This window comes from Paenibacillus haidiansis, from assembly GCF_036553665.1.
Classification (GTDB): domain Bacteria; phylum Bacillota; class Bacilli; order Paenibacillales; family Paenibacillaceae; genus Fontibacillus; species Fontibacillus haidiansis.
The window spans coordinates 1-54,810 of record NZ_JAZHPZ010000022.1 but is presented as its reverse complement, the minus strand read 5'-3'; the positions used below and the strand labels follow the sequence as shown (position 1 = coordinate 54,810).

At 51.3% G+C, this 54,810-nt stretch carries 70 protein-coding genes, 1 rRNA gene, 1 pseudogene and 1 other annotated feature (1 of these 73 only partly in view); of the genes and pseudogenes, 69 read left to right on the top strand and 3 right to left on the bottom strand.

Annotation, left to right across the window (positions count from 1 at the left end; translation table 11 throughout):
* On the bottom strand, positions 1–207 hold the 5' portion of the coding sequence (locus tag V3851_RS25175; RefSeq protein WP_331849187.1) for a nucleoside triphosphate pyrophosphohydrolase family protein. 189 nt of this gene lie to the left of the window's left edge; only the first 207 of its 396 coding nucleotides appear in the window; the start codon lies at positions 205–207; its stop codon lies beyond the left edge, outside the window.
* 206 nt (positions 208–413) lie between these two features.
* Here V3851_RS25175 and V3851_RS25170 point away from each other — a divergent pair, with 206 nt between their 5' ends.
* The 65 genes and pseudogenes from V3851_RS25170 to V3851_RS24850 all read left to right on the top strand — a co-directional run bounded on the left by V3851_RS25170 (position 414) and on the right by V3851_RS24850 (position 50,854).
* Positions 414–1,502 (top strand): PIN/TRAM domain-containing protein, encoded by a 1,089-nt coding sequence (locus V3851_RS25170; protein ID WP_331849186.1) that lies wholly within the window; start codon positions 414–416, stop codon positions 1,500–1,502.
* Positions 1,503–1,578: 76 nt separating this feature from the next.
* On the top strand, positions 1,579–2,298 hold the full coding sequence (gene ispD, locus V3851_RS25165) for a 2-C-methyl-D-erythritol 4-phosphate cytidylyltransferase (RefSeq protein ID WP_331849185.1): 720 nt from the start codon (positions 1,579–1,581) through the stop codon (positions 2,296–2,298).
* Positions 2,295–2,783, top strand: coding sequence for a 2-C-methyl-D-erythritol 2,4-cyclodiphosphate synthase (ispF, locus tag V3851_RS25160; protein WP_331849184.1), 489 nt, complete (start codon positions 2,295–2,297; stop codon positions 2,781–2,783). Before ispD ends, ispF begins: the two co-directional genes overlap by 4 nt.
* A 69-nt stretch (positions 2,784–2,852) precedes the next feature.
* Positions 2,853–4,310 (top strand): glutamate--tRNA ligase, encoded by a 1,458-nt coding sequence (gene gltX / locus V3851_RS25155; RefSeq protein WP_331849183.1) that lies wholly within the window; start codon positions 2,853–2,855, stop codon positions 4,308–4,310.
* 701 nt (positions 4,311–5,011) lie between these two features.
* Complete coding sequence (gene cysE / locus V3851_RS25150) at positions 5,012–5,668, top strand: serine O-acetyltransferase (protein WP_331849182.1); 657 nt, start codon at positions 5,012–5,014, stop codon at positions 5,666–5,668.
* Positions 5,669–5,759: 91 nt separating this feature from the next.
* Entirely contained in the window at positions 5,760–7,172 is a 1,413-nt protein-coding gene (gene cysS, locus V3851_RS25145; protein WP_331849181.1) for a cysteine--tRNA ligase, read from the top strand.
* Positions 7,157–7,672 (top strand): Mini-ribonuclease 3, encoded by a 516-nt coding sequence (locus tag V3851_RS25140; RefSeq protein WP_331849180.1) that lies wholly within the window; start codon positions 7,157–7,159, stop codon positions 7,670–7,672. The genes cysS and V3851_RS25140 overlap by 16 nt, the downstream gene beginning before the upstream one ends.
* Before the next feature lie 25 nt (positions 7,673–7,697).
* Positions 7,698–8,450 carry a 23S rRNA (guanosine(2251)-2'-O)-methyltransferase RlmB gene (gene rlmB, locus V3851_RS25135; RefSeq protein WP_331849179.1) on the top strand — a complete coding sequence of 251 codons (753 nt, stop codon included), beginning with the start codon at positions 7,698–7,700 and terminating at the stop codon, positions 8,448–8,450.
* A 6-nt stretch (positions 8,451–8,456) separates the two neighbouring features.
* Complete coding sequence (locus V3851_RS25130; RefSeq protein ID WP_331849178.1) at positions 8,457–8,978, top strand: NYN domain-containing protein; 522 nt, start codon at positions 8,457–8,459, stop codon at positions 8,976–8,978.
* A gap of 158 nt (positions 8,979–9,136) precedes the next feature.
* Positions 9,137–9,790 carry an RNA polymerase sporulation sigma factor SigH gene (gene sigH / locus V3851_RS25125; protein WP_414859361.1) on the top strand — a complete coding sequence of 218 codons (654 nt, stop codon included), beginning with the start codon at positions 9,137–9,139 and terminating at the stop codon, positions 9,788–9,790.
* A gap of 411 nt (positions 9,791–10,201) precedes the next feature.
* On the top strand, positions 10,202–10,351 hold the full coding sequence (gene rpmG / locus V3851_RS25120) for a 50S ribosomal protein L33 (protein WP_331849176.1): 150 nt from the start codon (positions 10,202–10,204) through the stop codon (positions 10,349–10,351).
* Between the two features lie 21 nt (positions 10,352–10,372).
* The gene (gene secE / locus V3851_RS25115) at positions 10,373–10,564 is read left to right on the top strand and encodes a preprotein translocase subunit SecE (RefSeq protein ID WP_331849175.1); all 192 of its coding nucleotides are present in this window, start codon (positions 10,373–10,375) and stop codon (positions 10,562–10,564) included.
* Between the two features lie 23 nt (positions 10,565–10,587).
* Positions 10,588–11,121, top strand: a complete 534-nt coding sequence (gene nusG / locus V3851_RS25110) for a transcription termination/antitermination protein NusG (RefSeq protein WP_331849174.1) — start codon at positions 10,588–10,590, stop codon at positions 11,119–11,121.
* A gap of 73 nt (positions 11,122–11,194) precedes the next feature.
* Positions 11,195–11,620, top strand: a complete 426-nt coding sequence (gene rplK / locus V3851_RS25105) for a 50S ribosomal protein L11 (protein ID WP_044482537.1) — start codon at positions 11,195–11,197, stop codon at positions 11,618–11,620.
* A gap of 164 nt (positions 11,621–11,784) precedes the next feature.
* Positions 11,785–12,477, top strand: coding sequence for a 50S ribosomal protein L1 (gene rplA / locus V3851_RS25100; protein ID WP_331849173.1), 693 nt, complete (start codon positions 11,785–11,787; stop codon positions 12,475–12,477).
* Positions 12,478–12,557: 80 nt separating this feature from the next.
* Positions 12,558–12,709, top strand: a sequence feature (ribosomal protein L10 leader region).
* Between the two features lie 35 nt (positions 12,710–12,744).
* Entirely contained in the window at positions 12,745–13,248 is a 504-nt protein-coding gene (rplJ, locus tag V3851_RS25095) for a 50S ribosomal protein L10 (RefSeq protein WP_331849172.1), read from the top strand.
* A 53-nt stretch (positions 13,249–13,301) separates the two neighbouring features.
* Positions 13,302–13,667, top strand: a complete 366-nt coding sequence (gene rplL / locus V3851_RS25090) for a 50S ribosomal protein L7/L12 (protein ID WP_331849171.1) — start codon at positions 13,302–13,304, stop codon at positions 13,665–13,667.
* A gap of 315 nt (positions 13,668–13,982) precedes the next feature.
* Positions 13,983–14,582 (top strand): class I SAM-dependent methyltransferase, encoded by a 600-nt coding sequence (locus V3851_RS25085; protein WP_331849170.1) that lies wholly within the window; start codon positions 13,983–13,985, stop codon positions 14,580–14,582.
* Positions 14,583–14,913: 331 nt separating this feature from the next.
* The gene (rpoB, locus tag V3851_RS25080) at positions 14,914–18,459 is read left to right on the top strand and encodes a DNA-directed RNA polymerase subunit beta (RefSeq protein ID WP_331849169.1); all 3,546 of its coding nucleotides are present in this window, start codon (positions 14,914–14,916) and stop codon (positions 18,457–18,459) included.
* An 89-nt stretch (positions 18,460–18,548) separates the two neighbouring features.
* The gene (rpoC, locus tag V3851_RS25075; RefSeq protein WP_331849168.1) at positions 18,549–22,163 is read left to right on the top strand and encodes a DNA-directed RNA polymerase subunit beta'; all 3,615 of its coding nucleotides are present in this window, start codon (positions 18,549–18,551) and stop codon (positions 22,161–22,163) included.
* 149 nt (positions 22,164–22,312) lie between these two features.
* Positions 22,313–22,564, top strand: a complete 252-nt coding sequence (locus V3851_RS25070; protein ID WP_331849167.1) for a ribosomal L7Ae/L30e/S12e/Gadd45 family protein — start codon at positions 22,313–22,315, stop codon at positions 22,562–22,564.
* A 137-nt stretch (positions 22,565–22,701) separates the two neighbouring features.
* Entirely contained in the window at positions 22,702–23,124 is a 423-nt protein-coding gene (rpsL, locus tag V3851_RS25065) for a 30S ribosomal protein S12 (RefSeq protein WP_018753998.1), read from the top strand.
* 66 nt (positions 23,125–23,190) lie between these two features.
* Positions 23,191–23,661 carry a 30S ribosomal protein S7 gene (gene rpsG / locus V3851_RS25060; RefSeq protein WP_331849166.1) on the top strand — a complete coding sequence of 157 codons (471 nt, stop codon included), beginning with the start codon at positions 23,191–23,193 and terminating at the stop codon, positions 23,659–23,661.
* A 47-nt stretch (positions 23,662–23,708) separates the two neighbouring features.
* The gene (fusA, locus tag V3851_RS25055) at positions 23,709–25,787 is read left to right on the top strand and encodes an elongation factor G (protein ID WP_331849165.1); all 2,079 of its coding nucleotides are present in this window, start codon (positions 23,709–23,711) and stop codon (positions 25,785–25,787) included.
* 103 nt (positions 25,788–25,890) lie between these two features.
* Positions 25,891–27,081: an elongation factor Tu gene (tuf, locus tag V3851_RS25050; protein WP_331849164.1), complete on the top strand. Its 1,191-nt coding sequence runs from the start codon at positions 25,891–25,893 to the stop codon at positions 27,079–27,081.
* 402 nt (positions 27,082–27,483) lie between these two features.
* Positions 27,484–28,638 (top strand): globin-coupled sensor protein, encoded by a 1,155-nt coding sequence (locus V3851_RS25045; RefSeq protein WP_331849163.1) that lies wholly within the window; start codon positions 27,484–27,486, stop codon positions 28,636–28,638.
* A gap of 230 nt (positions 28,639–28,868) precedes the next feature.
* Positions 28,869–29,177 (top strand): 30S ribosomal protein S10, encoded by a 309-nt coding sequence (gene rpsJ, locus V3851_RS25040; RefSeq protein ID WP_009226637.1) that lies wholly within the window; start codon positions 28,869–28,871, stop codon positions 29,175–29,177.
* A 44-nt stretch (positions 29,178–29,221) separates the two neighbouring features.
* A complete protein-coding gene (gene rplC / locus V3851_RS25035; RefSeq protein ID WP_331849162.1) occupies positions 29,222–29,845 on the top strand; it encodes a 50S ribosomal protein L3 in 624 nt (207 codons plus the stop codon).
* 26 nt (positions 29,846–29,871) lie between these two features.
* The gene (gene rplD, locus V3851_RS25030) at positions 29,872–30,495 is read left to right on the top strand and encodes a 50S ribosomal protein L4 (RefSeq protein WP_331849161.1); all 624 of its coding nucleotides are present in this window, start codon (positions 29,872–29,874) and stop codon (positions 30,493–30,495) included.
* Positions 30,495–30,785: a 50S ribosomal protein L23 gene (rplW, locus tag V3851_RS25025; protein WP_331849160.1), complete on the top strand. Its 291-nt coding sequence runs from the start codon at positions 30,495–30,497 to the stop codon at positions 30,783–30,785. Before rplD ends, rplW begins: the two co-directional genes overlap by 1 nt.
* Before the next feature lie 27 nt (positions 30,786–30,812).
* On the top strand, positions 30,813–31,643 hold the full coding sequence (gene rplB / locus V3851_RS25020) for a 50S ribosomal protein L2 (protein ID WP_331849159.1): 831 nt from the start codon (positions 30,813–30,815) through the stop codon (positions 31,641–31,643).
* A 75-nt stretch (positions 31,644–31,718) separates the two neighbouring features.
* Positions 31,719–31,997 carry a 30S ribosomal protein S19 gene (gene rpsS / locus V3851_RS25015; protein ID WP_331849158.1) on the top strand — a complete coding sequence of 93 codons (279 nt, stop codon included), beginning with the start codon at positions 31,719–31,721 and terminating at the stop codon, positions 31,995–31,997.
* A 35-nt stretch (positions 31,998–32,032) separates the two neighbouring features.
* On the top strand, positions 32,033–32,365 hold the full coding sequence (gene rplV / locus V3851_RS25010; RefSeq protein WP_331849157.1) for a 50S ribosomal protein L22: 333 nt from the start codon (positions 32,033–32,035) through the stop codon (positions 32,363–32,365).
* Between the two features lie 13 nt (positions 32,366–32,378).
* Entirely contained in the window at positions 32,379–33,047 is a 669-nt protein-coding gene (gene rpsC, locus V3851_RS25005; protein WP_331849156.1) for a 30S ribosomal protein S3, read from the top strand.
* A gap of 2 nt (positions 33,048–33,049) precedes the next feature.
* Complete coding sequence (rplP, locus tag V3851_RS25000; protein WP_059040326.1) at positions 33,050–33,484, top strand: 50S ribosomal protein L16; 435 nt, start codon at positions 33,050–33,052, stop codon at positions 33,482–33,484.
* A complete protein-coding gene (rpmC, locus tag V3851_RS24995) occupies positions 33,474–33,674 on the top strand; it encodes a 50S ribosomal protein L29 (RefSeq protein ID WP_148458035.1) in 201 nt (66 codons plus the stop codon). Before rplP ends, rpmC begins: the two co-directional genes overlap by 11 nt.
* Before the next feature lie 51 nt (positions 33,675–33,725).
* Positions 33,726–33,992, top strand: a complete 267-nt coding sequence (rpsQ, locus tag V3851_RS24990) for a 30S ribosomal protein S17 (protein ID WP_331849155.1) — start codon at positions 33,726–33,728, stop codon at positions 33,990–33,992.
* A gap of 36 nt (positions 33,993–34,028) precedes the next feature.
* Positions 34,029–34,397 (top strand): 50S ribosomal protein L14, encoded by a 369-nt coding sequence (gene rplN / locus V3851_RS24985; RefSeq protein WP_044482513.1) that lies wholly within the window; start codon positions 34,029–34,031, stop codon positions 34,395–34,397.
* Between the two features lie 39 nt (positions 34,398–34,436).
* Positions 34,437–34,790: a 50S ribosomal protein L24 gene (gene rplX / locus V3851_RS24980; protein ID WP_331849154.1), complete on the top strand. Its 354-nt coding sequence runs from the start codon at positions 34,437–34,439 to the stop codon at positions 34,788–34,790.
* A gap of 32 nt (positions 34,791–34,822) precedes the next feature.
* Positions 34,823–35,362: a 50S ribosomal protein L5 gene (rplE, locus tag V3851_RS24975; RefSeq protein ID WP_331849153.1), complete on the top strand. Its 540-nt coding sequence runs from the start codon at positions 34,823–34,825 to the stop codon at positions 35,360–35,362.
* Between the two features lie 49 nt (positions 35,363–35,411).
* The gene (locus V3851_RS24970) at positions 35,412–35,597 is read left to right on the top strand and encodes a type Z 30S ribosomal protein S14 (protein ID WP_009226651.1); all 186 of its coding nucleotides are present in this window, start codon (positions 35,412–35,414) and stop codon (positions 35,595–35,597) included.
* Between the two features lie 31 nt (positions 35,598–35,628).
* Positions 35,629–36,027: a 30S ribosomal protein S8 gene (gene rpsH / locus V3851_RS24965; protein WP_128630038.1), complete on the top strand. Its 399-nt coding sequence runs from the start codon at positions 35,629–35,631 to the stop codon at positions 36,025–36,027.
* A gap of 30 nt (positions 36,028–36,057) precedes the next feature.
* On the top strand, positions 36,058–36,600 hold the full coding sequence (gene rplF / locus V3851_RS24960; protein WP_331849152.1) for a 50S ribosomal protein L6: 543 nt from the start codon (positions 36,058–36,060) through the stop codon (positions 36,598–36,600).
* A gap of 80 nt (positions 36,601–36,680) precedes the next feature.
* Entirely contained in the window at positions 36,681–37,049 is a 369-nt protein-coding gene (rplR, locus tag V3851_RS24955) for a 50S ribosomal protein L18 (protein ID WP_331849151.1), read from the top strand.
* A 27-nt stretch (positions 37,050–37,076) separates the two neighbouring features.
* Positions 37,077–37,574 carry a 30S ribosomal protein S5 gene (gene rpsE / locus V3851_RS24950; protein ID WP_331849150.1) on the top strand — a complete coding sequence of 166 codons (498 nt, stop codon included), beginning with the start codon at positions 37,077–37,079 and terminating at the stop codon, positions 37,572–37,574.
* 12 nt (positions 37,575–37,586) lie between these two features.
* Entirely contained in the window at positions 37,587–37,772 is a 186-nt protein-coding gene (gene rpmD, locus V3851_RS24945) for a 50S ribosomal protein L30 (protein ID WP_331849149.1), read from the top strand.
* Between the two features lie 110 nt (positions 37,773–37,882).
* Positions 37,883–38,323 carry a 50S ribosomal protein L15 gene (gene rplO / locus V3851_RS24940; protein WP_148458043.1) on the top strand — a complete coding sequence of 147 codons (441 nt, stop codon included), beginning with the start codon at positions 37,883–37,885 and terminating at the stop codon, positions 38,321–38,323.
* Positions 38,323–39,624 carry a preprotein translocase subunit SecY gene (secY, locus tag V3851_RS24935; RefSeq protein WP_331849148.1) on the top strand — a complete coding sequence of 434 codons (1,302 nt, stop codon included), beginning with the start codon at positions 38,323–38,325 and terminating at the stop codon, positions 39,622–39,624. Before rplO ends, secY begins: the two co-directional genes overlap by 1 nt.
* Before the next feature lie 104 nt (positions 39,625–39,728).
* Positions 39,729–40,373, top strand: a complete 645-nt coding sequence (locus V3851_RS24930) for an adenylate kinase (protein ID WP_331849147.1) — start codon at positions 39,729–39,731, stop codon at positions 40,371–40,373.
* 5 nt (positions 40,374–40,378) lie between these two features.
* Complete coding sequence (gene map / locus V3851_RS24925) at positions 40,379–41,131, top strand: type I methionyl aminopeptidase (protein ID WP_331849146.1); 753 nt, start codon at positions 40,379–40,381, stop codon at positions 41,129–41,131.
* A 3-nt stretch (positions 41,132–41,134) separates the two neighbouring features.
* Positions 41,135–41,451 (top strand): annotated as a pseudogene (locus V3851_RS24920) (hypothetical protein).
* A gap of 2 nt (positions 41,452–41,453) precedes the next feature.
* On the top strand, positions 41,454–41,669 hold the full coding sequence (infA, locus tag V3851_RS24915) for a translation initiation factor IF-1 (protein ID WP_006676514.1): 216 nt from the start codon (positions 41,454–41,456) through the stop codon (positions 41,667–41,669).
* A 196-nt stretch (positions 41,670–41,865) separates the two neighbouring features.
* Entirely contained in the window at positions 41,866–41,979 is a 114-nt protein-coding gene (rpmJ, locus tag V3851_RS24910; protein WP_003333770.1) for a 50S ribosomal protein L36, read from the top strand.
* A 21-nt stretch (positions 41,980–42,000) separates the two neighbouring features.
* A complete protein-coding gene (gene rpsM, locus V3851_RS24905) occupies positions 42,001–42,369 on the top strand; it encodes a 30S ribosomal protein S13 (RefSeq protein ID WP_331849143.1) in 369 nt (122 codons plus the stop codon).
* Between the two features lie 19 nt (positions 42,370–42,388).
* Positions 42,389–42,784 (top strand): 30S ribosomal protein S11, encoded by a 396-nt coding sequence (gene rpsK, locus V3851_RS24900; RefSeq protein WP_018753969.1) that lies wholly within the window; start codon positions 42,389–42,391, stop codon positions 42,782–42,784.
* A 130-nt stretch (positions 42,785–42,914) separates the two neighbouring features.
* Positions 42,915–43,859, top strand: a complete 945-nt coding sequence (locus V3851_RS24895) for a DNA-directed RNA polymerase subunit alpha (RefSeq protein WP_331849142.1) — start codon at positions 42,915–42,917, stop codon at positions 43,857–43,859.
* 36 nt (positions 43,860–43,895) lie between these two features.
* Positions 43,896–44,261 carry a 50S ribosomal protein L17 gene (gene rplQ, locus V3851_RS24890; RefSeq protein WP_331849141.1) on the top strand — a complete coding sequence of 122 codons (366 nt, stop codon included), beginning with the start codon at positions 43,896–43,898 and terminating at the stop codon, positions 44,259–44,261.
* 122 nt (positions 44,262–44,383) lie between these two features.
* Complete coding sequence (truA, locus tag V3851_RS24885; RefSeq protein ID WP_331849194.1) at positions 44,384–45,163, top strand: tRNA pseudouridine(38-40) synthase TruA; 780 nt, start codon at positions 44,384–44,386, stop codon at positions 45,161–45,163.
* 75 nt (positions 45,164–45,238) lie between these two features.
* Positions 45,239–45,571, top strand: a complete 333-nt coding sequence (locus V3851_RS24880; RefSeq protein WP_331849140.1) for a TFIIB-type zinc ribbon-containing protein — start codon at positions 45,239–45,241, stop codon at positions 45,569–45,571.
* A 250-nt stretch (positions 45,572–45,821) separates the two neighbouring features.
* The gene (rplM, locus tag V3851_RS24875; protein ID WP_211025615.1) at positions 45,822–46,259 is read left to right on the top strand and encodes a 50S ribosomal protein L13; all 438 of its coding nucleotides are present in this window, start codon (positions 45,822–45,824) and stop codon (positions 46,257–46,259) included.
* Between the two features lie 20 nt (positions 46,260–46,279).
* Positions 46,280–46,672: a 30S ribosomal protein S9 gene (gene rpsI / locus V3851_RS24870; protein ID WP_331849139.1), complete on the top strand. Its 393-nt coding sequence runs from the start codon at positions 46,280–46,282 to the stop codon at positions 46,670–46,672.
* A 240-nt stretch (positions 46,673–46,912) separates the two neighbouring features.
* On the top strand, positions 46,913–47,605 hold the full coding sequence (locus V3851_RS24865; RefSeq protein ID WP_331849138.1) for a phosphoadenylyl-sulfate reductase: 693 nt from the start codon (positions 46,913–46,915) through the stop codon (positions 47,603–47,605).
* Positions 47,606–47,648: 43 nt separating this feature from the next.
* Complete coding sequence (gene sat / locus V3851_RS24860; protein WP_331849137.1) at positions 47,649–48,818, top strand: sulfate adenylyltransferase; 1,170 nt, start codon at positions 47,649–47,651, stop codon at positions 48,816–48,818.
* Between the two features lie 96 nt (positions 48,819–48,914).
* A complete protein-coding gene (gene cwlD, locus V3851_RS24855; RefSeq protein ID WP_331849136.1) occupies positions 48,915–49,685 on the top strand; it encodes an N-acetylmuramoyl-L-alanine amidase CwlD in 771 nt (256 codons plus the stop codon).
* A gap of 62 nt (positions 49,686–49,747) precedes the next feature.
* The gene (locus V3851_RS24850) at positions 49,748–50,854 is read left to right on the top strand and encodes an Mrp/NBP35 family ATP-binding protein (protein WP_331849135.1); all 1,107 of its coding nucleotides are present in this window, start codon (positions 49,748–49,750) and stop codon (positions 50,852–50,854) included.
* 24 nt (positions 50,855–50,878) lie between these two features.
* Here V3851_RS24850 and gerD read toward each other — a convergent pair whose 3' ends face one another.
* Positions 50,879–51,703 (bottom strand): spore germination lipoprotein GerD, encoded by an 825-nt coding sequence (gene gerD, locus V3851_RS24845; protein WP_331849134.1) that lies wholly within the window; start codon positions 51,701–51,703, stop codon positions 50,879–50,881.
* A 126-nt stretch (positions 51,704–51,829) separates the two neighbouring features.
* On the opposite strand from gerD, the gene V3851_RS24840 reads away from it, so the two are divergent.
* A complete protein-coding gene (locus V3851_RS24840) occupies positions 51,830–52,420 on the top strand; it encodes a KinB-signaling pathway activation protein (protein WP_331849133.1) in 591 nt (196 codons plus the stop codon).
* 58 nt (positions 52,421–52,478) lie between these two features.
* Here the strand turns inward: V3851_RS24840 and pdaB are convergent, their stop codons facing one another.
* Complete coding sequence (pdaB, locus tag V3851_RS24835) at positions 52,479–53,288, bottom strand: polysaccharide deacetylase family sporulation protein PdaB (RefSeq protein WP_331849132.1); 810 nt, start codon at positions 53,286–53,288, stop codon at positions 52,479–52,481.
* Between the two features lie 105 nt (positions 53,289–53,393).
* Here pdaB and V3851_RS24830 point away from each other — a divergent pair, with 105 nt between their 5' ends.
* The 3 genes from V3851_RS24830 to V3851_RS24820 form a co-directional block, all read left to right on the top strand.
* Positions 53,394–54,008 (top strand): stage II sporulation protein M, encoded by a 615-nt coding sequence (locus V3851_RS24830; protein ID WP_331849131.1) that lies wholly within the window; start codon positions 53,394–53,396, stop codon positions 54,006–54,008.
* Between the two features lie 206 nt (positions 54,009–54,214).
* Positions 54,215–54,424, top strand: a complete 210-nt coding sequence (locus V3851_RS24825) for a hypothetical protein (protein ID WP_331849130.1) — start codon at positions 54,215–54,217, stop codon at positions 54,422–54,424.
* Between the two features lie 294 nt (positions 54,425–54,718).
* Positions 54,719–54,810, top strand: a 16S ribosomal RNA gene (locus V3851_RS24820); the annotation flags it as partial.

Genomic DNA, 54,810 nt, shown 5'->3' with positions numbered 1-54,810 from the left:
GGCTTGCTCGAGACTCATGCCGGGCTCGAATTCCTGCTTGGTGGCATGCAGTTCGATACAGCCGCATTCGGTTACCGCTTTGGTGACGGAGCGGACGGCCGCGGCGTTGGTTTGTCCCATCTTGGACATGACGTCCAGCAGACTGCGGTGACGGAGCAACAATTCGGAAACTTGGTCTTGAAAAGATTGAAGGCTTGGTGCGCTCATTATCCATCCACCTCAATATTATGAATTGAGTTCATTATATGCCACTTTTTCCCCGCGAATCAACCAGAAATGCCGCATTGCGCGGGCCGCTTCCGAAATTCTCCCCGAAATCCCTCGCAAAAAAAGTTGTTTCCCTACCGATTACGCCGCCCAAAATTGGATCATACTGGATAAAGATAATGATTAATCAGGAGGTGAAGATTGACATGCTGAAAAAGAGTTTAATGCTCGTGGCCGGACTCGGCGGAGCGTGGCTCGGATACACCACGGAAGGAATCTCGGGCGTATTTCCCCAGCCGCTGAAAGGCTGGTTTGAAGGGATGAGTCCGTTTGCCGCGCATCTGATTCTGGCGGCAGCCGGGGCAGGTCTGTTCTGGTTCCTTTTTTCACTTGCGGCGGATGCCGTTTCGGCAAGAGTCAACGCTTGGATCAAAGGCCTGACACAAATACCGATGAAGGACATGGCGGCCGGAGCGGCCGGATTGACTGCAGGACTTCTTCTTTCTTTAATGGTCTATCCCGTGTTGTCCTGGTTTGGCACCTTGGAGAGTTTTGCGCAGTTGGCGGTTTCGGTCTTGCTCGGTTATATCGGGCTATACGTCGGGCTGGAGAAGAAAGAGGAGCTTTCTTCTTTATGGATATCGGGCAAATGGAGCAAAGGAAGCCAGGAGGAAGAATCAAGGCTGGAGGAGCATAAAATTTTGGATACCAGCGTGATCATCGACGGGCGGATCGCCGACATTTGCAAAACCGGGTTCATCGAAGGAACGATCGTGATTCCCGAGTTTGTCCTGGAGGAGCTCCAGCACATCGCCGACTCGTCCGATTTACTGAAGCGCAACCGCGGGCGGCGGGGGCTGGATATTTTGAACAAAATCCAGAAAGAACTCGACGTCAAAGTGATGATCTATGAGGGGGATTTCGAGGAAATCTCCGAGGTTGACAGCAAGCTGGTCAAGCTGGCCAAAGTCTTGCAGGGCAAAGTCGTGACCAACGATTTCAACCTGAACAAGGTATGCGAATTGCAGGGCGTATCGGTGCTGAATATCAACGATCTTGCCAATGCGGTCAAGCCGGTCGTGCTGCCGGGCGAAGAGATTATGGTGCAGGTGATCAAGGATGGCAAAGAGCATGGGCAAGGGGTCGCTTACCTGGACGACGGCACGATGATCGTTGTCGAGGGCGGAAGGGACTACATCGGCAGCATCACCGAGGTGCTGGTGACCAGCGTTTTGCAAACGTCGGCGGGCCGGATGATTTTTGCCAAGCCAAAACTGTTGGAAAAAGCCCAGTAATTCGGTATGATGGGGATAAATGCGGTTTTGCGTTTTGATCATGACCGCGTATTCTGGCAGGGTGAGGCATTTGGATATGAATGTAATGGATCTTCCCCGGGCGGGAGTTGTCATAGTGGCGGCAGGCCGGGGAACACGGATGGGGACGAAGGAGAACAAGCAGTTCCTCCTGCTTCGGGACAAGCCGATTATCGTCCATACCTTGGAGGTATTTGACCGCCATCCGTTGATCGGCGAAATTGTATTGGTGACCGGCGAACATGATGTGGATCGCTGCCGCGCCTGGGTCGCCGAGTATGGAATTGCAAAACAAGTAAAAGTAATACCGGGCGGCGCCGAGCGTCAGCATTCGGTATACCGGGGGCTGCTGAATATCGGGGCCGACTGGGTACTGGTGCATGACGGCGTCCGCCCTTTTGTCACGAGCGGACAGATCACGGCCTGCTATGAAACGGCGGTTCGGCACGGGGCGGCCATTCTGGCCGTCCCGGTCAAAGATACCGTCAAGCAGGTCGACGAGGCGGGGCGGGTAACCGCCACGCCGGACCGCCGCAGCTTGTGGGCGGTACAGACGCCGCAGGCCTTCCGGCGAGCCGACCTGCTGCGGGCCCATGAGGAAGCCGAAGCCGGGGGCTTTCTCGGCACGGATGATGCGATGCTGATCGAGCGGCTGGGGATTCCCGTGATGGTCGCGCAAGGCGGGTATAATAACATCAAGATTACCACGCCGGAGGATTTGGACTTTGCGGAAATTATCATCAACAAGAAAGATTTCGGGGGAGAGGACAAGTTATGATCGCGGTAGGACAAGGATTTGATGTGCATCAGCTGGTGGAGGGACGGCCCTGCATCATCGGCGGCGTTACAATTCCTTATGAAAAGGGGCTGCTCGGCCATTCCGACGCCGATGTACTGCTGCATACGGTGAGCGACGCCATCCTGGGCGCGCTGGCCTTGGGCGACATCGGCCGGCATTTCCCGGACACGGATCCGGCCTTTAAGGACGCGGACAGTCTGGTGCTGCTGCGCCGGGTGTGGGACATGGCCAAGGAGCGGGGCTACCGTCTCGGCAACCTGGACGCGACGATTATCGCGCAGGCGCCGAAGATGGCGCCGTACGTTCCGCAGATGGTCGAAATTATCGCGGGGGCGCTGGAGGCCGATCCGCGGCGGGTCAACGTGAAGGCGACGACGACGGAGCATCTCGGATTTACCGGACGGGGAGAGGGCATTGCCGCGCAATGTATTGTGTGCTTGCTCTCGGATGTGCTATCATCATAGGATTGTAAGGGTAATATTTGATGTATTCTATTGACCGGGAATGAACGAGAAAATCTGGAGGGGATTGCAATGACAGAGGTTCGCGTGCGGTATGCGCCGAGTCCTACAGGGCATTTACATATCGGCAACGCCAGAACGGCGCTGTTCAATTATTTGTTTGCCAGACATCACGGAGGCAAATTCATTATTCGCATCGAGGATACCGACGTGAAACGGAATGTGGCCGGCGGGGAAGAAAACCAGCTCACCTATCTCAAATGGCTCGGCATGGATTGGGACGAGAGCATCGATGTCGGCGGCGAGTTCGGACCGTACCGCCAGACGGAACGGCTCGACATTTACCGCACCTATTGGCAGGACCTGCTCGACCGGGGGCTTGCTTACCGCTGCTACTGCACGGAAGAGGAGCTGGAGCAGGAGCGCGAGGAGCAGATCGCCCGCGGGGAGACGCCTCGCTACTCCGGCAAGCACCGCGATTTGACGCCGGAGCAATGCGCCGATTTCGAAGCGGAGGGCCGCGTTCCGAGCATCCGGTTCCGCGTGCCGGAAGGCCGTACTTATACCTTTAACGATCTCGTCAAAGGGCCGATCAGCTTCGAGTCCGATATCAGCGGCGATTTTGTTATCGTCAAAAAAGACGGGATTCCGACTTATAATTTTGCTGTCGCGCTGGATGATCATCTCATGCAAATCACTCACGTGCTGCGTGGAGAAGACCATGTATCCAATACGCCGCGTCAGTTGATGATTTACGAAGCTTTCGGCTGGGAGCCGCCGGTATTCGGCCATATGACCTTGATCGTTGGCGAGAACCACAAGAAATTGAGCAAACGCGACGAATCGGTCATCCAGTTCATCGAGCAGTATGATAAACTCGGCTATTTGCCGGAGGCGCTGTTCAACTTTATCGCCCTGCTCGGCTGGTCGCCGGAAGGGGAAGAGGAGATTTTCTCCAAGGACGAGCTGATTTCGATCTTCGACGCGAACCGCTTGTCCCGCAGCCCGGCGGTGTTCGATAAGAACAAGCTCGCTCACTTGAACAACCATTACATTAAGAACGCCGATCCGGACAGAATCGCCGCGCTGGCCATCCCGCATCTGCAGGCGGCATCCCGAATTCCGGCCGAATTGACGCCGGAGCAGGAAGCATGGGCCAAGACGCTCGTCGCGTTGTACCAAGAGCAAATGACGGCGGCTTCGGACATCGTCGAGCTGTCGGACTTGTTCTTCCGCACGCACTTGGAGCTGGAAGCGGAAGCCGCGGCCATATTGGCCGAGCCGCAGGTGCCCGACGTGCTGAAGGCGTTCCTCGGCAAGGTGGAAGCCGCCGCCGAGTTCACGCCGGAGCATATTGCCGTCCTCATCAAGGAAGTGCAGAAGGAGACCGGCGTCAAAGGCAAAGGGCTGTTCATGCCGATCCGCGTCGCTCTGACCGGGCAAACCCATGGCCGCGATTTGAACCAAACGATCTATCTGCTCGGCCGTGACCGTGCGATCGACCGGCTTAAATCGCAAATCCGCGGCTAAGACGGAAATTTTATTGTCAGTATTGTGGACTATCATGTAAGATATAGGCAACGGCAAAGATCGGGAGAAGTACGCGAAAGTTTGGCGGCATTGTACAGAGAGGGTAACCGGATAGCGGTCGACCGCTTCCAGGCTGAAAGTTATCTCAATCGCGCGCGGCGGAAATGCACCCGGGAGCCGCAGACTCGAGCTTGTCCTCCGGGACGGGGGTAGAGGCTGCCGTATCGTCCGCGTTAAGGACATTAAGAGGGATGAAAGTACGGATAGCGGAATTGTTCATCGTTAGGCCCGTCTGCCGCAAGCGGAGGGTTAGCGGGAAGTGCGCCCGCCCGTTTTCGTCCGAAGCAGAGTGGAACCACGCAGGTCAAGCGTCTCTGCAGCGAAAGCTGCAGGGCGCTTTTTTTGTTGGCGTTTGGAGGAAATTAGCGTCCTAAAAGGCCGTTATTTATTGAGTTTCGGGGGATTTCAGGAAAATAGCGGCCCGTCAGGCTCTTATTTGCCCCGGGAGGCTCCAAGGACCGGTTTTTGCCTGAAAAATGGCTGAATAGCGCCCCAAAAGACCGCTATTTTCGGCAGAAGGCTGAGAATGGGCGGAATAGCACCCTAAAAGGTCGTTATTTTTAGGCTTGCTTTATGGAATTGGGTTTGACGACAGCATGGGCCGGTAGAGAAGCGTAAGCAGAACAAGAGGGGGAACGCTTATGTTTAAGAGAATGAAATCCGATATTCAGGCGGTTTTTGAAAATGACCCGGCCGCCAGAAGCTGGTTCGAGGTTGTCTTCACGTATTCCGGGCTGCATGCGATTTGGAGCCACCGGATCGCGCATGCTTTGTTCCGCCGCCGCTGGTTTACGCCGGCCCGGATCGTGTCCCAGGTGAGCCGTTTTTTCACCGGCATTGAAATCCACCCGGGGGCCCGGATCGGCAACCGGCTGTTTATCGACCACGGGATGGGGGTCGTCATCGGGGAAACTTGCGAAATCGGCGACGATGTGGTTATCTATCAGGGAGTCACGCTGGGCGGAAGCGGCAAAGAAAAAGGCAAGCGGCATCCGACGATCGGCAACAATGTCGTGATCGGGTCGGGGGCGAAAATATTGGGATCCTTCAAAGTAGGGGATCAGTGCAACATCGGAGCCAACTCGGTCGTGCTGAAAGAAGTGCCCCCGGGCAGCACCGTCGTCGGCATTCCGGGCAAAGTGGTCCGCCAAGGCGGGAAGCGCCTGGACCGGCTCAGCCACGAGCTGCCGGATCCGGTTGTCGATATGATGCGTTCGCTTCATGAGGAAATAGCACGGCTGCAGGAAGAAATTAAAGACTTGAAGCAACGTCTGCCGGAAGAACAGATGTCGGAATAAACTACAGCAGCGGATCGTTGACGGCAGATCGTTGAGCGGACCGTTTTACGGTTAAAATAGAGTAGAGCCCCAAGCGGAAAGGAAAGAGAGTATGGCATTGCAAATCTATAACACGCTGACCCGCAAGAAAGAGGAGTTCGTTCCCTTGAAGCCGGGGAAAGCTTCGGTTTATGTATGCGGACCTACCGTATACGGTTACGTCCATATCGGGAATGCGCGACCGATGATTTTTTTCGATGTGGTACGCAGCTATTTGGAAAATCAAAAATATGACGTAAACTTCGTCGTCAATTTTACCGATGTCGACGACAAGCTGATCCGTAAAGCGGAGGAAATGAAGCTTTCGGTACCCGAGGTTGCCTCGATGTTTATCGGCGCTTATTACGAGGATCTGGAAGGACTCGGCATTCCGCGGGCATCGGCCAATCCCCGGGTGACGGAAAATATGGACGTCATCATCGCGTTTATCCGCGATTTGGAGAGCAAGGGATATGCCTACGAGAATGGCGGAGACGTGTTCTTCCGCACCCGCAAATTCGACGGATACGGCAAGCTGTCGGGGCAAAACCTCGAAGAGCTTCAGTTCGGCATCCGGATCGATGTGGATGAGCGGAAGGAGAATCCGGAGGATTTCGTGCTCTGGAAAGCCGCCAAGCCGGGGGAAATCCATTGGGATAGCCCATGGGGACCGGGCCGGCCGGGCTGGCACATCGAATGCTCGGCCATGTCGCGGCATTTGCTCGGCGATACGCTGGATATCCACGGCGGCGGGCAGGATTTGGAGTTTCCGCATCACGAGTGCGAGATCGCCCAATCCGAATCGGTGACGGGGAAACCACTGGCCAACTATTGGATGCATAACGGCTACATCAAAATCGGCGGCGAGAAAATGTCGAAATCGCTCGGCAACGGCGTGCTCGTCAAAGATTTGCGCGCCCGGTACAAGAGGGAAGCGATCCGGTATTTCATGCTCTCGACCCATTATCGCAATCCGCTGAATTTCACGGATGAAGCAATGGCGCAGGCGGAGCGCGGGGTGGAACGGATCGCCAACGCCGTGGGCAATCTGAGCTACCGCCTGCAGGAAACGTCCGAAGGGGATCAAGACGGAACCGTAACACCGGAGTGGGAGGCGAAACTGCAGGAGATTCGGACAGCGTTCCATACCAAAATGCAGGACGATTTCAATACACCGGATGCGATTACGGCGGTGTTCGAATGGGTGAGCGAGGTCAACGGCCTGCTGCAGGGCCGGGACGTGAAGCGCGCCGATCTGGAAGCGGCGGAGAAGCTGTTCGCGGAGATGAACGGCGTGCTGCGCATCGCCGCGACGGAGGCGGAGCAAGAGCTGCTCGACGACGAGATCGAAGCGCTGATCGCCGAGCGTACGGAAGCGCGGAAGGCGAAGAACTGGGCCCGGGCCGACGAGATCCGCGATCTGCTGCAAGAGCAAGGCATCCTGTTGGAAGATACGCCGCAGGGCATGAGATGGCGGCGGAAATGACGGGCCCGGAAACAAACGGCGGCCCGTCCGGCCCAGCCGCGCCGGGAGGCGCCCCGGCCCCCGGCGCTACTGCCGGCCAGCCGGCGGCGCTCTGGTTCCCGGAGCCGCCGTCCAAGCCGGTCCGGCTGCTGCCGCCGCTCGCGCTGGCCTACATCGGCGACGCCGTCTTCGAGGTCGCCGTCCGCCAGCATGTAATGGCCCGGCCGAACCTGCGGCCGCATCACATGCACCGGCTGTCGACGAAGTACGTCTCCGCCAAAGCCCAGGCGGAGCTGCTGGCCCTGCTGGAGCCGCAGCTGACCGATGAGGAGAAGGACGTAGTCCGCCAAGGCCGCAACGCCAAATCCGGCACGATTCCCAAAAATGCGAATGTGCAGGATTACCGCCTTGCGACCGCCCTGGAGAGCTTGATCGGCTACTTGTATTACACGGGGGAGCATGAGCGGATGCGCAGCCTGATCGCGCAGGGGTTTGAGCTTCTCGAACCGGAACAAATTTGAATATAGCATTCCCAGGAGGATTTTTATGGAGGAACAAGAATGGATCGCCGGCAAGCACTCGCTGCTTGAAGCCATGAGAGCCGGACGGACGATCAATAAAATATGGGTGGCCGAAGGCGCCCAAAAGCATTTAACCCAGCCGGTGCTCGCGGAGGCCAAAAACCGGGGCATCGTCGTTCAATTCGTGGACAAGCGCAAGCTGGACCAAATGGTTCCGGGCATGCAGCACCAAGGGATGGTCGCTCAAGCCGCGCCGTTTGCTTACGCCGAAGTGGAAGACTTGCTCGCGAGAGCCGCGGAGCGGGGAGAACCGCCGTTCTTGCTCATTTTGGACGAAATCGAAGACCCGCATAACCTGGGCTCCATCTTGAGAACCGCCGAATGCACGGGAGTGCACGGCGTAATCATCCCCAAACGGCGCTCCGCCGCGGTGAACGCGACGGTTTCCAAAACGTCGGCCGGCGCGGTCGAATACGTGCCCGTCGCCCGGGTCACGAACCTGGTGCAAACCATGGAGCAGCTGAAGCAGGCCGGCGTCTGGGTCGTCGGCACCGATGTCGCCGCCAAGGAAGAAATCTACGGGGGCGGCGATATTTTGACCGGCTCCGTGGCGATCGTGATCGGTAACGAGAATCAGGGCATGGGCCGGCTGGTCCGGGAGACCTGCGATGTTCTGCTGAAGCTCCCGATGAACGGTCAGCTTAATTCTCTGAACGCCTCGGTTGCTGCGGGCGTCGTGATGTATGAAGTGCTGCGCAGACGCCGCGCGCAAGGATAAAGATTTATGCGCGACGCGCGCGACGTGCTCTTGGTTGACGGCTACAATATGATCGGCGGATGGCCTGAGCTGTCCGCTCTGTCCAAGAACAGTCTGGAGGACGCCCGGGACCGCCTCTTGGAGCGGCTCGCCGATTATCAGGCCTTCTCGGGCCGGAAGGTCGTTGTCGTCTTCGATGCCTACCGGGTACCCGGACTCGGAAAATCGTTCGCCCAGTACAAGATCGACATTTTTTTTACCAAGGAAAAAGAAACGGCCGATGAATGCATTGAACGGCTGGTCGGCGAGTATTCTCACCGGCGGCGGCAGATCTATGTGGCTACGAGCGATATGGTGGAGCAGCACGTGATATTCGGGCAGGGGGCGCTAAGGATTTCCGCGCGGGAGCTGCTCACTCAAGTAGAGCAAAGTGAAAAGGAAATTCAGACCCGGCTGCGGGAACGCAGCAGCAAATCCGGGCGAAATACGATCGACGCGAAACTGACGCCGGAGATGCGCCAAATGTTCGAACGTTGGCGCAGGGAATGATAAGGTATTTTATTGGTATGCTCCCAAATCCTCTTGACAAAGTTCGACTTTACATCTTTTGGTACTTTTTCGGTTGACGCTAAGATGCGCCATAATATATACTGTTCGTATTACTTGATTGAGTGACGGGGCACCGTGCGTTGCAGCCGGAGGGATTTGTGGTGAGTGTCAACCTCGAGACATGGATAAGGTTTGACTATGAAGTACAAACTGATGAAGACATTGTCGAAGCCGTTCGCAACGGCGACAGTGAAGCGTTGGAGTACTTGATTAACAAGTACCGCAGTTTTGTGCGGGCCAAAGCTAGATCCTATTTCCTGATCGGTGCCGACCGGGAGGATATTATCCAGGAAGGAATGATCGGTCTTTACAAATCGATCCGGGACTTTCGGGGGGACAAGCTGGCTTCGTTCAAGGCGTTTGCCGAGCTGTGCATTACGCGGCAGATTATTACGGCGATTAAGACGGCGACGCGGCAGAAGCATATTCCGCTGAATTCTTACGTCTCTTTGGACAAGCCGATTTACGACGAGGATTCCGACCGGACGCTTCTTGACGTTATATGCGGCTCCCGGGTTTGCGATCCCGAAGAGCTGATCATTAATCAGGAGGAGTTTGTCGGACTTGAAGACAAAATGTCCGAAATCCTCAGCGATTTGGAGCGCAAGGTACTCATGCTGTATCTTGACGGCCGGTCGTACCAAGAGATTGCCGTTGACTTGAACCGTCACGTCAAATCTATCGATAACGCGCTTCAGCGGGTGAAACGCAAACTGGAGCGGTATCTGGAAGTGCGCGACGGGAGCAATTGAACGAACCGACGAAATTTATAAAATAGAAAACAGAGGGATGGCCGCTTTTAACCGGCCGCCCTTTTTTGCTGCTTATGCTTATTGCGGACACGAAAGTCGCTGTTTCTCTCCAATCGCCGATTGGAAAATTTTTCGTTTATACTCCGATAAGCTGAGCTATACTAGATACAGTACGCTTATGACATACAGATTCTGTCATTTTAGGCATATCCCAGATTTCAGAGCCAGCCTGCGATTTACCTCTATTTTACGATGAGAGAAGCTTGCTCTGCTCGTTGACACAGGTAGGGGCATGTGATAAAGTGTTTTAGGTAGGCCTAAATTTGTGCTTTCCATTTTTAATGGTGCGATAATTTCAGGTCAATACATGAGACTTTCTCATACCAAGAATGTCTTCGGGAGGTGCACATCATGCGGGTAATTATTACGTTGGCTTGTACGAATTGCAAACAAAGAAACTACACGACAACGAAAAACAAGCGAAACCACCCCGACCGCATGGAGATGAAGAAATTTTGCAAGTTCTGCAACGCGCAAGTTCCTCATCGCGAAACCAGATAGTCTTTGGAGGTGTAATCGCGCATGAAAAAAAGTTTCAAGTCGTTGATTTCTTTTTTCTCTGAAAGCTGGGCTGAGCTTAAAAAGGTTCGCTGGCCTAATCGTAAAGAGCTGACCAATTATACGCTGATTGTGCTGGGTACAATTGTAGTTGTCGCGATTTATTTTTGGGTACTTGACATCGGCATTTCTGCTGTGATCGAAGCGATAATTTAAGAAGGGTCCTTAGGTGGCTTGATATGGAAAAAAGATGGTACGTGGTTCATACCTATTCCGGGTATGAAAACAAAGTCAAAGCCAATTTGGAGAAACGCGTCGAGTCCATGGGCATGGAGGACAAGATATTCCGCGTTCTTGTTCCGATGGAAGAAGAAGTGGTAAACAAAGACGGCAAGAAGAAAACCGTCATGCGTAAAGTTTACCCGGGGTATGTCTTGGTCGAAATGATCCAAACCGACGATTCTTGGTATGTTGTCCGCAACACGCCAGGCGTCACCGGATTTGTCGGCTCCACGGGATCGGGCTCCAAGCCTACGCCGCTGCTCCCTGAAGAAGTGGATCAGATTTTGCAGCATATGGGCATGGAAGAACCGAAACCGGTCATCGAGTTCGACTTGAAAGAATCCGTACGCATCAAAGTTGGTCCGTTTGCCAATTTTGTCGGGTCGATCGAAGAAATTCTGGTCGACAAGAGCAAGCTCAAGGTTCACGTCAACATGTTTGGTCGAGAAACCCCGCTTGAACTGGATTACACTCAAGTGGAAAAGATATAATTGGTTTCTTAGGGTTTCATGTGGGAGGAGCTTTCGCTCCGGCTACCACTACTAGGGCAAGGAGGTGTCTTACATGGCGAAAAAAGTTATCAAAGTAGTAAAACTGCAAATTCCTGCAGGGAAAGCGAATCCTGCGCCTCCGGTAGGTCCGGCTTTGGGTCAAGCGGGTGTCAACATCATGGCATTCTGTAAAGAATTCAACGCTCGTACCGCCGATCAAGCAGGCTTGATCATTCCGGTTGAAATTTCGGTGTTTGAAGACCGTTCCTTTACTTTCATCACCAAAACTCCTCCGGCAGCCGTTCTGCTTCGCGTTGCGGCCAAGATCGAAAAAGGATCCGGCGAACCGAACAAGAAGAAAGTGGCTACCGTGAAACGCGACGTTGTTCGTCAAATCGCGGAACAAAAAATGCCTGACCTGAACGCAGCATCCGTTGAATCGGCTATGCGCATGGTTGAAGGTACGGCCCGCAGCATGGGCATCACGATCCAAGACTAATTCTTGGGAGTGAATTATTACGACTTGGTTGCAAGACAGCTTAGAACTACTTGAAAATGTGCAACTGAAGTTGCCTCTGAGAAATAAGCTCGCCTTCGGGTAGCTCATCTATTCAGAGATCAGTGGGAGGATATTCCGCTAATACCACAAAGGAGGAACAATTCATGGCTAAACACGGTAAGAAATACCTTGAAGCCGCTAAGCTGATCGACAGCGAAGCGACATATGAGCCTTCCGAAGCCGTTGAACTGGTGAAGAAGGCGGCGACTGCCAAATTCGACGAAACCGTTGAAGCTGCAGTTCGTTTGGGTGTAGACCCTCGTAAACAAGACCAAGCCGTTCGTGGTGTCGTTGTCCTGCCGCATGGCACGGGTAAAACACAACGCGTTCTGGTATTCGCCAAAGGCGACAAAGCGAAGGAAGCGGAAGCGGCCGGAGCTGACTACGTTGGCGATCAAGACATGATCAACAAAATCCAACAAGGCTGGTTCGAATTCGATGTCTGCGTAGCGACGCCGGATATGATGAGCGAAGTTGGTAAACTGGGCCGTCTGCTCGGCGGTAAAGGCCTCATGCCTAACCCTAAAGCAGGCACGGTTACGTTTGACGTAACGAAAGCCGTTCAAGAAATCAAAGCCGGTAAAATCGAGTATCGTTTGGACAAAGCTGGCCAAATTCATGCGCCAATCGGTAAAGTGTCCTTCACTTCCGAACAATTGAATGAGAACCTAAAGGCCCTCATCGACGCATTGAACCGGGCAAAACCGGCTGCTGCCAAGGGCGTATACTTGAAAAACATCGCGGTTTCTTCGACGATGGGCCCTAGCGCTCGTGTTAATACAGCCGTTTACAGATAATACCGTCCGCTATCGGGGGTATAGGGATTGACATCATGTTCATCTCTTGATAAACTAAACGAGTTGTTTTAAGCGAGAAATAAATTTGAATATGGTTACCGTAGACAGTAGGTGCCCCAGGGCTTAATTTCCTACCGAGGTGTTGTGATAGAATATCGGAATGCTGCAGCTTGCTGCAGCAGATGATTCATCAGGCCTTCGTGATTCTGCGGAGGCCTTTTTCATTGATTGAAGAAGGCCTAGTAAATCTATCAGGAGGTGTACAGGTTGGCAAACGCAAAAGTGATTCAAGCCAAACAAGAAGCCGTTGATGTCGTAACTGCGAAGCTGCGCGAAAGCGCAACGACCGTTGTAGCGGACTATCGCGGTCTGAATGTTGCTCAAGTTACGGAACTCCGCAAGCAGCTTCGTGAAGCTGGCGTGGAATTCCAAGTACTGAAGAATACGCTCGTTCGCCGCGCAACAGCGGCTGCGGAACTTACCGAACTGGATGAAGTGCTGACCGGTCCTACGGCCATCGCATTCAGTGCTGAAGACGCAGTAGCTCCGGCTAAAATTCTTAGCGATTTCGCGAAGAAGAACGAAGCACTCAAAGTAAAAGGTGGCGTGGTTGAAGGCCGTGTAGTCGGCGTTGACCAAATCAAGGCGCTGGCGGATCTTCCATCCCGCGAAGGTCTCCTTTCGATGCTCCTCAGCGTGCTTCAAGCTCCGGTGCGCAACTTCGCACTGGCAGTCAAAGCCGTTGCGGACAAAGAAGAAGCAAGCGCGTAACTGTTTGTTGAAATTAGCAATATAATCTAAATTAAAATAATGGAGGTTCTACCATGAGTAAAGAAAGCATTTTGGAAGAAATTAAAGCGATGACCGTTCTTGAATTGAACGATCTTGTTAAAGCAATCGAAGAAGAATTCGGCGTAACTGCAGCGGCTCCAGTAGTTGTAGCAGGTGGCGGCGCTGGCGCGTCCGAAGCTGCTGAGCAAACTGAATTTGACGTAATCCTGACTAACGCAGGCGCGTCCAAAATCAACGTTATCAAAGTGGTTCGGGAAATCACTGGCCTTGGCTTGAAAGAAGCAAAAGACCTGGTTGACAACGCTCCAAAACCGCTGAAAGAAAAAGTGGGCAAAGAAGAAGCCGATTCCGTTAAAGCAAAATTGGAAGAAGCAGGCGCGACTGTAGAAGTGAAGTAATTGCCGCTTCCCCTACGGCGAACCCCCTTGAACTTGGTTCAAGGGGGTTCGTTGCTTAAAGTGTTAAGGGCACTGTAGGACATAGAATTACTGCAAATATGCAGTTTTTCTGATATTTTGTCGTGCAGAAGGGAAAGCCTGCAAAAGTGCAGGAATTTTTCGGTTTCAGCGAAAAGCGGCCTTTTGGGCGGGAAAGCCTGCACTTTTGCAGGGATTTTAACAAAGCGGTTCAGGATGCAGGAAGATTGACCATAATAATAAGGCCGGAGAGGCGCACTGGCTTTTTTACTGATATATAACGGAGGGAAGCTATAGATGTCGGATCACTACTATACCAGCAAACCAACGGCGGCGCATGACCGCAAAGTATGGGATGACGCGCTGCGCGGGCAAGCATTCCGGTTTATCAGCGACGCCGGCGTATTCTCAAAGGGCGGCGTGGATTACGGCAGCCGGACTTTGATTGAGGCGATGGAAATTCCGGAAGACGCGGAGGTGCTGGATGTGGGCTGCGGTTACGGTCCGATTGGTCTGACGGCCGCCAGGCTGGCTAAGCGGGGCCATGTTACGATGATCGATGTCAACAGCCGCGCGGTGGAGTTGGCCCGGGAAAATGCAGCCGCCAATCGTATTGACAATGTAACGGTATTGCAAAGTGATTTGTTTGCGGAAGTGGACAAAGCGGAATTCGATGTCGTGCTGACCAATCCTCCGATTCGCGCCGGAAAAGAAACGGTACATGCCATATTTGAAGGGGCCTATGAAAAGCTGAGAGCCGGAGGCTCGCTGTGGATTGTCATTCAGAAGAAGCAGGGGGCGCCGTCGGCGAAACAAAAGCTGGAGTCGCTGTTCGGGGATGTGGAAGAAGTGACGAAAGACAAAGGTTACCGTATATATAAGGCAACAAAAAAATAATTTGACTTGCAAATTACGTTGTGTTATTATTATAAAATGTCAGTATTAGGATGCCCTCCGTGGCTTTAGTGAACTGAAATGTCAAGTGTTTTGTGGAAACGATGCATAAAATCACATCAGTTGACGTATAATATGTACATTTCGGGTAAATCTACTGAATACGGGGACATCAGGCTGGAAATGTCACGGATAAATGATGCTCTTTTTTCGAAAGCATTCGATAAGGGCTTTTCTTTATTTGTGGATGAATCCGTATGGTCCTATTATAAAGGTACAAACACGGGTTCGCAATGTATTTTTAAAGTGAGTAGACATGAGGGGTGAGTATAAGTTGGCAGGACATCTTGTTCAATATGGTCGACGCACTCGGCGAAGTTATGCACGAATTAACGAGGTACTCGAAATTCCGAACCTGATCGAAATCCAGCAGAAATCCTATGAGTGGTTCCTGGAAGAAGGCCTGCGGGAAATGTTCCAGGATATCTCGCCGATTCAGGATTTCACTGGGAATCTGGTATTGGAATTTATCGATTACAGTCTTGGGGAACCGAAGTATACGGTAGACGACGCGAAAGAACGCGACGTGACGTATGCTGCGCCGCTTCGGGTAAAAGTCCGGCTCATTAATAAGGAAACCGGCGAAGTCAAAGAGCAGGAAGTGTTTATGGGAGATTTCCCGCTGATGACGGAAACCGGCACATTCATTATTAATGGTGCTGAACGGGTTATTGTCAGCCAGTTGGTTCGCTCTCCTAGCGTCTATTTCAACACTAAAGTGGATAAGAACGGCAAGAATACCTATACCGCAACGGTAATTCCAAACCGCGGCGCATGGCTGGAGCTGGAGACGGATGCGAAGGACATCATTTATGTCCGGATCGACCGTACCCGGAAGATTCCGGTGACCGTGCTGCTTCGCGCGCTTGGGTTCGGTACGGATGCCGAAATTCTGGATTTGCTCGGAAACGATGAATATATTCGCAACACCCTGGATAAAGACAATACCGACTCTACGGAGAAAGCTCTCATCGAAATCTATGAGCGCCTTCGTCCGGGAGAACCGCCGACTCTCGACAATGCGAAGAGCTTGCTGGTAGCCCGGTTCTTTGATCCAAAACGCTATGACCTGGCCAATGTCGGCCGTTACAAAATCAATAAAAAGCTGCACATCAAAAACCGCCTGTTCAATCAGCGGCTCGCCGAGTCCCTGATCGATACGACCACCGGCGAAATTATCGCCGAAGCGGGTCAAATGGTGGACCGTCGCTTGCTGGATCAAATTCTTCCGCACCTGGAGAATTCGGTAGGCTTTAGAAACTACCATGTGGCAGGCGGAGTTCTTGATGCTAACGACATTCCGCTGCAGACGATCGACGTCTTCTCGCCGATCGAAGACGGCAAAGTCGTTAAAGTGATCGCGAACCGCAATATCGACAAATCGGTGAAGCATATTACGCCGGCCGATATCATTTCGTCGATCAGCTATTTCCTGAACCTGCTGCACGGCATCGGCAGCACCGACGACATCGACCATCTCGGTAACAGAAGATTGCGCTCTGTCGGCGAATTGCTGCAGAACCAGTTCCGCATCGGTCTGTCGCGGATGGAACGCGTCGTACGCGAAAGAATGTCGATCCAGGATGCGAATGTGATCACCCCGCAAGCGTTGATCAACATCCGTCCGGTGATCGCTTCGATCAAGGAGTTCTTCGGCAGCTCGCAGCTGTCGCAGTTTATGGACCAGACGAACCCGCTTGCCGAACTGACGCATAAACGCCGTCTGTCGGCGCTCGGTCCGGGCGGTCTGACACGCGAACGCGCGGGCTTTGAAGTGCGCGACGTTCACCATTCCCACTATGGCCGGATGTGTCCGATCGAAACGCCGGAAGGTCCGAACATCGGTCTGATCAACTCCTTGTCGACGTTCGCCCGCATCAACGAGTACGGCTTCATTGAAGCTCCTTATCGTTGGGTCGATCCGAACACCGGCAAAGTAACCGATCAAATCGCTTACTTGACGGCCGATGAAGAGGATAACTACATCATCGCCCAGGCGAATGCCGTTCTTAACGAGGACAACACGTTCCGCGACGAGAATGTCATCGTCCGTTACAATAAGCAATCCGACAATATCTTGACGATGCCGAGCGATCGCGTCGACTACATGGACGTATCGCCGAAGCAGGTTGTGTCCGTAGCGACAGCGCTGATTCCGTTCCTGGAGAACGATGACTCGAACCGTGCCTTGATGGGTTCGAACATGCAGCGTCAGGCGGTACCGCTTCTGATTCCGAAGGCTCCGCTCGTCGGAACCGGCATGGAACACAAGTCGGCCAAAGACTCCGGCGTATGTATTGTTTCCAAATACGACGGGATTATCGAACGCTCCGCAGCGAACGAAATTTGGCTGCGCCGCGTCGAAACGGTAGACGGCAAGGAAGTCAAAGGCGACCTTGTTAAATATAAATTACACAAATTTATGCGTTCGAACCAAGGAACATGCATCAATCAACGTCCGATCGTCAAACGCGGCGATGTGATCAAGAAGGGTGACATTCTCGCGGACGGGCCATCGACGGAGATGGGCGAATTGGCTTTGGGCCGCAACGTCGTCGTCGCCTTCATGACTTGGGAAGGTTACAACTACGAGGATGCGATCCTGCTTAGCGAGAAGCTTGTGAAAGAGGACGTCTACACTTCGATCCACATCGAGGAATATGAGTCCGAAGCCCGCGATACGAAGCTGGGACCCGAAGAGATAACCCGCGATATTCCGAACGTCGGTGAAGAAGCGCTCCGCAATCTTGACGAGCGCGGCATTATCCGCGTCGGTGCGGAGATCGCCGCAGGGGATATTCTCGTCGGCAAAGTAACGCCGAAAGGCGTAACCGAACTGACGGCGGAAGAGCGCCTGCTGCATGCGATCTTCGGCGAGAAGGCCCGCGAGGTTCGCGACACCTCGCTGCGCGTACCGCACGGTACAGACGGGATCGTCGTAGACGTGAAGGTATTTACCCGCGAGAACGGCGACGAATTGCCGCCGGGCGTGAACCAGCTCGTTCGGGTATATATTGCCCAAAAACGGAAAATTTCCGAAGGCGACAAAATGGCCGGACGCCATGGTAACAAAGGGGTCGTGGCCCGCATTCTGCCGGAGGAAGACATGCCGTTCATGCCGGACGGCACGCCGGTGCAGGTCGTGCTGAACCCGCTCGGGGTTCCGTCGCGGATGAACATCGGTCAGGTGCTGGAAATCCACCTCGGGATGGCCGCTCTGAAACTCGGTATCCACGTGGCGACGCCGGTATTCGACGGAGCCAATGAATACGATGTTTTCGATACGATGGAAGAAGCCGGCATGCAACGCAACGGTAAAACAATTCTGTACGACGGCCGGACGGGCGAACCGTTTGAACGCGAAGTTACGGTCGGCGTCATGCATATGATCAAACTGGCGCACATGGTCGACGATAAGATCCACGCCCGTTCGACAGGTCCATACTCGCTCGTTACGCAGCAGCCGCTCGGCGGTAAAGCGCAATTCGGCGGACAGCGGTTCGGCGAGATGGAAGTTTGGGCGCTGGAAGCCTATGGCGCCGCATATACACTGCAAGAGATTTTGACCGTCAAGTCGGACGATGTGGTCGGCCGGGTGAAAACCTACGAATCGATCGTCAAAGGCGAGAACGTGCCAGAACCTGGTGTGCCGGAGTCGTTTAAAGTCTTGATCAAGGAACTTCAAAGCTTGGGTATGGACGTCAAAATCCTGACCGAGAACGAGGAAGAGATCGAGATGAAGGAAATCGACGATGAAGATGACGCGTCAGGGGACAAACTGAGTTTGAACCTGGAAGGCGCGGAAGTCGGAATAGAATAAGCATCGACGGCGACGGCCTCTAGCCGCCGCCGGACATGATGATAACCGGAGATTCTCAAAATCAGGACTTGGTTAAGGAGGGGTGCTCCTTGTTGGACGTCAACAACTTCGAGTTTATGAAAATTGGGCTTGCTTCCCCAGATAAAATTCGTTCTTGGTCCCGCGGAGAAGTGAAGAAACCGGAAACGATCAACTATCGTACATTGAAACCGGAAAAAGAAGGGCTGTTTTGCGAGAAAATTTTCGGCCCGACCAAAGACTGGGAATGCCATTGCGGTAAATATAAACGCGTTCGTTACAAAGGCGTCGTCTGCGACCGCTGCGGCGTCGAAGTAACGAGAGCGAAGGTTCGCCGCGAACGGATGGGCCATATCGAACTGGCCGCTCCGGTGTCCCACATTTGGTATTTCAAAGGTATCCCGAGCCGGATGGGCCTGGCGCTTGACATGTCGCCGCGCTCGCTGGAAGAGATCATTTATTTTGCATCCTATGTCGTTACCGATCCGGGCGAAACGCCGCTGGAGAAAAAGCAGCTTCTGTCCGAGAAGGAATACCGCAGCTACCGCGAGAAATACGGCTACGGATTCCAGGCCGGTATGGGCGCCGAAGCGGTTAAGAAACTGCTTCAGGATCTCGATATCGACAAGGAACTGGAATTTTTGAAAGAAGAGCTGCGTACGGCCCAAGGGCAGCGCCGCAACCGGGCGATCAAACGTCTGGAAGTCATCGAGGCATTCAAGAGCTCGGGCAACGAGCCGGAGTGGATGATCCTCGACGTGCTTCCGGTTATTCCTCCGGAGCTTCGCCCGATGGTGCAATTGGACGGCGGACGCTTTGCGACTTCCGACCTTAACGATTTGTACCGCCGCGTGATCAACCGGAACAACCGTCTGAAACGCCTGCTCGATCTGGGCGCGCCGGACATCATCGTCCAAAACGAAAAACGGATGCTCCAAGAAGCCGTTGACGCCTTGATCGACAACGGCCGCCGCGGACGTCCGGTAACGGGCCCGGGCAACCGTCCGCTGAAATCCCTCAGCCACATGCTGAAAGGGAAACAGGGCCGGTTCCGGCAAAACCTGCTCGGTAAACGGGTCGACTATTCCGGCCGTTCCGTTATCGTCGTAGGCCCGTATCTGAAAATGTACCAATGCGGTTTGCCTAAAGAGATGGCGCTGGAATTGTTCAAGCCGTTCGTAATGAAAGAACTGGTCAACAAAGGCCTGGCCCATAACATCAAGAGCGCGAAACGCAAAGTGGAAAGAGTAAGTCCCGAAGTTTGGGACGTGCTCGAAGAAGTAATCAAAGAGCACCCGGTTCTCCTGAACCGTGCGCCTACGCTTCACCGTCTCGGTATCCAGGCGTTCGAGCCGATCCTGGTTGAAGGGCGCGCCATTCGTCTTCACCCGCTCGTATGTACGGCGTACAACGCCGACTTCGACGGCGACCAAATGGCCGTGCACGTGCCGTTGTCCGCGGAAGCTCAGGCGGAAGCCCGCATCCTGATGCTGGCGTCCGGCAACATCCTGAACCCGAAAGACGGCAAACCGGTTGTTACTCCGTCCCAGGATATGGTCCTTGGCTCGTACTATCTAACGATGGACAACAAGGAAGCTAAAGGGAGCGGCATGATTCTCGGTTCCGTGAACGAAGCGTTCTCCGCTTATCAACGCGGTACGGCCGAGCTGCACGCCCGCGTGGCAATTCCGGCCAAGGCGCTGAACAAGACCGGTTTTACCGAAGAACAACAAAATTCGTTGCTGGTTACGACGGTCGGGAAAATTATCTTCAATGAAATCTTCCCGCCAAGCTTCCCGTATATCAATGAACCGACCAGAGTCAATCTGTTCCAAGGCACGCCGGATGAATATTTCATCCACGAAAAAGGTGCCGACGTCCTGGACCGGATCATGGCCGCCAAACAACCTGGCGGTGTGGGTAAAGAATACCTCGGCGAAATTATCGGCCGCTGCTTTGAAATTTACCACACCACGGAAACGTCGATTATTCTCGACAGAATCAAACAAACCGGGTTCACCTACTCGACGCGCGCCGGCGTAAGTATCGCCGTGTCGGACGTTGTCGTGCCGGACGCAAAACAAGACATTTTGCACGAATCCGACGAGAAAGTTCAAGTGATTACCAATCAATACCGCCGCGGTCTGATCACGAATGAAGAACGTTATGACCGGGTTATCGATATTTGGTCCAAAGCGAAAGACCAGATTACCGATGTGCTCATGAAATCGATGGACCGTTACAACTCCATCATGCTCATGGTTGACTCCAAGGCGCGCGGTAACAAATCGCAGATCACCCAGCTCGGCGGGATGCGGGGTCTGATGGCCAACCCTTCGGGCCGGATCATCGAACTCCCGATCAAGTCGAATTTCCGCGAAGGCCTGACCGTCCTCGAGTACTTCCTTTCGACGCACGGCGCGCGGAAAGGTCTGGCCGATACCGCGCTGCGTACCGCCGACTCGGGTTACTTGACCCGCCGTCTGGTCGACGTGGCGCAGGATGTCATCGTCCGCGAAGAGGATTGCGGTACGGATAAAGGCTTTACCGTCGGCGTGATTCAGGACGGTAAAGAGGTTATCGAGGATCTGTACGACCGGATCGAGGGGCGCTATTCCTTCGAAACGATCAAGCATCCGGAGACCGGTGAGATCATCATTCACCGCAATGAATTGATCGATTCCGACAAGGCGCACGAAATCGTCGACGCCGGCGTCACGAAGCTGCAAATCCGTTCCGTGCTTAGCTGTCGCGCACGCCATGGCGTATGTAAGAAATGCTATGGACGCAACCTGGCAACCGGCAAGCACGTGGAAATCGGTGAAGCGGTCGGCATTATCGCCGCCCAATCCATCGGTGAACCGGGGACCCAGCTCACCATGCGTACGTTCCATACCGGGGGCGTTGCCGGTGACGATATTACCCAAGGTTTGCCGCGGATCCAGGAGCTCTTTGAAGCCCGGAATCCGAAAGGTCAAGCGACGATCAGTGAAATCGACGGCGTGATCAAGGAAATCCGCGAAGCCAAGGACCGCCGTGAAATCGAGGTTCAGGGCGAAGCGGAAACGAAGGTCTACTCCGTTACCTACGGTTCCCGCCTGCGCGTAAGCGAAGGGCAGGAAATCGAAGCGGGCGACGAGCTGACCGACGGTTCCATCGACCCGAAAGAAATTCTGCGCATTAAAGGCATCCGCGGCGTGCAGAACTATATCCTGCAGGAAGTTCAGCGCGTATACCGGAACCAGGGCGTAGAAATCAACGACAAACATATCGAAGTTATGGTCAGACAGATGCTGCGCAAGATCCGGATTGTAGATTCCGGGGATACGCCGCTTCTGCCAGGATCTTTCGTCGATCTGTATGAATACGAAATGGCCAACAAAGACGCGATCTTGTCGGGCAATGAGCCGGCCGTAGCCAAACCGGTATTGCTCGGGATTACCAAAGCGTCGCTCGAAACGGATTCTTTCCTGTCCGCCGCTTCCTTCCAGGAAACGACGCGGGTGCTTACCGATGCCGCGATCAAAGGCAAAGTGGATAAACTGCTCGGCCTGAAAGAGAACGTCATTATCGGTAAACTGATCCCTGCGGGTACGGGGATGAACCGTTACCGCAACGTCCAGTTTGAAGAGCCGTTCAGCGATGATACGGCGGAAGAAAGCCTGGAGCCGGTATCGGTAGAATAGGTTCCGAGGAACAATGAGCGCGGCCGGGATGATGTCCTGGCCGCGCCGTTGTTTTTAGTCATTATTTTGCTTGACATTGCCTATATGGAGTGCTAATATATCAAAGTGCGTGAGTTTGGATATACCCTGTGCTTTGGAGGACGATTGCCATGTCTAATGATAAAGGACTACAGGACGCTCATGTCAAAATCGGCACCAAGCAGACGATGCGAATGGTCGAGCTTGGACGGGCCGAGGAAGTATATGTGGCTGAAGATGCAGATCCGCGCCTTACATCGAAGATCATTGCCCTGTGCGATCAGCGTGGCGTCAAAGTGACGCTGGTGGACACGATGAAGAATCTCGGTAAAGCCTGCGGGATTGAAGTCGGGGCGGCGATGGCTGCGATTGTGAGACCATAGTTGATAGAATCGTTTTTGCTGAAGGGAATCCTTCCGGCAAAGACTTTTCATTTGTTCTTTTATGAACCGCCTGGGTCTGTGGGCTTAAAATGGTTTGTGAAGAATCATGAGAATTGAGGAAGGGGGTGGCAACAACAATGCCAACAATTAACCAACTAGTCCGTAAAGGACGTCAAGACAAAGTGTACAAATCGAAATCGCCAGCACTGCAAAGAGGTTTTAACGCCTTGAAGCGTGAAGCTACCGATCTGAGCTCTCCGCAAAAACGCGGTGTGTGCACTCGTGTAGGTACTATGACTCCTAAGAAACCGAACTCCGCACTTCGTAAATATGCCCGTGTTCGTTTGACGAACCGCGTAGAGGTGACGGCTTACATTCCAGGGATCGGTCACAACCTGCAAGAGCACAGCGTTGTTTTGATTCGTGGCGGCCGGGTCAAGGACCTTCCGGGGGTACGTTACCATATCGTACGCGGAGCCTTGGATACCGCTGGTGTAAACAACCGGATGCAAGCCCGTTCGAAATACGGCGCTAAACGTCCGAAAGCGAAAAAATCCTAAGCCGACCGTTCGGTTGGCTTATTGAACCGTTAAAGGGTTTGGATTAATACTGAAAGGGGGATAACTATGCCACGCAAAGGTCCAGTTTCGAAGAGAGACGTGCTGCCGGATCCGGTGTATAACAGCAAGCTTGTTACTCGTCTGATCAACCGCATCATGCTCGACGGTAAACGCGGTGTTGCTCAAAGCATCCTGTACAATGCGTTCAACCTCATTCAAGAACGTACGGGTAATGATCCTATGGAAGTGTTTGAAGCAGCGCTTAAAAATATCATGCCTGTCTTGGAAGTTAAAGCTCGCCGTGTAGGTGGTGCGAACTACCAAGTACCTATCGAAGTTAAACCGGAAAGACGTACATCCTTGGGGTTACGTTGGCTCGTGAACTACTCCCGCAACCGCGGTGAGAAGACGATGGAAGAACGTTTGGCTGCCGAGATCATCGACGCATCCAACAACACGGGCGCTTCCGTTAAGAAACGCGAAGATACGCACAAAATGGCCGAAGCGAACAAAGCGTTCGCGCACTACCGCTGGTAGGATTCGGCTCAACCTAATTAACTACTATTTTGAAGGGAGACAAATTCATGGCAAGAGAGTTCTCCTTGAAAAATACACGTAACATCGGGATCATGGCGCATATTGACGCCGGTAAGACAACCACGACGGAACGGATCTTGTTCTACACAGGCCGTACGCACAAAATCGGGGAAGTTCACGAAGGTGCTGCGACAATGGACTGGATGGAGCAGGAGCAAGAGCGCGGAATCACGATTACGTCCGCTGCGACCACCGCTCAATGGAAAGGTCACCGCGTAAATATCATCGATACCCCGGGACACGTTGACTTCACGGTTGAAGTCGAACGTTCCCTGCGTGTATTGGACGGGGCAGTTGGCGTTTTCAGTGCTAAAGAAGGCGTTGAGCCTCAGTCTGAAACCGTTTGGAGACAGGCTGACCGTTATGGCGTTCCTCGGATCGCTTATGTAAACAAAATGGACATCATCGGTGCCGACTACCTGAATGTTGTCAAAGATATGCGCGATCGTCTGCAAGCGAACGCAGTTGCTATCCAACTGCCGATCGGTGCGGAAAGCGATTTTGTCGGGATTATCGACATCATTGCGCAAAAAGCGTACATGTACAAAGACGACTTAGGTCAAAACATCGAAGAAGCCGAAATTCCGGCCGATTTGGCCGATAAGGTTGAAGAACTGCGTGCGGAATTGATCGAAAAAGTTGCGGAGCTGGATGAAGATTTGACGATGAAATACCTCGAGGGCGAGGAAATCACCGTTGAAGAACTGAAAGCCGCACTGCGCAAAGGCGTTTGCGAAGTTAAGATCTTCCCGGTAGTTTGCGGTTCCTCTTACCGTAACAAAGGGATTCAGCTCATGCTGGATGCCGTTATCGATTACCTGCCTGCACCAATCGACGTACCTTCCATTCAAGGTCACTTGGATGACGGTACTGAAGTGGAGCGCCACTCTTCCGATGAAGAGCCGTTCGCTGCGCTCGCATTTAAAATCATGACGGACCCTTATGTCGGTAAGCTGACGTTCTTCCGCGTATATTCCGGTATTTTGCAATCCGGTTCCTATGTGCTGAATGCAACGAAAGGCAAACGCGAACGTATCGGCCGTATTCTGCAAATGCACGCCAACAGCCGTCAAGAAATCACTGAAGTTTACTCCGGTGATATCGCGGCAGCCGTTGGTTTGAAAGATACGGGCACAGGTGATACACTGTGTGATGAGAAGGCACCGGTTATTCTTGAATCGATGAACTTCCCTGATCCGGTTATCGAAATCGCGGTTGAGCCTAAAACCAAGGCCGACCAAGATAAAATGAGTGTCGCTCTCGGTAAATTGACCGAGGAAGACCCAACTCTCCGTGCATCTACCAATGAAGAAACCGGGCAAACGATCCTTGCTGGTATGGGTGAGCTTCACCTCGATATCATCATCGACCGGATGCGCCGTGAATTCAAGGTTGAGACGAATGTTGGTAAACCTCAAGTTGCTTACCGTGAAACATTCAAAGCCCCTGCTCGCGTTGAAGGTAAATTCGTTCGTCAGTCCGGCGGCCGTGGTCAATACGGTCACGTATGGGTTGAGTTCGAACCGCTCGAGCCAGGCAGCGGTAATCAGTTCGACAGCAAGATCGTCGGCGGTTCCGTACCGAGAGAATACATTGCTCCTGCTCAGCAAGGTATTGAAGAAGCCATGAAAAATGGTGTCCTTGCAGGCTTCCCGCTGGTAGACGTTAAGGCAACCATCGTCGATGGTTCCTACCATGATGTCGACTCCAGTGAAATGGCGTTTAAGATCGCCGGTTCCATGGCACTTAAAGCTGCCAAGGAGAAATGTTCTCCGGTTCTTCTTGAGCCAATTATGAAAGTCGAAGTAACGGTTCCTGAGGAGTACATGGGCGACGTTATGGGTATGCTGAACTCCCGCCGCGGACGGATCGAAGGTATGGATTCCCGTGGTGGCGCGCAAATTATCCGTGCGAAAGTGCCTCTCTCCGAAATGTTCGGTTACTCGACCACCCTGCGTTCCGGTACACAAGGACGCGGCGTGTTCTCGATGGAACTCTCCCACTATGAAGAAGTTCCGAAGACTATCGCCGAAGAAATCGTGTCCAAGAACAAAGGCGGAGAATAATTTCAGTACCTGCTAACCGGGGAGTTCTTGCCACCTGTGTAGGGGATGAATTCCCTTGTTAGTCCAACATAACAATCCATATTTTAAGGAGGAACTGTTTAAAATGGCAAAGGCTAAATACGAACGTACAAAACCGCATGTTAACATCGGTACAATCGGTCACGTTGACCATGGTAAAACAACTCTGACTGCAGCCATCACGACTGTATTGTCCAAAACATACGGCGGTGCTGCTGTAGCATTCGACCAAATTGACAAAGCTCCAGAAGAACGCGAACGCGGTATCACAATCTCGACGGCTCACGTTGAGTATGAAACTAACAACCGCCACTACGCACACGTTGACTGCCCAGGGCACGCCGACTATGTTAAAAACATGATCACCGGCGCGGCTCAAATGGACGGCGCAATCCTGGTTGTATCCGCAGCTGACGGCCCAATGCCGCAAACTCGCGAACACATCCTGTTGTCCCGTAACGTAGGCGTTCCTTACATCGTCGTATTCTTGAACAAATGCGACATGGTTGAAGACGCTGAATTGATCGAACTCGTTGAAATGGAAGTTCGTGACCTGTTGAACGAATATGAGTTCCCTGGTGATGACACTCCAATCATCCAAGGTTCCGCTCGTGAAGCTCTTCAAAACCCTGATGGCGAATGGGCTAAGAAAATCGTTGAAATGTTCGAAATCATCGACGAATACATTCCGCTTCCAGAGCGTCCAGTGGACAAACCGTTCCTGATGCCTGTCGAAGACGTGTTCTCGATCACTGGCCGTGGTACTGTTGCTACAGGTCGTGTAGAACGCGGTACTGTTAAAGTCGGCGACGAAATCGAAATCGTGGGTATCCGCGAAGAAACTAAGAAATCCGTCGTTACCGGCGTTGAAATGTTCCGTAAATTGCTCGATTCCGCTGAAGCGGGCGACAACATCGGCGCATTGCTCCGCGGTGTTGACCGTAAAGAAATCGAACGCGGTCAAGTATTGGCTAAACCGGCTTCCGTTAATCCGCATACTGAGTTCTCCGCTCAAGTATACGTATTGACTAAAGAAGAAGGTGGCCGTCATAAGCCTTTCTTCACTGGCTACCGTCCACAATTCTATTTCCGTACAACTGACGTAACAGGTGTTATCAACCTGCCGGAAGGTACTGAAATGGTTATGCCTGGCGACAACATCGAAGTTACCGTACAACTGATCTCCCCAATCGCGATCGAAGAAGGAACTCGCTTCTCCATTCGTGAAGGCGGACGTACAGTTGGATCCGGTGCCGTTGTTACCATCAGCAAATAATAAGCATTCAATTGCTTGAAAAGCCCGTTCCTCATTACGAGGAGCGGGCTTTTTTTTGTGCCTGAAACTATAAAACAAAAAATGCTATACGGTAACATGAAGTAATCGTGAAATTTGTCGAATCATGTAGAAAATTCACTTTACAGTGACATTTATCACAGGTATAATTGCTCACATCAACATATCTGAATCCCCTAAGGAGTGGGTAATAATCCAATGAAATGCCCCTTTTCTTTTCTGCACTCATCATCCCCATCTGACCGAAACAAACATCACGAATTTTCCGATTTAGCGCACAAAGCCGATCAGGCACGGGACGAGAATCAACTTGTTATCGACGGTGAGACTGAGATTAACGAGCAATTGCGGATGATTGATTTTAGCGAAGGGGACATTCGAATCTTGCATATCATGCAACCTATGATATCAAGCAGGATCGACTGGATTGTCGGCTCCTTTTACCAGTCGGTGCTTGATGTTCCGAAGCTGAAGGCCATCATCGATGAGCACAGCACGGTGGAACGGTTAAAGCAAACTTTGATCCGACATTTGGAAGAAATGTTCAGCGGCCAGATCGATCAGAATTTCATTCAGAAGCGGCTGAAGATCGCCAAGGTACATAAACGGGTCGGACTCGAACCGAAATGGTATCTTTCCGCTTTTCAAAATCTGCAAAACGCATTTCTGCAAACGATTTATCAAGAAGTTAGTGATGAAGCGCTGCTTGCGCAAATGATAAAAACGACGACCAAACTGCTCAATCTCGAACAGCAGCTTGTCCTGGAAGCTTACGAGAAAGAGAACATCCGCGAGAAGGAAGAGCAGTACGAGCTCGTCAAAAATGAGCTGAAAAGCAAAATTTCCTTCTTCAGCGAAGAGCTTCAGGATCTAAGTCTCGCTACGAACGCGGCCGTCGAAGAGCTTGTATCGAGCAGTAACGAAGTGAACCATGCGATTCTGCGCACATCCGAGACCGCCTTAATTACGAAGGCGCAAGCTGAGGAAGGCAGGGATATTCTAACCTTATTGCAGCAGCATATCGTGGGAATACATGATAAAGCCAGCTCAATGGAAGATTCTGTCATGAAGCTGGGGCAATCCTCGGCCCAAATCCAAAAAGTGGTGGTTGCAGTCGATGAGATCGCAAGTCAAATCAAACTTCTTTCATTAAATGCTTCTATAGAAGCCGCAAGAGCGGGTGAACATGGGCGGGGATTCGCCGTGGTGGCCAAGGAAGTCAATAAGCTTTCCGAGGAAGCTAAGCAAACAGTGATTCAGATTGCCGGCCTCATCCGTTATTCCGCCGAAATTTCCGAACAAGTGATTCGCGCAATCAATGAAGTAAGGAACTTTGCGGAGCAGGGGAGCGCGCAATCGGAGGATACCGGGAATATGTTTTCGAGCATTCTGACTTCAATGCAAGCCAGTGCGGATGATATCGTATTGCTCGAGGCACAGATTCGCGAACTCATTACTACTATAGAAGGAATCGGTTCATCGACGGCGACCGTCGCGGAATCGGCCGAACGGCTGAATAAGGTATCCGCCAATTTATAAAACTGCGAATTACGGTGTATTTCTTCGGGAGATGCACCGTTTTTATATTCTTTTGATTTAAAGCTTGCAATGCGCCGGGCTTTTCTATATAATAATGAATGTTGTTCTGTGACGTTGCGATGATGTGAGAGGTTACTGACACACCCGGCCCCTTTGCCATGGAAGAGTGGTCAGAAAATTTTCACGGAGTATGTCCGATACCAAATTGGGCGATAGAAGGAGGGACTAAAATGGCAAAGCAAAAAATTCGTATTCGTTTGAAAGCTTACGACCACAGAATTCTTGATCAATCCGCAGAGAAAATTGTTGAAACGGCAAAACGTTCGGGTGCTGGCGTATCCGGGCCGATTCCGCTGCCAACTGAAAAACAAGTTATTACTATTCTCCGTGCGGTACACAAGTACAAGGATTCCCGGGAACAATTCGAACAACGGACGCACAAACGTCTGATCGACATTGTCAACCCGACTCCACAAACTGTGGATGCCTTGATGCGCTTGGACCTGCCGTCCGGTGTAGATATCGAAATCAAATTGTAATCCCATTTAAGTAATGGAAATAGGAAAGGAAAAGAGGTGTCAACATGAAAGGTATCTTAGGAAAAAAACTCGGAATGACTCAAGTGTTTACTCCGGAAGGAAATGTTATTCCTGTAACGGTTATTGAAGCTGGCGGCAATGTTGTTCTGCAAAAGAAAGACCTGGAGAACGACGGTTACGAAGCCATTCAAATCGGTTACTCCGATAAGAAAGAAGCAAGAGCTAACAAGCCTGAAGCAGGTCATGCTAAGAAGGCTAATACGGCGCCTAAGCGCTACGTTCGCGAAATTCGCGGTGTTGATCTGGCAGGATACGAAGTTGGCCAAGAGGTCAAAGTCGATATTTTTGCAGAGGGCGAATTTGTTGACGTAACTGGTATTTCGAAGGGTAAAGGGTTCCAAGGCGTAATCAAACGCTGGGGACAAAGCCGCGGCCCGATGGCGCACGGTTCCCGTTACCACCGCAGACCGGGCTCCATGGGTTCGATTCAAGCGAACCGCGTTCCTAAAGGCAAGCACTTGCCAGGACACATGGGCAACGAAACGGTTACGATCCAGAACCTCGAAGTGGTCAAAGTCGACGCCGAACGTAATGTTCTGCTCGTCAAAGGCTCGATTCCAGGTCCTAAAAACAGCTTTGTAAAAATCAAACAAACGATTAAGAAATAATCGACTTAAGAAAGGAGGAACAACAAATGCCAAAAGTAGCACTCTTTAATGTCAGCGGTAGCCAAGTGGGCGAAGTTGAGCTGAACGACGCGGTCTTCGGTATCGAACCGAATGTTCATGTTCTTCATGATGCAGTAATTATGCAGCGTGCTTCCCTGCGTGCAGGTACCCATAAAGTAAAAGGACGCTCCGAAGTTCGCGGCGGTGGCCGTAAACCTTGGAAGCAAAAAGGAACGGGCCGTGCTCGTCAAGGCTCCATCCGTGCGCCGCAATGGGTTGGCGGCGGTACCGTGTTCGGACCGACTCCGCGCAGCTATGCTTATAAATTGCCGAAGAAAGTACGTCGTTTGGCGATCAAATCGGCTCTGTCTTCGAAAGTGATCGATCAGGATATCATCGTACTGGACGCACTGAGCCTGAACGCTCCGAAGACGAAAGAATTCGCAGCAATCTTGAATAATCTGAAAGTGGACCGCAAAGCTCTCGTTGTAGCTCCGGCTTACGACGATAACGTAGCGCTCTCCGCTCGCAACATTCCAGGTGTGAAATTCGTAGCGGCTGACGGCATTAATGTTCTTGACGTGTTGACGCACGACAAACTGATCATTACGAAGGAAGCAGTTCAGAAGGTAGAGGAGGTGCTCGCGTAATGAAAGATCCTCGTGATATTATCAAGCGCCCGGTGATTACGGAACGTACGGCAGAATACATGAACGAACTGAAATATGTGTTCGAAGTGGACATCAAAGCCAACAAGACCGAAATCAAAAAAGCCGTGGAAGCGATCTTCAATGTTAAAGTGAGCAATGTGAATACCCTGCGTGTTCCTGCTAAGCCGAAACGTTACGGACGCCACTTCGGATATACTCCGGAATGGAAGAAAGCGTTCGTTACTTTGGCGGAAGGCAGCAAACCGCTTGAGTTCTTTGAATCGGTATAAAATCGTTAAAGTAAGGAGGGAAATCTAGTGCCTATTAAAAAGTATAAACCGACATCTCCGGCAAGACGCGGCATGTCCGTGTCGTCGTTCGAAGAAATCACAACGGATCAACCGGAAAAATCGTTGCTGGCTCCTCTGAGCAAAACTGCAGGCCGCAACAACCAAGGTAAAATTACGGTTCGCCATCATGGCGGCGGACATAAACGTAAATATCGCATTATTGACTTCAAACGGAACAAAGACGGAATTCCAGGTCGCGTAGCTACCATCGAGTATGACCCGAACCGGACTTCCAACATCGCTTTGATCCACTATGCCGACGGTGAGAAACGCTACATTCTGGCTCCTAAAGGTCTGAAGGTTGGCGACGTAATCGAATCCGGCGTTGGCTCCGACATCAAAATCGGTAACGCTATGCCGCTCGAAAACATCCCGGTAGGTACAGTTATCCACAACATTGAGCTGAAGCCTGGCAAAGGCGGACAACTCGTTCGCGCAGCCGGTACTGAAGCGCAATTGCTTGGTAAAGAAGACAAATACGTAACGATTCGCCTGTCTTCCGGCGAAGTTCGCAAAGTCCTGAAAGTTTGCCGCGCTACGATTGGCGCCGTAGGCAACGGTGACCACGAACTCGTGAAGATCGGTAAAGCAGGCCGCAGCCGCTGGCTCGGACAACGTCCTGAAGTGCGCGGTGTCGTCATGAACCCGAACGATCACCCTCATGGTGGTGGTGAAGGTCGCGCTCCGATCGGCCGCAAATCGCCATTGTCTCCTTGGGGCAAACCGACCCTTGGCTACAAAACACGTAAAAAAGGCAAAGCTTCTGACAAGTACATCGTTCGCCCTCGCACGAAGTAATCCGCGTTTTAGCGGATCACTTCGCGGCAGCGATGATAAATCGAAACAAGCAGCGTAACGAAGGGAGGATAACAAATGAGTCGCAGTTTGAAAAAAGGGCCATTTATCGATGGTTACCTGCTCAAAAAAGTGGAAGAAGTGAACAGCTCCAACAAGAAAGTCGTGATCAAAACCTGGTCCCGCCGTTCTACGATCTTCCCGCAATTCATCGGTCATACGTTCGGCGTATACGACGGCCGCAAGCATGTTCCGGTATATGTAACCGAGGATATGGTTGGACATAAACTGGGCGAATTCGCACCAACCCGTACCTACAAAGGTCATACGGACGACGATAAGAAAACGAGACGCTAAACCCTTGAGTTTTCGTTTGAGAGGAGGTAACACACATGGAAGCTAAAGCACATGTAAAGTCTGTCCGCATTGCTCCGCGCAAGGCACAACTCGTAGTTGACTTGATCCGCGGTAAGCAAGTCGGCGATGCGATCGCGATTCTCCGCCATACTCCGAAGGCGGCTTCCCCGGTCGTGGAGAAGCTTTTGAACTCGGCGATTGCCAATGCTGAACACAACTATTCTATGGATGTCAATAAATTGGTTATTACTCAAGCTTACGTAAACCAAGGTCCGACGATGAAACGTTTCCGCCCTCGCGCTATGGGACGTGCAAGCCGGATCAACAAACGCACCAGCCACATCACATTGGTGGTATCCGAAAAATAAGGAGGGAAAACGTGTGGGCCAAAAGGTAAATCCGAACGGATTGCGGGTAGGGATTATCCGTGATTGGGAATCCAAATGGTATGCTGGCAAAGATTTCGGTGATCTTTTGCTGGAAGACGTAAAAATTCGTGAACACCTGAAAAATAAATTGAAAGATTCCGCGGTATCTCGCATCGAAATCGAGAGAGCGGCTAACCGTGTGAATGTAACGATCCACACTGCCAAACCTGGCATGGTTATCGGTAAAGGCGGTTCGGAGGTTGAGAACCTTCGCACTGAAATTACGAAAATCGCCGGCGGCAAGAAAGTTCACATCAACATTTCTGAAATCAAACACCCTGATCTTGACGCGATTCTCGTCGCTGAAAGCATCGCACAACAACTGGAACGTCGCGTTTCTTTCCGTCGTGCGCTGAAACAAGCGATTCAAAGAACAATGCGTTCGGGAGCTAAAGGGATCAAAACAGCAGTCAGCGGTCGTCTCGGCGGTGCTGAAATTGCTCGTACAGAAGGCTACAGTGAAGGAACTGTTCCACTTCATACGCTCCGCGCCGACATCGATTACGGTACGGCAGAAGCGCATACGACTTATGGCCGCATCGGCGTAAAAGTATGGATCTATCGTGGAGAGGTTCTTCCTACGGCTAAGAAACAACAAGCTGCTCAGGAAGGAGGCAACTAATCATGTTGGTACCTAAACGTGTTAAACACCGCAAGCAACAACGCGGTAATATGAGAGGCCAAGCTAAAGGCGGCACCGAACTGAACTTCGGTGAATACGGTCTGCAAGCTTTGGAGCCAACTTGGATCACCAACCGTCAAATCGAAGCAGCGCGTATTGCAATGACGCGTTACATCAAACGGGGCGGTAAAGTATGGATCAAAATTTTCCCTGACAAGCCGATTACTCAAAAGCCTCTCGAGGTCCGGATGGGTAGCGGTAAAGGTAATGTCGAAAAATGGGTCGCAGTTGTGAAACCTGGCAAAATCATGTTTGAGCTTGCCGGTGTATCGGAGGAAATCGCACGCGAAGCTATGCGTCTTGCCGCCCACAAACTGCCGATCAAAACGAAGTTTGTGAAACGTGAAGAATTGGGTGGTGAAGCAAATGAAAGCTAATGAACTTCGCAACTTAACCACTGCAGAGATTGAACAAAAGGTCGCAGGTTTTAAAGAAGAACTCTTTAACCTTCGTTTTCAATTGGCTACTGGCCAGCTTGATAACCCGACTCGGATCCGTGACGTGCGCAAGGAAATAGCTCGTGCTAAAACCGTTTTACGTGAAAGAGAACTTGGGATCACCAGTTAATAAAGCGCCAAAGCATAAGCAAAGCGCCTAAGTCCAGGAAGGAGGCTAACCATGAGCGAAGAACGCAACAGCCGTAAAGTGCAAATTGGTAAAGTCGTCAGCGACAAAATGGATAAAACCATCGTTGTAGCTGTTGAAACCTACAAAAAGCATGAGTTGTACCATAAGCGCATTAAATACACGAAGAAATTTAAAGCGCATGATGAAAATAACACTGCGAAAATCGGCGACACAGTTAAAATCGCTGAAACTCGTCCGCTGTCCAAAGACAAACGCTGGAGACTCGTTGAAGTCGTCGAAAAAGCGGTTATTATCTGATAGCAGAAAAGCTTAGACCGAAAGGAGGACCTATCCATGATTCAACCATTTACACGTTTGCAAGTTGCCGACAACTCCGGCGCGAAGGAATTGATGTGTATCCGTGTTCTGGGCGGTACCGGTCGTCGTACAGCGCAAATCGGCGATTTGATCGTTTGTTCTGTAAAACAAGCAACACCAGGCGGCGTTGTCAAAAAAGGTGATGTAGTCAAAGCGGTTGTCGTTCGTACGAAACGTTCCGTTCGCCGTAAAGACGGTTCTTACATCGCATTCGACGAAAACGCAGCGGTTGTAGTTAAGGAAGACAAGAGCCCGCGCGGTACTCGTATTTTCGGACCTGTCGCTCGCGAGCTTCGCGACCGCGATTTTATGAAAATCGTTTCCTTGGCTCCGGAAGTTATCTAATGGAAATCCCCCAACCCCGATTTACAGGAGGTGTAAAGAATGCCTAGACTGAAAAAAGTTCTGGAATCCCATAACAACAAGCTGCACGTCAAAAAGGACGATACGGTTATCGTGATCACAGGCAAAGACAAAGGCAAGAAAGGCCGCGTCATCGCCGCTTATCCTCGTGAAAACCGCGTGCTGGTGGAAGGCGTAAACATGGTGAAGAAACACCAAAAGCCGAACCAAATGAACCCGCAAGGCGGCATCATCGAGCAAGAAGCTCCAATTCACGTATCGAACGTTATGCATGTTGATCCTAAGAGCGGAAAAGTAACCCGTATCGGTTACAAAGTATTGGACAACGGCAAAAAGGTTCGCGTAGCGAAAAGATCCGGAGAAGTAATCGACTAATCCAGTAATGTAAGAAAGGAGGTCCATGATTCATGGCAAGATTGAAAGAACGTTTTTTGAATGAAGTAACACCTGCTTTGATTCAAAAATTCAACTATACAACAGTAATGCAAGTGCCTAAAATCGAGAAGGTTGTTATCAACATGGGTGTGGGTGACGCGGTAGCCAACTCGAAGGTGCTGGACTCTGCGGTAAACGATCTGCAGCTGATCTCCGGTCAAAAGCCGGTTATCACTCGCGCGAAGAAATCGATCGCAGGCTTCAAACTCCGTGAAAACATGCCGATCGGGGTTAAGGTTACGCTGCGCGGCGAGCGCATGTACCACTTCCTCGACAAGCTGTTCAACGTAACGCTTCCTCGTGTCCGTGACTTCCACGGCGTATCGACGAAAGCGTTCGACGGACGCGGCAACTATACGCTCGGCGTCAAGGAACAACTGATTTTCCCTGAAATCGAGTATGACAAAGTAGAAAAAGTACGCGGTATGGATATCGTTATCGTTACGACGGCAAAATCCGACGAAGAGTCCCGCGAACTGCTGGCCGGTCTCGGAATGCCATTTGCGAAGTAAGAACGACGAAACGTTCTTCTCCGAAACTATTTAGGAGGTGTCAGGCTAAGTGGCAAAAACTTCAATGAAAGTTAAACAACAACGCACACCGAAATTCAAAGTACGGGCATACACCCGTTGTGAGCGTTGCGGTCGTCCACATTCGGTATTGCAAAAATACAAAATTTGCAGAATTTGCTTCCGTGAATTAGCTTATAAAGGCCAGATTCCTGGCGTGAAAAAAGCAAGCTGGTAATCCATCAACAACGGGAAGGAGGTTTACACGTATGACTATGTCAGATCCAATTGCAGATATGCTTACTCGTATTCGTAACGCGAACACCGTTCGCCACGAAACGGTAGAACTGCCTGCGTCCACGATCAAGAAACAAATCGCCGAAATTCTGAAGCGTGAAGGTTTCATCCGTGACGCGGAATATATCGATGATAACAAACAAGGGATCATCCGTATTTTCTTGAAATACGGCCCTAACAACGAACGCGTCATCTCCGGTCTTAAGAGAATCAGTAAGCCGGGCCTTCGCGTGTACACGAAAAGCAACGAAGTTCCTCGTGTCCTCGGCGGCTTGGGCATCGCGATTATCTCCACGTCCAAAGGGGTTATGACCGATAAAGAAGCTCGTCAGTCGAAAGCCGGCGGCGAAGTAGTCTGCTACGTTTGGTAATTAACGTCACAAAACAAGGAGGTGCAGCAAATGTCTCGTATTGGTCGCAAACCAATCACAGTACCAAGTGGTGTGGATATCACACTTGATCATAGCGTCATCACGGTTAAAGGCCCTAAAGGCACTTTGACTCGTGAGCTTCACAAGGACATGAAAGTTACGGTTGAAAACAATGAGATCGTGATCGAACGTCCTTCCGACAACAAATTGCATCGCTCCCTGCACGGCACGACTCGCAGTGTAGTGAACAACATGGTGAGCGGTGTTACCGAAGGTTTCACCAAAACTCTCGAACTGGTCGGGGTCGGTTACCGCGCAAACAAATCCGGTGAAAAGCTGGTTCTTAACGTTGGTTACTCCCATCCGGTTGAATTCACGCCGGAACCTGGGATTACGTTCGAAGTTCCGACAAACACGAAGATCATCGTGAGCGGAATCAACAAAGAGCGCGTAGGCGAGTATGCTGCGAATATTCGTGCCGTTCGTGCGCCTGAACCTTATAAAGGCAAAGGGATTAAGTACGAAGGCGAACGCATCATTCGTAAGGAAGGTAAAGCCGGTAAGAAGAAATAAACCTCTTCTTAGCGGGCTCCTCCTGGCGTCTTGAATTGAACGGTTGATGAAGGTAAACCGAAGGGAGTGAAATGGAAGTCATGATTACAAAAGGCGATAAAAACAAAGCGCGTCTGAAAAGACATTTGCGTGTGCGGAAAAAAATCCAAGGAACGGCTGAACGTCCAAGACTTAACGTATACCGTTCTTCCAAACATATCTATGCTCAACTGATTGACGATGTAGCGGGTGTAACGATCGTATCGGCATCGACAGTCGACAAGGAATTGAGCAAAGAGATCGGCAACGGCGGCAACGTGGAATCCGCACGTAAAGTCGGCGATCTGATCGCAAAACGTGCTGCAGACAAAGGCGTGAAGGGAATTGTATTCGACCGCGGCGGTTACCTGTACCATGGTCGTATTCAAGCTTTGGCAGACGCTGCTCGCGAAGCGGGCCTTGAATTCTAAAATATTAATCAAAGGAGGTTTAACGACTTGCGTGTAGATCCGAATACTTTAGAACTGACTGAAAGAGTTGTGCATATTAACCGCGTAGCTAAAGTAGTTAAAGGCGGACGCCGTTTTAGCTTCAGCGCGCTCGTGGTTGTCGGCGACGGCAAAGGCTGGGTTGGCGCCGGTATCGGTAAAGCGGGCGAAGTTCCCGACGCGATCCGCAAAGGGATTGAAGATGCCAAGAAGAATCTTGTGCATGTTCCGCTCGTGGGAACGTCGATCCCTCACCAAGTAGTCGGGCATTTCGGCGCTGGCCGTGTGCTTCTGAAACCGGCATCCGAAGGTACCGGGGTTATCGCCGGCGGTCCTGTTCGTGCGGTACTCGAACTGGCAGGCGTAGGCGACATTTTGACAAAATCTTTAGGTTCTTCGAATTCCATCAACATGGTCAACGCGACTTTGGAGGGCTTGTCCCGTCTGAAACGCGCTGAGGATGTTGCGAAATTACGCGGTAAAACCGTCGAAGAACTTCTCGGTTAAGGAGGGAATCTCATGGCTAAACTGCAAATTACCCTCGTGCGTAGTTTGATCGGTCGTCCGGAGAACCAACGTACTACCGTGAAAACTTTGGGACTTCGCAAAATTAACCAATCCGTGGTTCACAACGACAACCCTGCCATTCGCGGCATGGTGAATCAAGTAAGCCACCTGGTTAAAGTTCAAGAAATCGCCGAGTAATTCAAGGCTAGTTGATACGAAACATCGCTTTGAGCGGATCAGGATAATCCGGCCTTCGGATTATCGTGATGCTCAAATGCCAACAATATATAAGGAGGTGCACGAACGACATGAAGTTACATGAGCTTTCCCCAGCTCCTGGATCCCGCCAAGAACGCAAGCGCGTTGGCCGCGGTACAGGTAGCGGTATGGGTAAAACATCTACGCGTGGTCACAAAGGTCAAAACGCTCGTTCCGGCGGTGGTGTGCGTCCGGGCTTCGAAGGCGGACAAAACCCGCTCTACCGTCGCTTGCCAAAACGCGGATTCACGAATCCGACGCGTAAAGAGTACGCGATTGTGAACATCGAAGAACTGAACAGCTTTGCAGCGGGTACGGAAGTAACTCCTGAACTGTTGTTTGAACAAGGCATCGTGAAGAACGCGAAGAGCGGGATCAAGGTGCTTGGCAACGGTGAAGTTACTGTTAAACTGACAGTTAAAGCGAATAAGTTCTCTCAATCTGCGGTAGAGAAAATCGAGGCTGCCGGCGGTAAAACCGAGGTGATCTAATGTTTAAAACCATTAAGAACATTTGGCACGTTCAAGATCTGCGCAAACGTATTTTGTTCACACTGTTTATTTTCCTGATTTACCGGATCGGTTCGTTCGTTCCGGTTCCGGGCGTTGATACTTCGGTATTCGAGCAAATGAATAACAGCGCGGCCAGTACTTTGTTTGGATTCTTGAACACCTTCTCGGGCGGCGCTCTCAAGAACTTCTCGATATTTGCGCTCGGGATTATGCCGTATATCACGGCATCCATCATTGTTCAATTGCTCTCCATGGACGTTATTCCGAAATTTGCGGAATGGGCGAAACAAGGTGAGCACGGCAAGAAGAAGATGGCTCAGGTTACCCGTTACGGAACCGTCATCCTGGCGGTGATCCAGGCGTTCGCGACCTCGATCGGTTTCAACCGGATGTACAATGTCCAAATGGTACCTAATGCCACCTTTGCCGATTACCTGGTGATCGCGATCGTGCTTACGGCCGGTACATCGTTCTTGATGTGGCTCGGCGAGCAAATTACGGAGAAGGGAATCGGCAACGGCATTTCGCTGATTATCTTTGCCGGGATCGTCGCCGCGTTCCCGTCTTACATCGAAACGATCGCTAAATCGGAGTTCATCGTTGAAGGTCAAGCCTTCATCAACGTCGTGAAGTCTATTGCGATTGTTATTGTATGTATCCTGATCGTTATCGGCGTCATTTACATTCAACAAGCGATCCGGAAAATCCCGGTTCAATACGCGAAACGCGTCGTAGGCAACAAGATGTACGGCGGACAAAATACGCATATCCCGCTCAAAATCAACGCGGCCGGCGTTATCCCTGTCATCTTTGCTGTATCGCTTCTGCAGTTCCCGGTCGTCATCGCCAGCTTCTGGTCGACGCACGCTTGGGCGCAGTGGATCAGCACCAACTTGTCGACGAACCGTCCGCTCGGTATGGTGCTTTATGTCGTCATGATCATCGGCTTTACGTTCTTCTATACCTTCGTACAGATGAACCCGCAGCAAATGGCTGACAACATGAAGAAGAACGGCGGATATATTCCGGGGATTCGTCCGGGGAAAACGACCGCGACTTATCTGACGCGGGTATTGACCCGTTTGACGATGACCGGCGCACTTTTCTTGGCGGTGATCTCGATTCTTCCGATGGCACTCGGTGCTCTGGCGAAATTGCCGACCAGCGTGCAAATCGGGGGGACTTCGATCCTGATCGTTATCGGCGTTGCGCTTGATACGATGAAGACGATCGAAAGCCAATTGATCAAACGCCACTATAAAGGTTTTATCAATAAATAAGCGATAGGTTCCAGGGACGAGCTCGGATTTCGAACTCACCTGGCGCCTATTGTTCTGTTTCATACAGTGTTGTGACTTGAGTGAGTTAGGAGGGAGAGATAGACATGAACATCCTATTCATGGGACCTCCTGGAGCAGGAAAAGGAACACAAGCAGAAGTCATTGTGAATGAATTCGGTATTCCGCACATCTCTACCGGAGATGCGTTCCGCTTGGCGATCAAACAGGGTACTCCTGTAGGGATCAAGGCAAAGGAATACATGGATCAAGGTCTTCTGGTACCTGATGATGTAACGGTAGGTATCGTTCGCGAGCGCCTGCAGCAGTCCGATTGCGAAAATGGTTTTTTATTGGACGGTTTTCCAAGAACCCTTTCGCAAGCGGAAGCGCTGGAGGATCTGCTCGGCGGATTAGGTAAAAAACTGGATCATGTCATCAACCTGAAGGTGGACCGGAACAAGCTGCTGGCGCGTCTTACAGGACGCCGCATTTGCAAGTCTTGCGGATCCACTTATCATGTGGTCTTTAATCCTCCTGTTCAGGAAGGTGTTTGTGATAAGTGCGGCGGCGAGCTGTACCAGCGCTCCGACGATAACGAAGAGAGCGTAGGAACGCGGCTGGATGAATATATCAACAAAACGGCACCTCTCCTCAAATTCTATGAAGATAAGGGCCTGTTGCGTCAAGTAGATGGAGAACAGGAAATCGGGGCGGTTTCGAAAGAGATCGTATCCATACTGCGAGGTTAGGTGTAATGATCATTTGTAAATCCGAAACGGAACTGGGCTTTATGCGTGAAGCAGGGCGGATCGTCGCTGAAACGCACAGACTCATCGCGCAATCGATTGAGCCTGGAATTACGACGGGGGAACTCGATCAAATCGCCGACAAGTTCATTCGCAGTCAAGGCGCGGTGCCGTCTTTCAAAGGTTATAACGGTTTTCCTTACAGCATTTGCGCTTCGGTCAACGAAGAATTGGTTCATGGATTTCCCGGCAAACGCAAATTGAACGAAGGCGACATCATCACACTTGACATTGGCGCCGAATATCGCGGTTATCACGGTGATTCGGCTTGGACGTATCCGGTCGGCACGATTTCGGACGAAGCGAAACGGCTTCTCGAAGTCACCGAAAGATCGCTGTATGCGGGACTTGCGCTTGTCAAGCCTGATGTACGCTTGTACACCATTTCGCATGCGATCCAGCAAGTAATCGAAGAAGCGGGATTCTCGGTCGTTCGGGAATACGTCGGTCACGGCGTAGGAAGAGAACTGCACGAGGAACCGCAAATTCCGAACTACGGCATGCCGGATCGGGGACCGCGGCTGAAACCGGGCATGGTCCTTGCGATCGAACCGATGGTCAACGCCGGTAAACGGTATGTCAAAACGCTGGAAGATGATTGGACAGTCGTAACGGTCGACGGCTCCTTGTGCGCTCATTTCGAGCATACGGTGGCGGTCACGACGGATGGACTGGAAATTCTCACTACACTGGATGCGTAGGTGATGACAGTGAAGCACCGTCCGGAGCCCCAAATCGGGCAATTAGTGAAAACCCTGAAAGGTAGAGACGCTGGCGCCGTTTATGTGATCATCGGAATTTCGGATGACAGATTCGTATTGATCGCAGATGGGGACAAACGCAAGTTTGACCAGCCTAAACGGAAAAACATACAGCATCTTGAGCTTCAGCCGATGATCAGCAGCGAGGTAGTTCATAGTTTGCAAGAAAGCGGCCGGGTCACAAACGCGAAGCTGCGTTACGCGGTGAACGCATATATGGAATCCGCCAATTCAAACGCGTAAAAGAGAAAGGAGAATGACAGTGGCCAAGGAAGATGTCATTGAAGTTGAAGGTACGGTAATCGAACCGTTGCCTAACGCTACTTTTAGAGTAGAGCTGGAGAACGGCCATCAAATTCTTGCGCATGTTTCCGGTAAATTGCGTATGCACTTTATCCGGATCCTGACGGGAGACAAAGTGGTGGTTCAATTATCGCCATATGACCTGAGCAAAGGTCGTATTACTTATCGTAAATAGATTCCATTACCATTTGAAACAAATATGTGGTATGATATTCGGGTTGAGTAATTTAACGTATCCGGATGAGCTCTCGAAATCGGTTTTACATTCGTAAAACTTAGCCAATCCTTACGAATAAGTTTTGCTTCGCAAAGCTTAGCAAATACTCTCGAAATTAGTTTTACATTCGTAAAACTTTTAGGAGGTAATCAACATGAAGGTAAGACCTTCTGTAAAGCCGATTTGCGAAAAATGCAAAGTCATTCGTCGCAAAGGCAATGTCATGGTGATTTGCGAAAATCCGAAACACAAACAAAAACAAGGTTAATTGAAGGGGGTGTAGCGTAAAATGGCACGTATTGCTGGTGTGGATTTACCACGTGATAAACGCGTTGAGATCGCCTTAACTTACATTTTCGGAATCGGTAAAACGACTTCTCAGAAAATCCTGGCTACGACAGGCATCAATCCGGACACTCGTGTTCGTGATTTGACGGAAGATGAGGTTAGCAAACTACGCGAAACGATCGACAAAATGGTTAAGGTGGAAGGCGACCTGCGTCGTGAAATTTCTTTAAATATTAAACGTTTGATTGAAATCGGCTGCTATCGCGGTGTTCGTCATCGTCGCGGCTTGCCGGTTCGCGGACAACGTACCAAAACGAATGCCCGTACTCGTAAGGGCCCTCGTCGTACTGTAGCGAACAAGAAGAAATAAGAAGGGGGGATAACAGACAATGGCTAAACCAAAAAAGGTCGTACGTACTAAACGTCGTGATCGCAAAAATATTGAATCTGGTGTGGCACATATCCGCTCCACCTTCAACAACACTATCGTTACAATTACGGATCCGCACGGCAACGCAATTTCCTGGGCCAGCTCCGGCGGTCTTGGTTTCAAAGGTTCCCGTAAATCCACTCCGTTTGCCGCTCAAATGGCTGCGGAATCGGCTGCCAAAGCAGCTATGGAACATGGCATGAAGAGCGTCGAAGTTATGGTTAAAGGTCCTGGAGCCGGCCGTGAAGCCGCTATCCGCTCCTTGCAAGCTGCAGGCCTGGAAGTTAACATGATCAAAGACGTGACTCCGATTCCTCATAACGGATGCCGTCCTCCGAAACGCCGTCGTGTATAACGAAGCCGCCTCTAGTGTGGTATAACAACATCTGAAATTGGTAACAATGGTTGTTTAGGCATACTACATGATAGACTTCAGAAAACATGACAGTTTCCAAGGAACGACGTTTTGAAGGAGGGGTAATTTCGTGATTGAAATCGAAAAGCCGAAAATCGAGACCGTAGAAGTTAACGATGAAGGCACCTATGGGAAATTTGTAGTAGAACCACTTGAGCGTGGGTATGGCACCACTCTGGGCAACTCGCTTCGCCGGATTTTGCTCTCTTCTCTGCCGGGTGCTGCGGTAACCTCGGTCCAAATCGATGGTGTTCTGCATGAATTTGCGACCGTTCCGGGCGTAATGGAAGATGTCACGGAAATCATCCTGAACCTGAAGGCTCTTTCGCTCAAAATCCACTCCGATGAAGAGAAAATTCTCGAAATCGATGCGGAAGGCGAAGGGGTCGTCACCGCAGGGGATATCCGTGCCGATAGCGATGTGGAAATTCTGAATCCGGATTTGCATATTGCCACGCTTGAACCGGGTTCAAGACTTCATATGCGCATTTATGCCGGCCGCGGCCGCGGGTTTGTTCTGGCAGACAAGAATAAACGTGACGATCAACCGATCGGCGTTATTCCCGTCGACTCGATCTATACCCCGATTGCTCGCGTCAATTACGCTGTAGAGAATACACGGGTTGGCCAAGTGACCAATTATGACAAGCTGACGCTTGAAGTATGGACCGATGGCAGCATCAGACCTGAAGAAGCGGTAAGTCTCGGTGCAAAAATTTTGACTGAGCATCTCTTCCTGTTCGTGGGCCTCACGGACGAAGCGAAAGACGCGGAAATCATGGTCGAGAAGGAAGAAGACAAGAAAGAGAAAGTGCTCGAAATGACGATTGAAGAGCTCGATCTCTCCGTCCGTTCCTACAACTGTCTCAAACGTGCCGGTATCAACACGGTACAAGAGCTTACGACCAAAACTGAAGAAGATATGATGAAAGTCCGGAACCTCGGACGCAAATCTTTGGAAGAAGTGCAAGAGAAGCTCGAAGAGCTTGGTTTGGGGCTACGTACGGAAGAATAAGCTGCTTTAATCGTTCTAGCGAAGGAGGGAAAACACATGGCATACCAAAAGTTGGGCCGCGATTCCAGCGCGCGTAAAGCTTTGTTCCGCGATCTGGTAACCGACCTGTTCTTATACGAACGCATTCAAACGACGGAAGCGAAAGCGAAAGAAGTTCGCTCCATCGCCGAGAAGCTGATCACCAAAGCAAAACAAGGAGATCTGCATGCCCGTCGTCAAGTTGCTGCTTACGTTCGCCGCGAGTCGATCGACGGTCAGCAAGACGCAATCCAAAAGCTGTTCTCGGAACTGGCTCCACGCTATTCCGAGCGTCCGGGCGGATACACTCGTATCCTGAAGCTGGGACCTCGCCGCGGCGACTCCGCCCCTATGGTTTACCTGGAACTGGTAGACCGGGCTTAATTTGCGGAAGTATTCCCATTTACAGTTAAACTCTCTGACGGCTTGCCTCCAGGCTCAGCTAAGGAGAGTTTTTCTATTATAAAGGACCGGATGTTTAACGTGAAAGGAAGGAGGGCTGCATGTTGCGGAATTTGCTCATGACCATCAGCTACGACGGAACGGCGTATTTCGGCTTTCAAACCCAGCCCGGCGGCAATACGGTGCAGGACCGTCTGGAAGACGCCATCCGCCAATTGACGGGGGAAGAAGTGAAAATACACGGCTCCGGGCGGACCGATGCCGGGGTACACGCCCGGCGCCAAACCTTTCATTTCGTGACGTCCTCGCAGATTCCGGTTGAAAGGTGGCGTCACGCTCTCAACGGGCGCCTTCCTTCCGATATACGCATCACCGATGTTGTCGAGGTACCGCTGGAGTTTCATTCGCGACGTTCGGCCAAGCGGAAGACCTACCGCTACTCGATTAACGGCAACAGGGTGTTCGATGTGTTCAACTATCCGTATCAGTTGCATCATCCCGGGGCACTTAATATCGAGGCGATGCATGAGGGCCTGGCCCATCTGATCGGCACGCATGATTATACTTCTTTCGCTTCCCGGCATTCCACCAAGCAAAGCCACGTACGAACCATCTATGAAGCATGGATTGAAGTGGAGAAGGGAACCGGGGCAGGCTCTCACGAGCAGGGAATCATTCATATCTATTTGACCGGTAACGGTTTTTTGCAGCATATGGTCCGCATTATCGTGGGGACTTTGCTCCAGGTAGGCGAGGGGAAACGCCGTCCGGACGACATGAAGACGATCCTTGAGGCGAAAGACCGGTCGAAGGCCGGGCCGACGGCCGAGAGCAAGGGGCTTATGCTGTGGGAAGTAGAGTATGCCGATTTGTCCATTTCGTGAAACCGTGCAGCCGACTCATACGTAGAAGAGCAGAGTACAAAAATCATTAAGGAAAACTTAGGAGGGCGTAACCCAATGAAGTGTCCCGTATGCAATGATGTACGTATGAGAGAAGTCGAGAAGGACGGCGTAATGATCGATGTTTGCCCCGATTGCAAAGGCGTCTGGCTGGATCGCGGCGAGCTTGAGAAATTGATGAGCGAAATCCGTGAGGTTCGCCCGGCGTTCAATGAGTGGTATGACAGCCGCGACGATCATCGGGCTCATGAGCGGAAGGAGAAGGACTCCCGTTACCCGGGTCCGCAGCAAGGCTATAACCAAGGGTACCCGCAGGGGTATCCGCAGGGTCACTACAAGCATAAAAAGAAAAAGTCCGTCCTGGACGTTTTCGGCGATCTTTTTGACTAAACTTCCGCTTTTCGGAGGAAAAAAGACTTGCGCATGTAAACTTGATCCTGTAAAATAAAAGTTGTGTTTTCTTGACGGCTATCCCACAGCCCCCAGTCGAGAGAACCGCGTAAACTTAGTAAGCAGCAACACTAAACAAGCATATAAAAACGATGCAAATAAATGGCGGAAAGCGGTCAAGGTACCCGAAGGCCAGATCGTTTTTACGCATTCAGAACCATTTTGAACGAGAATGAAGGAGGATCTTTACATGCGTACCACCTATATGGCGAAGCCAAGTGAAGTTGAGCGCAACTGGCACATCATTGATGCCGAAGGCAAAACGCTGGGCCGTTTGGCAAGCGAAGCTGCTGCTCTGATCCGCGGCAAACACAAACCACAATTCACTCCACACGTTGACGGCGGCGACTTCGTTGTTGTTATCAATGCTGAGAAAATTGCTTTGACTGGCAAAAAGATGGAGAACAAGAAATACTATCGTCACTCCCTGCATCCAGGCGGTTTGAAAGTGACAGTTGCTAAGGATCTCTTGAGAACTAAACCAGAACGTGTAATCGAATCTGCTGTACACGGCATGCTGCCAAAAACTCGTCAAGGCGAGAAAATGAAGCTGAGACTGAAAGTCTATGCCGGCACAGAGCATCCACATGCAGCACAAAAACCTGAAGTTTACGAACTTCGCGGATAATTAAAAGGGAGGACAGTTTCATGGCACAAGTACAATACTATGGGACAGGTCGTCGTAAACATTCGGTAGCTCGTGTTCGCCTTGTACCGGGTGAAGGACGCATTGTCATCAATAAACGCGATATCAATGAATATTTCGGTTTGGAAACCCTCAAACTGATCGTTAAACAACCTCTGAATTTGACTGAGACGCTGGGCAGCTACGATGTAATCGTAATCGCCCATGGCGGCGGTATTTCCGGTCAAGCCGGCGCAATCCGTCACGGGATCTCCCGTGCATTGCTCAAAGCCGACCCTGAATTCCGCCCTACACTCAAGAAAGCGGGCTTCCTGACTCGCGACCCACGGATGAAGGAACGTAAGAAATACGGTCTCAAAGCCGCTCGTCGCGCGCCACAGTTCTCGAAACGTTAATATTCTTGTATCTCAAGGAATTCAAGCCCTTGGCCATTTATGGCCAGGGGCTTTTTGCATAGGCGGATAACCTGGATTTTCTTCGGAAAAATCGGTCTTATCGGTTGACTTCTCAAAAGAATGCCATATACTAAAACTATAATTCATATTAGATTAGTCGGTATTAAAGGATTACATCATCGCTATGTTCATCATCATGATCAATTATTATTATTGTTTCTTAATGAAGGGGCGAAAAAGATGAATTTGCTGGAGAAAGAAGCGCTGATTAAGACCAAGGCCGAGGAGCTAGAGTCAAGGACTCCGGAGGAGATTATCGCATGGGCCGTGGAGACATTTCCGAACATTACGTTTGCCTGCAGCTTCGGCGCGGAGGACGTTGTCCTGGTGGATATGCTGCAGAAGGTCAGCCCGTCTACCGATATTTTTTATTTGGATACGGACTTTCACTTCAAAGAGACCTATGAGACTCGGGATGCTCTTGCCGCCCGCTACGAGCTGGATTTTGTTCGTGTATCCCCAGCGATTACGCCTGAAGAACAAGCACTTCAATATGGCGAGGAATTGTGGAAATCGGACGCGAACGCTTGCTGTAATATCCGCAAAGTTGAGCCGTTGACCCGGATTTTGTCCAAATATGAAGCTTGGATTACGGGGATTCGGCGCGATCAGGCGCCGACGCGGGCCAATGCCAAGAAGATCGAATACGATGCGAAATTCGGCCTCGTGAAATTCAACCCGATTGCCGGTTGGACGAGTGAGGATGTTTGGAATTATATCCGTGAGAATGATGTAATTTATAATCCGCTGCATGATCGTAATTATCCGAGCATCGGTTGCGAATATTGCACTCGCCAGGTTATGCCGGGAGAAGACCCGCGCGCCGGGCGTTGGTCGGGTACGGACAAGACGGAATGCGGACTTCATAAATAAAAAATAATGCAGCCCTGCTGCAGAGGACCAAAGGAGAGAGAACATGACAGCAATATTGCCGCACGGCGGGGTCTTGGTAGACCGGCTGGCTAAAGGCACAGAGCGTGAGCGTCTGTTGGCGGAAGCAAAGGAATTGAAGTCCATTTCAATCAATAGTTGGACGATATCGGACCTGGATCTGATCGGTGTCGGAGCCTTCTCTCCGCTTACCGGGTTCATGAATGAAGACGATTATCGTTCGGTCGTTCATCGCATGCGGCTGGCCGACGGTACGGTCTGGAGCATTCCGATTACGTTATCCGTGAGCGAAGAAGAATCGCAGCGGTTGTCCGTCGGGGATAGAATCGCACTAGTAGGCGACCAGGACGGGGTTGTATACGGCTTGCTGGATGTAGGTGGCATTTATAGGGTCGATCAGCAGGAAGAAGCTGTAAATGTGTTTAAAACGGACGATGAAGCCCATCCCGGCGTGAAGAAGCTATTTGAACGTTCGCCGATCTATGTCGGCGGCGAGGTAACGGTGTTGAACCGCCCCGAGCACAAACGGTTTGGGGAATTTTATTTTGATCCGGCCGAGACCCGCCGCATCTTCGCCGAGAAGGGCTGGAAACGCGTCGTCGGCTTCCAGACCCGGAATCCGGTGCATCGGGCTCATGAGTATATCCAAAAGAGCGCTCTGGAGATCGTGGACGGCTTGTTCCTGAACCCGCTCGTCGGCGAGACCAAATCGGACGATGTCCCGGCCGATGTGCGGATGAAGAGCTACCTGGTGCTGCTGGAGAATTACTATCCGCAGGACCGCACATTCCTCGGCGTCTTCCCTGCCGCCATGCGCTATGCGGGGCCGAGAGAAGCGATCTTCCATGCGATGGTGCGCAAAAACTACGGCTGCACCCATTTCATCGTCGGCCGCGACCATGCGGGGGTAGGCGATTACTACGGAACCTATGAGGCGCAGGAAATCTTCTCGAATTTCTCCGCCGAAGAATTGGGGATCTCGCCGCTGTTCTTCGAGCACAGCTTCTTCTGCACAAAATGCGGAAACATGGCTTCGAGCAAAACCTGCCCGCATCCGAAAGAGGATCATCTCACGCTGTCGGGTACCAAAGTGAGGGGCCTGCTGCGCGAAGGGATATGCCCGCCGCCGGAATTTACGCGTCCGGAAGTTGCCAAAGTGCTCATCGAGGGCATGAGCCACCAAGTTGTAATCTAATTCATGACCAATAGTTGCAATAGTTGATCGGCATATTTGTCCACCTCGTCCCATATGATGGAGTAGTGTTATTATGGGACGAAAGGTGGCTTTTTTATGGACTCCAAAGATAAGGTGAGCGTATGGATCTCCCTCAGCCATATCAAAAAAGCGCTGATCGGCATCGGGTTACTGGGGCTGCTTATCGGGCTGGCGGTTTTTGAAGTCCCGGCGGCAAAGGTGTGGAATTATTGGAGTCTTCCGCTTGCGGGCAAGACCATTGTGCTGGATGCCGGGCATGGAGGGGCCGACGGCGGCGCCGTAAGCAAGCAGGGGATCATTGAGAAGGACATCAATCTGGCCGTCTCGTTGTATTTGCGCGACTATTTGCAGCAGGCCGGAGCCATCGTGGTCATGACACGGGAGGAAGACCGCGACTTGGCGGATGCGGATACGAAAGGATACAGCAAGCGGAAAACGCAGGATCTGAAGCAGAGAGTGCGGTTTATCGAAGAGCGGCAGGCCGATTTGATGGTGAGCATCCACATGAACAGCGTGCCGTCAGCGCGGTGGAGAGGCGCACAGACGTTTTATTATCTTAATAACGGCGACAGCGCCAATCTGGCGGACCTGATCCAGGAGGAACTTAAGCGGAACCTGGAAAATACGGACCGGGTCGCCAAGCAGGCGGACAAACCGATCTATGTGCTGCAAGCCGTCAAAATTCCCGCCGTGCTCGTGGAGGTCGGTTTTTTGTCCAATCCGGCGGAAGCGGAGCTTCTAGGAACCGAGAAATACCAGCGCAAAGTCGCCGCCTCCATTTATCAAGGTATTCTCCGCTACGGTTCGGGAGAAACTTCGGGAAAAACAGCAGACCAAGGCAAGTAATGATATAATAATTGTCATATACAGACGCAATTACGATATCAGATAAAGTCGAGGTGCTGTAATTGATCACGAGAGAGCAATTGGAGGCTATTTTGCGGCCGGTCGCCGAACCGGTCACCAAAAGAAGCTTGATCGAACTGAAGTGGATCCGGGATATGATGATTAAAGAGGATAGGATTTCGCTTACGGTCGTTTGTCTTAAGAAGGATGATCAAACACAGCAAGCGGTGGCCGAGGAGATCCGGTTCCGGTTGGCCGAATCCGGCGTAGATGATGTACATATCCGCTTCCGCGAGGCATCGGAGCACGAATTGGAACAAGCGGGGCTGCTGGCAGAGAGTTCCCCGGAGGCGGACAACAAGGCGCCGAGGGGGCATGGCGCGGGGCTGGAGAAGCTGCCGCTGCTCGATCCTGCTTCCGGAGTAAATTTTATTGCCATTGCCAGCGGGAAAGGCGGCGTAGGGAAATCCACCGTTACGGTTAATCTCGCGGCGGCTTTGGCCCGACTAGGGAAAAGGGTGGGGCTGATCGACGCCGATATCTACGGCTTCAGCGTCCCTGACATGATGGGCATCGAAACGGCTCCCGCCGTCGAAAACGGGGCCATCATTCCCGTGGAGCGTTTTGGAGTGAAGGTCATGTCGATGGGATTTTTCATTCAGGACAATAATCCGGTAATTTGGCGCGGGCCGATGCTCGGCAAGATGCTGCGCCAGTTTTTCAACGATGTGGAGTGGGGCGAGCTGGATTATATGCTGCTCGATTTGCCGCCGGGCACGGGGGATATCGCGCTCGATGTGCACCAGATGATTCCGCAAAGCCGCGAGATTATCGTAACTACGCCTCATGCCACCGCAGCATTTGTTGCCGCCAGAGCCGGGGCCATGGCGCTGAAGACCGAGCATGAGGTGCTTGGGGTCGTGGAAAATATGGCCTATTACGAATGCGGTTCTTGCGGGAATAAGGAATATATTTTCGGGCGCGGGGGCGGAGCCCGCCTGGCGGAAACATTGCACACGGGCCTGCTCGCCCAAATTCCGGTCAGCGCGCCGGATAACCACGTCTCCGAGCCGGACTTCTCACCGTCCGTTTACAAAGCGGATACCCCGGTTGGACGTCTATATCAAGAAATCGCCGAGCAAGTTATCGCTGCATGCAATAAAGACTGACCTGTATAGGCCAGTCTTTATTTTTTAGGACGATGATCCTCCTTGGTCACCGCCACCGCCGCCTCCACCACCACCGCCGCCTTCCTTGCCGCCGGTTTGGCCGCCTTCTTGACCGGCTTTAGGCGATTTCTCCACTTTTGGCTGAAGTTCTTCCTGGACGACGGTTCTGAGCATTTCCATGACCTTCATTTTGAACAGAGGGCTTTGCATGGCCTCCTGCATTACCGTCATGGACTGTTTGCGATAATCGGATGTCTTGGTCAGGTCGAGAAACATCTTCATGACTTCGGGGGACTTCATGATGTCGCTTATCGATTTCTGATACTCCGGATCCTTAATGAGCTGCATATGCATCTGTTTGCTTTGGGAATTGACCGCCTTGGCAAAATCCCCGGCGAATTGAGGATCGGTCATGATTTTTTCCAGTTCTTTTTTATACTCCGGAGCGGTGATCGTCTCTTTGACAGCCATTCGGATCTGGTCGGCCGACTGGCCGGGCATAATCATCTTAATGCCCATGCTTCCACCGCCCGAGGTTCCTCCCGAGCCGCCGGACCCTCCTGAACTCCCTGAGCCGCCCGAACTGCCCGAACTTCCGGATGAGCTGCCGCTTTCGGATCCCGAGCCGGATTCGGAGCTTGAACCTGACGAGCTGCTGCCCGAGCTTAACGCCTCATATATGGCCTTTTTGCCGTCATCGGTTTTTAAAATGTCAATGACCATGGATTTCGTGTCTTTATATCCCCCTCCTTGGGAAGAGGAGGAGCTTTGTTCAGAACCGCAGGCCGTCAGCGGAAGAGTCAATAAACATAAAATGCATGCCAGCCGTCGATAACCCAGCCACTTCATGGTTCCTTCCTCCTTATGCATGTCGCTGTTGTTATTATGCGGCCGAAAAATAGGAATTATCCCACTGAAAACGATGGTTTTTTGCCGGGATCGTTGGTAAAATATTTCGGTAGTGGGGGTGTCGGGGTGAATTTAAAAAAATGGCTGTTTTTATTTTGGACTACCTTGGTTGTCGGTGCCGCCGGTTCGCTTATCGTCGGCTTGATTCTGCAGTTAACGGATACGGTGAAATTGAACGGAGCGGCGGATTTATTCGTGAATGTCGGCATCCTGCTTGGGGTCGGCGTTATGGTAAGCGTATACTCCCAAATGGGCTTTTTTGCGTATATGATGATTAATTATATGGGGACAGGCGTATTTTCCCGCATGACTTGGCAGTATATTCAGATAGTTTTGGCCGCACTTGCACTTTTGGAGCTGATGTTCTTCCGGACTTTCGTCGGGCGGGAAGGCGGAGGGGATTCCGATTTGATTCTTGGGATCATTCTGTTGGCGATAGCGGTAATCGTGGCTTATTTGAAGGTGAAAATGACCAACCGTTCCGCCTGGATCCCGACGATGTTCTTTATGATCGCCGTAACGATTGTGGAAACGGTAGGAGTGCTGAAGATCGGGGTGAATCAGGCGACCGCCTGGATCGCCGCTCCGCTCGTGGCCTGCAACGCATATCAAATTTTAATCCTGCATCGTGTGTTGAAGCCGAGAGCGCGGAGCTAATTATATTGTCGTAGCAAGAGCCTGGAGCTTAACGCCCAGGCTCTTTTTTACAAAAACTTTACATTCCAGCAGCGGTTTCGATCTGCTGCCAAAGCCATGCCTGATCGCGGACCTGGCTGCCTTTTACCCCCGCTTCCTGAAGCAGGTCGGATACGGTTACGAATTCATACCCTTTCTTCCGCAATTCATCGATGATCAACGGCAACGCCTCATGCGTTTGTTTCACGGAGTCGCTGGCGTGAAGCAGGACGATGTCGCCGGGGTGGGCCTTGCCGACCACCCGGTTTACGATCTTATCGGTTCCTTTGTTCATCCAATCCTGAGAATCGGTATCCCATTGGATAACCTGGTACCCCAGACCGTCGGCGATTTTCAATACGCGTTTGTCGAAATCGCCGTTCGGCAGACGCAGCAGGTTTGGTGCTTTTCCGGTCAAATCGGTTAAAATAGAATGGGCCATGGTCAATTGCTGTTTAATTTCCTCCTCGCTCAGTTCACTGTAATTCGTGTGCTTATGGCCGTGGCTGCCGATTTCGTACCCTTGCTGTTGAATGGCCTTGACGATGTCCGGATGGCTTTTGCTCCAGGGTGAAGAGAGGAAGAAGGTTGCTTTCTGCACATTTTTATCCTTAAGCACCTTCAGAATCGGTTCCGCCCGTTTATCTCCCCAACTGATATCGAAGGTCAGAGCAATGACCTTTTTTTCCGTAGAGACGCTATAAATAGCCGTCGGGGAGCTCTCTTCCGAGAAAACGGTAATATGGCTCTGTTCTACGTAGATAACCCCTGCTGCAAACAGGGCCGCGGCGAAAACGAAGAAAAACCTTTTGATCTTCCTCCCGTTCAGGACATAGAAGAAATTGTTCATGTCATTAGTAGCCCCTCTCGTCATGAAATTGATTTTTGATCCGCTTGTACAATGTATGCTCGTACCTTTTTGCTTTATGACCCAAGGATTAGGAGGCTTCATGTTATGCTGTCGTTTCGTAAGTTTTTGCGGGATTTGTCCCTGTATCGTAAATCGATCTTCTTATCGATCGCTTTGTTCGTTATCGGAATCGTGCTCGGGGCGGTGGGATCGGAATCCATAGTCGGTCTTGTGTCGTCAGAAATAGAAAGCCTGCAGGAGTATAGCCGTGAATTGTCCAAAGCGGCGGTTCCGGAGCTCAGCTTTTTCAAATTTATTTTTATAAATAATGCGGTCAAAAGTGTTGCCATCATTTTATTCGGCGCACTGCTTGGAGTTCTTCCCGCGATTTTTCTGCTAATGAACGGCATCGTGCTCGGACTGGTGGTGTCGATTGCGGCGGGGCAGGGAGAGAATCTGTTCGAGCTCATCGTGCTGGGGCTATTGCCGCATGGAATCATTGAGATTCCGGCAATTTTGGTTGCCTCGGGATACGGTTTCCAATTCGGTTACTTGGTCTTGAAGGGTATCGGGGAATTGGGAGCAAGAGAGCGTGGGGAACGAACCGTAGACTGGAAGGAGTTTTTTGCTTCGGCCGTACGGGGAGCCTTCTGGATTGTAGTGTTTCTGCTGATTGCCGCCGTTATTGAAAGCACGATAACTTATCATTTGGTGCGTTAGAGTCAGTTTCAAAACGTTTGTTGGCAAGAAGCTGTCATAATTTTCCCGGAAAGTGAGCATAACAGTAAAGCGGTTCTAAAGAACGAGTTTACGCGGGCGGGGATACGGTTAATCAATACCCAGGATATGTAAAATGAAAGGAAATGACCGTATGTCCCGAGGCCTTGTAAATCATCGAATTTCTGTGAAAGAGGAGCTGTTCTCGCATGCTGGGAATGATGTTTAATGAAAAAGAGTGCAAAGAATTGGATTATGTTCTTCGCAAAGAATTGGACGAAATGCTGCTTGACCTGAGCGACCAGCGGTTGGACAAAGAGATTCGGCATGCCATCTCGAACCGGTATAAGACAGTCTTTCGGATGTACGCCCGGTTTGCCCCTTCCAAAGAACTTTCCAAATATGCCCGCAGAGGGTAGTTTCCATCGGGAGAATAATAGGATATAATTGGATTTGACATAACTGTTTTGAGTATGTTAAATTATCAAACGTTCCGCTTTTTAGGAACGAGAGAGAAGTAGCAAGGAAGAAATTGAAAATAAAAAATTTCAAAAAACTCTTGCAAAAACCTATCTCGCTATGGTATATTATAAAAGTCGCCGCTGAAACACGGCGGTAACGAAAATGAAGTTGATCTTTGAAAACTGAACAACGAGTGAGTATTAAATGAGAATTAATTTCTCGTCAGTTTTGAAATGAGCAAGTCAAACACTTTATTGGAGAGTTTGATCCTGGCTCAGGACGAACGCTGGCGGCGTGCCTAATACATGCAAGTCGAGCGGACCTGATGGAGTGCTTGCACTCC

What these genes read in the sequence shown, in the direction of transcription:
- V3851_RS25170 (WP_331849186.1), top strand. Translation starts at nt 414, where the DNA reads ATGCTGAAAAAGAGTTTAATGCTCGTGGCCGGACTCGGCGGAGCGTGG.
- ispD (WP_331849185.1), top strand. Translation starts at nt 1,579, where the DNA reads ATGAATGTAATGGATCTTCCCCGGGCGGGAGTTGTCATAGTGGCGGCA.
- ispF (WP_331849184.1), top strand. Translation starts at nt 2,295, where the DNA reads ATGATCGCGGTAGGACAAGGATTTGATGTGCATCAGCTGGTGGAGGGA.
- gltX (WP_331849183.1), top strand. Translation starts at nt 2,853, where the DNA reads ATGACAGAGGTTCGCGTGCGGTATGCGCCGAGTCCTACAGGGCATTTA.
- cysE (WP_331849182.1), top strand. Translation starts at nt 5,012, where the DNA reads ATGTTTAAGAGAATGAAATCCGATATTCAGGCGGTTTTTGAAAATGAC.
- cysS (WP_331849181.1), top strand. Translation starts at nt 5,760, where the DNA reads ATGGCATTGCAAATCTATAACACGCTGACCCGCAAGAAAGAGGAGTTC.
- V3851_RS25140 (WP_331849180.1), top strand. Translation starts at nt 7,157, where the DNA reads ATGGCGGCGGAAATGACGGGCCCGGAAACAAACGGCGGCCCGTCCGGC.
- rlmB (WP_331849179.1), top strand. Translation starts at nt 7,698, where the DNA reads ATGGAGGAACAAGAATGGATCGCCGGCAAGCACTCGCTGCTTGAAGCC.
- V3851_RS25130 (WP_331849178.1), top strand. Translation starts at nt 8,457, where the DNA reads ATGCGCGACGCGCGCGACGTGCTCTTGGTTGACGGCTACAATATGATC.
- rpmG (WP_331849176.1), top strand. Translation starts at nt 10,202, where the DNA reads ATGCGGGTAATTATTACGTTGGCTTGTACGAATTGCAAACAAAGAAAC.
- secE (WP_331849175.1), top strand. Translation starts at nt 10,373, where the DNA reads ATGAAAAAAAGTTTCAAGTCGTTGATTTCTTTTTTCTCTGAAAGCTGG.
- nusG (WP_331849174.1), top strand. Translation starts at nt 10,588, where the DNA reads ATGGAAAAAAGATGGTACGTGGTTCATACCTATTCCGGGTATGAAAAC.
- rplK (WP_044482537.1), top strand. Translation starts at nt 11,195, where the DNA reads ATGGCGAAAAAAGTTATCAAAGTAGTAAAACTGCAAATTCCTGCAGGG.
- rplA (WP_331849173.1), top strand. Translation starts at nt 11,785, where the DNA reads ATGGCTAAACACGGTAAGAAATACCTTGAAGCCGCTAAGCTGATCGAC.
- rplL (WP_331849171.1), top strand. Translation starts at nt 13,302, where the DNA reads ATGAGTAAAGAAAGCATTTTGGAAGAAATTAAAGCGATGACCGTTCTT.
- V3851_RS25085 (WP_331849170.1), top strand. Translation starts at nt 13,983, where the DNA reads ATGTCGGATCACTACTATACCAGCAAACCAACGGCGGCGCATGACCGC.
- V3851_RS25070 (WP_331849167.1), top strand. Translation starts at nt 22,313, where the DNA reads ATGTCTAATGATAAAGGACTACAGGACGCTCATGTCAAAATCGGCACC.
- rpsL (WP_018753998.1), top strand. Translation starts at nt 22,702, where the DNA reads ATGCCAACAATTAACCAACTAGTCCGTAAAGGACGTCAAGACAAAGTG.
- rpsG (WP_331849166.1), top strand. Translation starts at nt 23,191, where the DNA reads ATGCCACGCAAAGGTCCAGTTTCGAAGAGAGACGTGCTGCCGGATCCG.
- fusA (WP_331849165.1), top strand. Translation starts at nt 23,709, where the DNA reads ATGGCAAGAGAGTTCTCCTTGAAAAATACACGTAACATCGGGATCATG.
- tuf (WP_331849164.1), top strand. Translation starts at nt 25,891, where the DNA reads ATGGCAAAGGCTAAATACGAACGTACAAAACCGCATGTTAACATCGGT.
- rpsJ (WP_009226637.1), top strand. Translation starts at nt 28,869, where the DNA reads ATGGCAAAGCAAAAAATTCGTATTCGTTTGAAAGCTTACGACCACAGA.
- rplC (WP_331849162.1), top strand. Translation starts at nt 29,222, where the DNA reads ATGAAAGGTATCTTAGGAAAAAAACTCGGAATGACTCAAGTGTTTACT.
- rplD (WP_331849161.1), top strand. Translation starts at nt 29,872, where the DNA reads ATGCCAAAAGTAGCACTCTTTAATGTCAGCGGTAGCCAAGTGGGCGAA.
- rplW (WP_331849160.1), top strand. Translation starts at nt 30,495, where the DNA reads ATGAAAGATCCTCGTGATATTATCAAGCGCCCGGTGATTACGGAACGT.
- rpsS (WP_331849158.1), top strand. Translation starts at nt 31,719, where the DNA reads ATGAGTCGCAGTTTGAAAAAAGGGCCATTTATCGATGGTTACCTGCTC.
- rplV (WP_331849157.1), top strand. Translation starts at nt 32,033, where the DNA reads ATGGAAGCTAAAGCACATGTAAAGTCTGTCCGCATTGCTCCGCGCAAG.
- rplP (WP_059040326.1), top strand. Translation starts at nt 33,050, where the DNA reads ATGTTGGTACCTAAACGTGTTAAACACCGCAAGCAACAACGCGGTAAT.
- rpmC (WP_148458035.1), top strand. Translation starts at nt 33,474, where the DNA reads ATGAAAGCTAATGAACTTCGCAACTTAACCACTGCAGAGATTGAACAA.
- rpsQ (WP_331849155.1), top strand. Translation starts at nt 33,726, where the DNA reads ATGAGCGAAGAACGCAACAGCCGTAAAGTGCAAATTGGTAAAGTCGTC.
- rplN (WP_044482513.1), top strand. Translation starts at nt 34,029, where the DNA reads ATGATTCAACCATTTACACGTTTGCAAGTTGCCGACAACTCCGGCGCG.
- rplX (WP_331849154.1), top strand. Translation starts at nt 34,437, where the DNA reads ATGCCTAGACTGAAAAAAGTTCTGGAATCCCATAACAACAAGCTGCAC.
- rplE (WP_331849153.1), top strand. Translation starts at nt 34,823, where the DNA reads ATGGCAAGATTGAAAGAACGTTTTTTGAATGAAGTAACACCTGCTTTG.
- rpsH (WP_128630038.1), top strand. Translation starts at nt 35,629, where the DNA reads ATGACTATGTCAGATCCAATTGCAGATATGCTTACTCGTATTCGTAAC.
- rplF (WP_331849152.1), top strand. Translation starts at nt 36,058, where the DNA reads ATGTCTCGTATTGGTCGCAAACCAATCACAGTACCAAGTGGTGTGGAT.
- rplR (WP_331849151.1), top strand. Translation starts at nt 36,681, where the DNA reads ATGATTACAAAAGGCGATAAAAACAAAGCGCGTCTGAAAAGACATTTG.
- rpmD (WP_331849149.1), top strand. Translation starts at nt 37,587, where the DNA reads ATGGCTAAACTGCAAATTACCCTCGTGCGTAGTTTGATCGGTCGTCCG.
- rplO (WP_148458043.1), top strand. Translation starts at nt 37,883, where the DNA reads ATGAAGTTACATGAGCTTTCCCCAGCTCCTGGATCCCGCCAAGAACGC.
- secY (WP_331849148.1), top strand. Translation starts at nt 38,323, where the DNA reads ATGTTTAAAACCATTAAGAACATTTGGCACGTTCAAGATCTGCGCAAA.
- V3851_RS24930 (WP_331849147.1), top strand. Translation starts at nt 39,729, where the DNA reads ATGAACATCCTATTCATGGGACCTCCTGGAGCAGGAAAAGGAACACAA.
- map (WP_331849146.1), top strand. Translation starts at nt 40,379, where the DNA reads ATGATCATTTGTAAATCCGAAACGGAACTGGGCTTTATGCGTGAAGCA.
- rpmJ (WP_003333770.1), top strand. Translation starts at nt 41,866, where the DNA reads ATGAAGGTAAGACCTTCTGTAAAGCCGATTTGCGAAAAATGCAAAGTC.
- rpsM (WP_331849143.1), top strand. Translation starts at nt 42,001, where the DNA reads ATGGCACGTATTGCTGGTGTGGATTTACCACGTGATAAACGCGTTGAG.
- rpsK (WP_018753969.1), top strand. Translation starts at nt 42,389, where the DNA reads ATGGCTAAACCAAAAAAGGTCGTACGTACTAAACGTCGTGATCGCAAA.
- rplQ (WP_331849141.1), top strand. Translation starts at nt 43,896, where the DNA reads ATGGCATACCAAAAGTTGGGCCGCGATTCCAGCGCGCGTAAAGCTTTG.
- V3851_RS24880 (WP_331849140.1), top strand. Translation starts at nt 45,239, where the DNA reads ATGAAGTGTCCCGTATGCAATGATGTACGTATGAGAGAAGTCGAGAAG.
- rplM (WP_211025615.1), top strand. Translation starts at nt 45,822, where the DNA reads ATGCGTACCACCTATATGGCGAAGCCAAGTGAAGTTGAGCGCAACTGG.
- rpsI (WP_331849139.1), top strand. Translation starts at nt 46,280, where the DNA reads ATGGCACAAGTACAATACTATGGGACAGGTCGTCGTAAACATTCGGTA.
- V3851_RS24865 (WP_331849138.1), top strand. Translation starts at nt 46,913, where the DNA reads ATGAATTTGCTGGAGAAAGAAGCGCTGATTAAGACCAAGGCCGAGGAG.
- sat (WP_331849137.1), top strand. Translation starts at nt 47,649, where the DNA reads ATGACAGCAATATTGCCGCACGGCGGGGTCTTGGTAGACCGGCTGGCT.
- cwlD (WP_331849136.1), top strand. Translation starts at nt 48,915, where the DNA reads ATGGACTCCAAAGATAAGGTGAGCGTATGGATCTCCCTCAGCCATATC.
- gerD (WP_331849134.1), bottom strand. Translation starts at nt 51,703, where the DNA reads ATGAAGTGGCTGGGTTATCGACGGCTGGCATGCATTTTATGTTTATTG.
- pdaB (WP_331849132.1), bottom strand. Translation starts at nt 53,288, where the DNA reads ATGAACAATTTCTTCTATGTCCTGAACGGGAGGAAGATCAAAAGGTTT.
- V3851_RS24830 (WP_331849131.1), top strand. Translation starts at nt 53,394, where the DNA reads ATGCTGTCGTTTCGTAAGTTTTTGCGGGATTTGTCCCTGTATCGTAAA.
- V3851_RS24825 (WP_331849130.1), top strand. Translation starts at nt 54,215, where the DNA reads ATGCTGGGAATGATGTTTAATGAAAAAGAGTGCAAAGAATTGGATTAT.